We start from the raw sequence: 56969 nt of genomic DNA, 5'->3' as shown, positions 1-56969 counted from the left end.
GGAGGACCTGCAGCTCACGCCGACCGAGCTGCGGCTCCTGCTGGAGCTGAGCCGCCGGCCCGGACAGGCCCTGTCCCGGCAGCAGTTGCTCCGCCTGGTGTGGGAGCACGACTACCTCGGTGACTCGCGGCTGGTGGACGCCTGTGTGCAGCGGCTGCGGGCGAAGGTGGAGGACGTGCCGTCCTCGCCGACCCTGATCCGTACCGTGCGGGGCGTGGGCTACCGGCTGGACACGCCTCAGTGAGCGATACCGCGAAGCGTTCCATACGCGCGGGTCTTCGCTGGACCAGCCTGCGGCTTCGGCTCCTGATCGTGTTCGCGCTGGTGGCCCTGACGGCGGCGGTGTCCGCCTCCGGCATCGCGTACTGGCTCAACCGTGAGGCCGTCCTGACGCGTACGCAGGACACGGCGCTCGGCGACTTCCGCCGCCAGATGCAGAACCGCGCGGCCTCGCTGCCGCCGGAGCCCACGGCGGTCGATCTGAGGGACGCCGCCGAGCAGATGGCCACCAGCGGTCCGGGCTATCACGTGCTGCTGATCGGCACCCGTGACGGCAAGCCCGTCACAGGCTCGTCCGACCTCGACTCCTTCACCAAGGCCGACGTGCCCGCCTCGCTGCAGAAGCAGGTGAACAAGAAGCAGCCGCTGACGTCGGCCAACACCTTTGAGTACCACCTGTTCTGGCAGCGCACGACCCTCGGCAACACGCCTTACCTGGTGGCCGGGACGAAGATCATCGGCGGTGGTCCCGCCGGTTACATGCTGAAGTCGCTCGACCAGGAACGCGAGGACCTCAACTCCCTCGCCTGGTCCCTGGGGATCGCCACCGCACTGGCCCTCGTCGGCTCGGCGCTCCTCGCCCAGGCCGCGGCGACGACCGTGCTGCGGCCGGTGCAGCGGCTCGGTGACGCGGCCCGCAAGCTGGGCGAGGGCAAGCTCGACACCCGTCTGGCCGTCTCCGGCACCGACGAACTCGCCGATCTCTCCCATACGTTCAACAAGGCCGCGAGCTCCCTGGAGAGGAAGGTCGCGGACATGAGCGCCCGGGAGGAGTCGAGCCGCAGGTTCGTCGCCGACATGTCGCACGAGCTGCGCACACCGCTGACCGCCATCACGGCGGTCGCCGAGGTGCTGGAGGACGAGGCGGACAGCCTCGACCCGATGATCGCTCCGGCCGTGCACCTGGTGGTGAGCGAGACCCGGCGGCTGAACGACCTGGTCGAGAACCTCATGGAGGTCACCCGCTTCGACGCCGGTACGGCCCGCCTCGTGCTGGACACGGTCGACGTGGCCGACCAGGTGACCGCCTGCATCGACGCCCGTGCCTGGCTGGACGCGGTCGATCTGGACGCGGAGCGCGGCATCATGGTGCGGCTCGATCCGCGCCGGCTGGACGTGATCCTGGCGAATCTGATCGGCAACGCCCTCAAGCACGGCGGGTCACCGGTGCGGGTCTCCGTGCGGACCGACGAGGACGATCTGGTCATCGAGGTGCGCGACCACGGCCCCGGCATCCCCGAAGAGGTCCTGCCGCACGTGTTCGACCGCTTCTACAAGGCGAGCGCCTCCCGCCCGCGCTCCGAGGGCAGCGGTCTCGGCCTCTCCATCGCGGTGGAGAACGCGCACATCCACGGCGGCGACATCACGGCCTCGAATCTGCCGGACGGCGAGGGCGCGATGTTCGTGCTGCGGCTCCCGAGGGACGCGGAGCGGCTGACGGGGCCGGACGACCCGGACCCGAACGAGAAGGGCGACGCCAAGTGACGCGCAGCGAGCGGGCGTACGGCGCACCGCGCAGGGGCGGGCCCGGGCGCCGGGCCGGCGCCGCGCTGGCCGCCGTCGCGGCCTGTGCGGCGCTGGCCGCGGGCTGCGGCATCCGCAGCACCTCGGTGCCGGTCGACGCGGGGGCGGCGCCGTCCCGGATGCCGTGCCGTACGGCGTCTGCGGAGGCGACCGCGCCACCGCAGGGGAATGTCTCCGTACGGGTGTACCTGGTCTGCGCCTCGCAGCTGGTGACGGTCGAGCGCACGGTCGAGGTCGACGAGTCGCGTTCCGACCCCCTCCTGGTCGCGCAGGCGCTCCTGAGCGAGCTCCAGCGGGACCCGGACGCCAATGAGCGGCGCGCCGGCTTCTCCACCGATGTCCCGGCGGGGCTGCGGGTCACCGAGGCCCACAAGGGGGACCCGGAGGGCACGCTGCGCCTCAACCAGCAGCCGGACGACCTTCCGGCGGAGGCGCTCGCGCAGGTGGTGTGTTCGTACGCGGAGAGCGAGTCGCTCGGTTCCGGGGGCTCGGTGCTGCTGGGCGGGCCGGGCAACTACGCCCCGCGCGGATACCTGTGCACCTCGGAGACGAAGAGCCTCCCCGGCGAGGTCCCCACCCTGGGCGCGCTGGAACTGTCCTGACCTCCGCGCGGCGGGGGTCGGCCGGTCGTCGGGGAACTGAAGACCGCACGGCGCCCGACGTGCCCCGTACGGGTGTCCCCCATTTCCCGATGACCCGACGGCCCGAAGGGCGTGCCGCTCGTCACAGGGGTTGAAGGGGAGGGGGCGGAACCGATCCTGCCGGTCGTGGCGTCTTGGTGCACGTGCGTCACAGTTCGGACGGCCAGGCCGTCATCCGCTTCCGCGCGGCGGGGGTAACCCTCCTCCTCGCGCATCTTCTGTTCGTCGGCTGGCTGACGCTGCGCCCGCTGGACGTGCCCTGGATGACGGCCGCCAACTTCCAGCCGTTCGCCGGCATCAGGGCGGACCTGGCCCTCGGCACGGCAGAGGCCGTGCGCCGCATCGGTGAGGGCCTGCTGCTGCTGGCACCGCTGGGCATACTCCTGCCGATGGCCGGCGGCAGGCTGCTCGTCTCCCCGTGGGCCTCGCTGGCCCGTACGGTCGCGACAGGCGCCCTGATCTCGATGGCCATCGAGCTGGCCCAGACGGGGGTGCCCGGCCAGGTCGTCGACGTCGACTCGCTGCTGCTCAACACCACGGGCGTCGCACTGGCCCATCTGCTGGTCGTCCCGCTGTCGCGGTCACGGCTGCGCCGGGGCAACCGGGCGGGGGCGGGTGACCTGTCCCGGATCGGGAACGGGACCCGGTCGTCCCGGGGCGAGGCCCCTCAGGGGCCCACCCCGACGATTACCAGGGTCGGCATCGCACCGTAGAGCGATGCTTTGTCCCCTCCGCGGAGCCACTATGGAGGTACCGGGAGCACGACGGAGCTGCTCCCCGAAACGGTTCGCGAAGGAGCTCACCATGGCCGCACTTGTCCGCCCTCGTGAGGGACGCATGATCGGTGGGGTGTGCGCGGCGCTGGCCCGGCGCTTCGGCACCTCCGCAGGAACGATGCGCGTCATCTTCCTGGTGTCGTGTCTGCTCCCCGGCCCCCAGTTCCTGCTCTACCTGGCGCTCTGGGCGCTGCTGCCGTCGGAGAAGAGCCCGGCCGCGACGGCCTGGTGACCGCGGGGACCACGGGGAGAAAGCTGTGGGGCGCACACCCGGACCGGGTGTGCGCCCCACCTGCGTGTGCGGTGATTCAGCCGCCGATCGGCAGGACGCCGGTCAGGCCGCCGGCGGGCAGACCGCCGAGCAGGTTGGTGCCGGGGGCCGAGAGGTTGCCGCTGCCACGCTGCTGCTGGTCGAGCAGACCGCCGGCCGCCTTCTGCACGGCGGGCAGCGCGTCGGTGACGGAGTCGAGCGCGACATCGGCGGGCAGGGCGCCGGCCAGGGAGTCGACGGGCACGGCGACAGCCGAGGCGCTGCCCGCGCCGGCGGCGGCGAAAGCGGCACCGAGGGCTGCGACACCGAGGGTCCTGACAGCAGACTGCTTCATGTGAAATTCATCCTTGGGGAAGGGGATGTGAGCGGCTCTGCAACGTAGTCAGCTCCGCACCCGTCCCGCAAACATGCCGGGACACGGAAAACGGCCGGGATCTCGCGATCCCGGCCGTTCCGTTTTTGCTTTACTCAGCCCGCGACGGATGAAGAAGCACTGGTCACAGCCGTCTGACGGAAGAGCCACTCGGATTTGAGTTCCGCATATCCGGGCTTGACGACGTCATTGATCATCGCCAGACGTTCATCGAAAGGAATGAACGCTGATTTCATCGCATTGACTGTGAACCACTGCATGTCGTCGAGCGTGTATCCGAAAGTCTCGGTCAGCCGCTCGAATTCCCGGCTCATGCTCGTCCCGCTCATCAGCCGGTTGTCCGTGTTCACGGTGGCGCGGAAATGCAGCTTTCGCAGCAGCCCGATGGGGTGGTCGGCGTACGAGGCCGCGGCACCGGTCTGGAGGTTGGAGGTCGGGCAGAGCTCCAGCGGAATGCGCTTGTCGCGTACGTAGGAGGCGAGGCGGCCGAGCGTCACGCTGCCGTCGTCGGCGATGTCGATGTCGTCGATGATGCGGACACCGTGGCCGAGCCGGTCGGCGCCGCACCACTGCAGTGCCTGCCAGATCGAGGGCAGCCCGAAGGCCTCGCCCGCGTGGATGGTGAAGTGGTTGTTCTCGCGCTTGAGGTACTCGAAGGCGTCCAGGTGGCGGGTGGGCGGGTAGCCCGCCTCGGCGCCCGCGATGTCGAAGCCGACGACGCCCAGGTCGCGGTAGCGGTTGGCGAGTTCGGCGATCTCCAGCGCGCGTGCGGCGTGCCGCATGGCGGTGAGGAGGGCGCCGACGCGGATGCGGTGGCCGGCTGCACGGGCCCGGCGCTCACCCTCGCGGAAACCCTCGTTGACCGCCTCGACGACCTCTTCGAGGGACAGACCCTCGGTGAGATGCTGCTCGGGCGCGTACCGCACCTCGGCGTAGACGACTCCGTCCTCGGCGAGGTCCTCGGCGCACTCCATGGCCACCCGGAACAGCGCGTCACGGGTCTGCATGACGGCGCAGGTGTGGGCGAACGTCTCCAGGTAGCGCTCCAGCGAACCGGAGTCGGCGGCCTCGCGGAACCAGAGGCCGAGCTTGTCGGGCTCGGTCTCGGGGAGGGCGTCGTAGCCCTGCTCCCGCGCCAGCTCTGCGACGGTGCCGGGGCGCAGGCCGCCGTCGAGATGATCGTGGAGGAGCACCTTGGGCGCGCGGCGGATCTGGTCGGGACCGGGGACGTTCAGGGTCTGGCTCGTCATTGGGGCACTGTAGCGCCTACGCGCGTAGAGCGCTGGCCGTCGATGCGTAACAGTGACCGCGAAGCCAGGTGGAATACACCTGCCCTTCTGACACTGTTCTGTCATGGCACAGCGCGCACTTCCCCTGCCTGCCGCCAGGCTGGGACGGGCCGTCCTCACGGCCGGAGCAGCACCCGAGGTCAGCGGCGTGGTCCTGCTGCTCCCGGACGGCGAGACCGATTCACGGCGCCGTCCGTCCACCTTCTCGTACGCGGCACAGCTGCCGTTCGCCCGGACGCTGGCCCGCGCCGGCCAGGACGACGGACTCGCGGTGCACGTCGTGCGCTACCGCACCCGGGGGTGGAACACCGACGCGGATCCGGCGGCCGACGCCCACTGGGCGGCCGACGAGGTCGTACGCCGCTACGGCGACATCCCCGTGTGCCTCGTGGGGCACGGCATGGGGGGCCGGGCCGCGCTGCGCGGCGCCGGGCACACGGCCGTCAACTCCGCGCTGGCGATGGCACCCTGGCTTACGGAGGGCACCGAACCGGTGAAACACCTGGCGGGTCGCCGGGTGCTGATCGTCCACGGCACGAACGACGCGCGGACGGATCCGGAGCTGTCCTACCGGCTGGCCGAGCGGGCCAAGAAGGCCAACCGGGACACCTGCCGCTTCGAGGTCCACTCGGACGGGCACGCCCTGCGCCAGCACCGGTCCGAAGTGATGGCGCTGGCTTCGGACTTCATACGGGGCTCGCTCTTCGCCCGGTCGTACGCGCGCCCGGTCGCCGACGCCTTCGCCGCTCCGCCGCCGCTGGGGCTGCGGATGCCGCTCGCTGCGGGGTTCGGGCGGTCGCTGCGGCACTGAGCGCCTGCTGACGGGCTCAGTCCGGCAGCAGGCTTCCCCGGCGCGAGAGCAGGAAGCGCTTGAAGGCTGCCACCGGCGGCGTGTCGGGGTGGCCGTCCAGCCAGGCGACCCCGATCTCGCGGGCCGCGCGCGGGGCGGTGACCGTCAGCTCGACCACGCCGGGCCGGGCGACGGCGGGCGGCGGCAGCAGCGCCACCCCGAGCCCGGCCGCGACCAGGCCGCGCAGGGTCTCCGCCTCCTCGCCCTCGAACGCGACGCGCGGGGTGAAGCCCGCCTCGGCGCAGAGGTCGTCCGTGATCCGCCGCAGCCCGTAACCGGGTTCCAGGGTGACGAACGCTTCGTCGGCGGCCTCGGCGAGGCGGATGCGCCGGCGCCCTGCAAGCCGGTGGTCGTCGGGGACGACCAGGCGGAGCCGCTGCTCGTCCAGGCGCATGGCGACGAGGTCCGGGGCGTCGGGGACGGGCGAGGTGAGGCAGAGGTCGAGGCCGCCCGCCCGCAGACGGTCGATCATGGCCTCGCCGTAGTTCTGGACGAGCTGGAAGCGGACCCGGGGGTGGTCGGCGCGGAAGGCGCGGATCAGGGCCGGCACCGTCTCGGAGCCCATGGTGTGGAGGAAGCCGAAGGCGACCTTGCCCGCCGTGGGGTCGGCGTCGGCGCGCACCGAGTCGGCGGCCTTCTCCACCTCCGCCAGCGCGCGTTCGGCGGAGCCGAGGAAGGTGCGGCCCGCGGGGGTGAGCGAGACGGTGCGGCCCCTGCGGGCGAACAGGGCGACGCCCAGGTCCTGCTCCAGCCTCACCATGGCCCGCGACAGCGTCGACTGCGGGACACCGAGCTCGTGCGCGGCACGGGTGACGTGCTCGTGGCGGGCCACCGCCTCGAAGTACGCGAGGCGTGGCGCGAGCACGGCCCGGATGTCTTCTTCGTAACTGCTCGGTGACAGCCGCGGCTGTGAGCTGTATTGATGCACCATGGGAACGATTATGAGGGTTTCATGCATTGGACGCATGAAACCGTGCGGTCTACGTTCGGGGCATGCCTCCTGCCAGTACCGGGGCGTCCACCATCGTGCTGGACGCCGCCGTTCCGTCATCCACCGCCACCGTCTCCCCGACCGTCCCGGACCGCCTCACTCCCGGCGGTCCCGGCTACCGCCGGATGAGCTTCGCGCTCTTCGCGGCGGGGATCGCGACCTTCGCCCTCCTCTACTCCACCCAGGCCCTGCTGCCCGCCGTCTCCGCGTCCTTCGGCGCGACGGCGGGCCAGGCGAGCTGGACGGTCTCCGCGGCGACGGGTGCCCTGGCCCTCTGTGTCCTGCCGCTGAGCGCGCTCTCCGAGCGCTTCGGGCGGCGCCAGATGATGACGGCCTCGCTGTCGGTCGCCGTGGTGGTCGGGCTGCTCGTGCCCTTCGCCCCGTCGCTCGGCTGGCTGATCGCGCTGCGCGCGATCCAGGGCGCCGCCCTGGCAGGGCTGCCCGCCTCCGCGATGGCCTACCTGGCCGAGGAGGTGCGGCCCAAGGCGTTGGTGGCCGCGATCGGACTGTTCGTGGCTGGCAACAGCATCGGCGGCATGAGCGGCCGCATCCTCTCCGGCTGGGTCGCCCAGCTGTGGGGCTGGCGGGTGGCGCTCGGCGCGATCGGGCTGCTCGCGGTGGCCTGCGCGGTGGTCTTCCACTTCATGATCCCCAAGGCCCGGCACTTCAGCCCCGCCTCGCTCAACCCGAAGGCCCTGGCGAAGACCGTCACCGGCCACCTCTCCGACCCGCTGCTGCGCAGGCTGTACGCGATCGGCGCCCTGTTCATGACGGTGTTCGGCGCGGTCTACACCGTGATCGGCTACCGGCTCGTCGAGGAGCCCTTCAGCCTCCCGCAGGGCATCGTCGGCTCGATCTTCCTCGTCTACCTCGTCGGTACGGTCTCCTCCGCCGCCGCGGGCCGGCTGGTCGCCCGGCTGGGCCGCCGGGGCGCGCTCTACCTCGCCGTCTCCACGACGGCCATGGGTCTGCTGGTCTCCCTGGCCGATCAGCTGGCCGCCGTCCTGGCCGGCCTCGTCCTGATCACGGCAGGCTTCTTCGCCGGGCACGCGGTCGCCTCGTCCTCGGTGAGCCGTACGGCGACCTCGGGCCGCGCCCAGGCTTCGGCGCTCTACCAGTCCGCGTACTACCTGGGCTCCAGCGCGGGCGGCACGCTCGGTGCCGTCGCGTTCCACGCCGGAGGCTGGGCCGGCACGGTCGTGCTGGGCGTCCTGGCGGTCCTCGGCGTCCTGTCGATCACCCTCTTCGGGAGCCGCGCGGCCCGGACCGAGCGGCTCCGCGCCGGGTCTCCGGCGCCTGTACGCAACTGAGACCTGCCGCCGCACAACCGCTGCTCCCCGACGCACGTCCAACAAGCGGAGTCACACACCGCGGGCGAACGCGAAGGGGAGCAGGCGTACATGACGATCATGGGGAACATACGCGGCGTACGGGTGCGGCGCGGGGCCGTCCTGTCCGTCGCCGGGCTGGTGGCCGCGCCGGCCCTGGTCCTGGGCACGGGTACGGCCGCCCAGGCGGCGTCCTGCACGGCCTCCACCGGGCCGTACCAGAAACAGGTCGAGAAGTGGCTGGGGCGGACGGCCGACGGCCGGCAGTCGGCGGCCGACTGCAAGGCGATCCGCTCGTTCCAGACCGACAAGGGCATCACCCCGAACATCGGGTACGCGGGGCCGGTCACCTGGCGCACGATGAAGACGATCACCGCTCAGAAGGCTGCGGGCAAGACCCCGAACAAGGCGAAGAAGTGCCCCACGAACAAGGGGCGCATCGCCTGCGTGGACCTGACCAGGCAGCTGAGCTGGATCCAGGACGGGTCCAAGCTGAAGTTCGGCCCGGTACCGGTGCGCACGGGCCGTAACGGCGACGAGACCCGGACCGGTGCCAAGAAGATCTACTGGCGCAACATCGACCACTGGTCGACGCTCTACGACGTCCGCATGCCGTACGCCCAGTTCTTCGACGGCGGGCAGGCGTTCCACTCGGTCACCAAGTCCATGTACAACAACCCCGGGTCGGCGGGCTGCGTCAACATGCGCCCCGCGGACGCGAAGTCATACTGGAACCTGCTGAAGAACGGCGACGACGTCTTCGTCTACGGACGCAAGCCCGGCACCTGAGCAGCGGTTTCCACGCTTCCCGCCCCGGTTGTCAGTGCCCTGCGGTAGCTTCCACAGTGCCGGGTGAGCGGTGTCACAGCGCAACAGGGGTGAAGCGGTGAGTGATCAGACAACGACAGCGGACACGGACATCGACAGCCGTCTGGAGGGACACCGGGTCGAGCTGACCGGTTACTGCTACCGGATGCTCGGCTCGGCCTTCGAGGCGGAGGACGCGGTCCAGGACACGTTGGTGCGCGCCTGGCGCAACTTCGACAAGTTCGAGGGCCGTTCCTCCCTTCGCTCCTGGCTGTACCGCATCGCGACGAACGTCTGCCTCGACATGCTGAACGCGGGCAACAAGCGGGCCAGGCCGGTGGACCTGACCGGCCGGACACCGCTGGCCCAGGCCGCGCTGAATCCTCTCCCGGAGAACACCTGGCTGGAGCCGATGCCGGACGGGCGCATCCTGCCCTCGGTGGCCGACCCGGCGGAGGCGGCCGTGGCCCGTGAGTCGGTGCGCCTCGCGTTCGTCGCCGCGCTCCAGCATCTGCCGCCCAAGCAGCGTGCGGTGCTGATCCTGCGCGAGGTCCTGGCGTGGAAGGCGAGCGAGGTCGCCGAGCTGCTCGACACCTCCGTCGCCTCGGTCAACAGCGCCCTGCAGCGCGCCCGGGCGACGCTGTCCGACACGGAGACCACGGCACCGGACACCGCGAATCCGCTGGACGACGAGCAGCGCAAGCTGCTGGACCGCTATGTGGCGGCCTTCGAGGGTTACGACATGGCGGCGCTGACGGCGCTGCTCCATGAGGACGCCGTGATGACCATGCCGCCGTTCGACCTCTGGCTCCAGGGGCACGACGACATCACGGGCTTCATGCTCAGCATCGGCGCGAGCTGCGCGGGTTCCCGGCTGGTGGCGACCGAGGCCAACGGGTCCCCGGCCTTCGCACACTACAAGCCGAATCCGGACGGACCGGGGTTCGTCCCGTGGGCCGTGCAGGTCATCGACATCTCGGACGGTGCCATCACCGGGATGCACTGCTTCCTGGACACCCCGCGCTGGTTCCCGCTGTTCGGGCTGCCGGACCACCTGGACGACGCCGCGTGAGTGTGAGACGTCCTGTGGTGATCGGCTGGGCCCTGCTGGTGGCGGGTGGCTGGGCGGCGACGCTGTGGCTGGGCGAGCCGTCCGCCACGGCGGGGCCGCGCCCCGTGCGCTGAGTGCCGATCACTCCGGGACCGCCCGGACGTTGCCCACCACGTCACCGAGCCCCACCAGGTCCAGCAGCGCCCCGAGTTCGGCCGGGACGTTGCGCAGCCGCAGCTCGACGCCCCCGGCCCGGCGTGCGACGAGCCCCAGCCGGGCGACGGCCTCGACCAGGGCCAGGTCCGGGCGCACCACACCGCCCACGTCGCAGTCCACCACTACGGCCTCCGGGGCGCCGCTCAGCAGCGTCTCCAGCCGGGCGCAGAGGCCCGGCACATCGGCCCGGGTGACGCGGCCGGTGATGACGAGGGCGTTCGGGGTCATGGCATCCACACCAGGGAGACCGGCGGGACGCCCGAAACTCATCGGCGCCCGCGCACGTGTGACTCAGCTGACAGGGAATGCCCCGGTGTCCAGGTCCAGCTTGAACGGCTCGACACCGGCCCGCATACCCGCGCGCCTTGCCGATGCGGTCGTGGTTGGCGTTGGCCGGTGAGGTGATCTCCACGACGAGCCGGACATCCTCCGCCGGTACGCGATTGCCGGGCCCGGACGCGACCGCGAGGTCGTCCCAGTCCTGGCCGCGGCCCGGCCCGGGATCGACAGCGCTCATGACGTCTCCTCCTGTCGGTGCGTCACCGATCCCAGCATGCCGAACGGGACCGATGGTGGTCCACCGGTCCCGTTCACCCGAAAGGGAAAGCCGCAGGTCAGGCGATACGTTCCCGCACCACCGGCGTGGCGGTGAAGGGCGTGCCCGAGGGGGCGATGTCGTACGAGCCGGGAAGTGCCTTCAGCGCGTACTCGAACTTCTCGGGGGTGTCCGTGTGCAGGGTCAGCAGCGGCTGGCCCTCGGTCACCGTGTCCCCCGGCTTGGCGTGCAACTCGATGCCCGCGCCGGCCTGCACCGGGTCCTCCTTGCGCGCACGGCCCGCGCCGAGGCGCCAGGCGGCGACGCCGACGTCGTACGCGTCGAGGCGGGTCAGCACGCCCGAGGACGGGGCGCTGATCACGTGCTGCTCGCGGGCGACGGGGAGACCGGCGTCCGGGTCGCCGCCCTGGGCGGAGATCATGCGGCGCCAGACGTCCATGGCGGAGCCGTCGGCCAGGGCCTTCTCCGGGTCGGCGTCCTTGAGTCCGGCGGCGTCGAGCATCTCGCGCGCGAGGGCCAGGGTCAGGTCGATCACGTCCTTCGGGCCGCCCCCGGCCAGGACCTCGACGGACTCGCGCACCTCCAGGGCGTTCCCGGCGGTGAGGCCGAGCGGGGTCGCCATGTCGGTGAGCAGCGCCACGGTCCGTACGCCACTGTCGGTGCCCAGCGCGACCATGGTGGAGGCCAGTTCGCGGGCGTCCTCGATCGTCTTCATGAAGGCGCCGGAGCCAACCTTGACGTCCAGGACGAGCGCCCCGGTGCCCTCGGCGATCTTCTTGGACATGATCGAGCTGGCGATCAGCGGGATCGCCTCGACGGTGCCGGTGACGTCGCGCAGCGCGTACAGCTTCTTGTCGGCGGGGGCGAGCCCGTCGCCGGCCGCGCAGATCACGGCGCCGGTGGTGTCCAGGACGTCCAGCATCTCGGCGTTGGAGAGATGGGCGCGCCAGCCGGGGATGGACTCCAGCTTGTCGAGGGTTCCGCCGGTGTGGCCGAGGCCCCGGCCACTGAGCTGCGGCACGGCCGCCCCGCAGGCGGCGACCAGCGGGGCGAGCGGCAGGGTGATCTTGTCGCCGACGCCGCCGGTGGAGTGCTTGTCGGTGGTGGGGCGGGAGAGCGCGCCGAAGTCCATGCGCTCGCCTGAGGCGATCATCGCGGCGGTCCAGCGGGCGATCTCGGTGCGGTTCATGCCGTTGAGCAGGATCGCCATGGCCAGCGCGGACATCTGCTCGTCGGCGACCTCGCCGCGGGTGTACGCGTCGATGACCCAGTCGATCTGCTCGGGACTGAGCTCGCCTCGGTCCCGCTTGGTGCGGATGACGGAGATGGCGTCCATGGGATGGGAGTCCTTCCGGCCGGATGGGTGGGCGAGAGTCCTGCTGACTCTACGCGCATAGAGAGGGAACGTTCCGCCGCCGCGTTCCCCCGGCGGGCCGGTCGGGCCCGCCGGGGAGGAAAGGAGCGGCGGCGGGGCACTACCCCAGGTGCTGCGGCCCGAAGGCCTGCGGCAGCATCTCGTCGAGCGTACGGAGGCCGTCCGGCGTCTCCAGGACGAGGCCGGGCCCCCCGAACTCGTACAGCAACTGCCTGCACCGCCCGCACGGCACGAGCGCGGCGCCCGTGCCGTCCACGCAGGTGAAGTGGGTCAGTCGGCCGCCGCCCGTGGCGGCCAGCTGCGAGACCAGCCCGCACTCGGCGCACAGGCTGATGCCGTACGAGGCGTTCTCGACGTTGCACCCGGTGATCATGCGGCCGTCGTCGACGAGGGCGGCCACACCGACCGGGTAGCCCGAATACGGGGCGTACGCCCGGGACATCGCGTCCCGGGCGGCCTCGCGGAGCGCGTCCCAGTCGACGGGCGGGGGGGTCGTCACTTGCCCTCGCCCTTGCGGTACGGCACGCCGTCCGCCTTGGGCATGCGCAACCGCTGCGCGGACAGGGCGAGCACCAGCAGCGTCGTGACGTACGGCGCGGCGTCCACGAACTGGCTCGGGACCTGGTCCGTCAGGAAGTACCAGGTGAACAGCACGGCCGAGATGACCGCCGAGATGAGCGCGGTCAGGTACTTCTTCCGGTACAGCTGCCAGAACACGACGATCACCAGCAGGATCGCCAGGAGCAGCAGCATGGCGTGGACGTTCTCGGCGCCGCCGCGGAGCTTGAGGCTGTCGGTGAAGCCGAAGAGTCCCGCGCCCAGCGCCATGCCGCCCGGCATCCAGTTGCCGAAGATCATCGCGGCGAGACCGATGTAGCCGCGGCCGCCCGTCTGGCCCTCCTGGTAGATGCTGGTGGCGACGATGGCCAGGAACGCACCACCGAGCCCGGCCAGACCGCCGGAGATCGTCACAGCGATGTACTTGTACTTGTAGACGTTGACGCCGAGGGTCTCGGCCGCCACCGGGCTCTCGCCGCAGGAGCGGAGACGCAGACCGAAGGCCGTGCGCCACAGCACGAACCAGGTGACGGGGATGAGCAGCAGGGCGACGACGGTGAGCAGCGACAGCCCGGTGACCAGGCCGCCGATGATGCCGGCGAGGTCGGAGACGAAGAACCAGTGGTGTTGTTGCAGGTCCTGCATCCAGTCCGACAGCCCTGGGATGGTGATCTTGTCGATCTCCTCCAGGCGCGGGGACTGCTTGGAGGATCCGCCGGGCTCGTCGGCGAAGGTGAAGTTGGAGAGGTAGCGGGTGACGCCGACGGCGAGGATGTTGATGGCCACACCGGAGACGATGTGGTTCACGCCGAAGGTGACGGTGATGACCGCGTGGAGCAGTCCGCCGAGCGCGCCACCGATGATGCCGAAGAGGACGCCCGCCCACGGGCCCCACTGGAAACCGGCCCAGGCGCCGAACCACGTGCCGAGGATCATCATGCCCTCGAGGCCGATGTTGACGACACCGGCCCGCTCGGCCCAGAGTCCGCCGAGACCGGCCAGGCCGATCGGGACCGCGAGTTCGAGGGCGCCGCTCACCTGGCCCACGGAGGTCACGTCGTTCGCGCCGCTGATGAGGCGCACCAGCGAGACGAGGGCGAGCGCACCGGCGATGATCAGGAGGACGACGGGCAGGGACAGCTTGCGCCGTCCGCCGCCCTTGGGGGCGGCGACGCGTGCGGCGGAGACTTTGCTGGTGCTCACAGGGCCGCCTCCTTCTCGGTGGTGAGGGCGTGGCCGGCGGCGAGTTCCTCGCCGACCTTCTGCTGCTGGCGACGGGTCCCGTAACGCCGGACGAGTTCGTAGCTGACGACGACCGAGATCACGATCAGGCCCTGCATGATCGTGGCGATCTCCTTCTCGAAGCCGAACTGGTCGAGAGGGGACGACGCCTTGTCCAGGAACGCGATGAGCAGCGCGCTGAGCGCGATGCCCACCGGGTGGTTGCGGCCGAGCAGAGCGATCGTGATGCCGGTGAAGCCGAGGCCCACAGGGAAGTCGAGGCTGTAGGTGTGGGTGTCGCCCAGCAGCGTCGGCATCCCGACGAGGCCGGCGATCGCACCGGAGATCAGCATCGAGGTCAGGATCATCTTCTTGGCGTCCACACCGGAGGCCTGGGCGGCGCTCTCGCTGGCGCCGGTGGCGCGGAGGTCGAAGCCGAAGCGGGTGCGGTTCAGGACGAGCCAGTAGACGAGGCCGCAGCCGACGGCGACGAAGGTGAAACCGTAGATCTCGCCGGCGTCGGGGCTCAGGGTAAGGCCCGGGAACCAGCCGGAATCCGGGATGTCACCCGTCGTCAGGTTGTTGGATCCCGCAGCCTGCTCACCGAAGTTCTTCGGCAGGATCAGCCAGGCGATCAGCGAGGTCGAGATGGAGTTGAGCATGATCGTCGAGACGACTTCGCTCACGCCTCGCGTGGTCCTCAGGATGCCGGCGATGCCGGCCCAGAAAGCGCCCACGAGCATCGCCACGACGACGATCAGCGCGATCTGGAGCGGCCCGGGGAGGCTGACGCTGGCGCCGACGAGGGCTGCCATCATCGCCGCGAGGCGGTACTGCCCGTCGACCCCGATGTTGAAGAGGTTCATGCGGAAGCCGACCGCGACCGCGAGAGCGGCGAGGTAGTACGTTCCGGCCTGGTTGATGATCAGGACCTGTACGTCGCTGTACGACACCTGCTCGAACAGCAGTCGGTACAGCTCGAAGGGGTCGCGGTCGGAGACGAGCAGCACCAGGGTGCTGAGCACGAAGGCCACGACCAGGGCGAGCACCGGGCCGGCGAAGCCCAGGATCAGCCGGTCCTTGTCGAATTTCCTCATCAGGCCTCGTCCTCCGGTGCTGCTTCGAGGTGACCGGCGGCGGCACCGGTCATGGCCGAGCCCAGTTCCTCGGGTGTGATGGTGGCGGGGTCGGCGTCAGCGACCAGCTGCCCGCGGAACATGACGCGCAGAGTGTCGGAGAGCCCGATGAGCTCATCCAGGTCCGCCGAGATCAGCAGGACCGCCAGCCCTTCGCGACGCGCCTCGCGGATCTGGTCCCAGATCTGCGCCTGTGCGCCGACGTCCACCCCGCGGGTGGGGTGGGCGGCGATCAGGAGCTTCGGGTCGTGGCTCATCTCGCGGCCGACGATCAGCTTCTGCTGGTTGCCGCCGGAGAGGGAGGCGGCGGTGACCTCGATGCCCGGGGTGCGGACGTCGTACTCACGCACGATCCGCTCCGTGTCGGCGCGTGCCGCCTTCGGGTCCAGCAGCCAGCCCTTGCTGTTGGGCTTCTCGGTGACGTGGCCGAGGATGCGGTTCTCCCAGAGCGGGGAGTCCAGCAGCACCCCGTGGCGGTGGCGGTCCTCGGGGATGTAGCCGATGCCGCCCTCGCGCCTCTTGCGCGTGGGGAGGCGGGAGATGTCGTCGGTGTCCAGCGTGATGACTCCGCTGTCCGGGGTCCGCATGCCGACGAGCGTCTCGATCAGTTCGGTCTGCCCGTTCCCCTCGACGCCCGCGATGCCCAGGACCTCACCCTTGTGGATCGTGAATCCCACATCGGACAGGACGTCACGCACGACGCCGTCCGGGTCCGTCACGCTGAGGGAGAGGCCCTCGACGCGCAGCATCGGCACGTCCGTCACCGTGGACTCGCGGGTCTCCGGCGAGGGGAGCTCGCTGCCGACCATCAGCTCGGCGAGCTGCTTGGAGGTGGTGTTCGCGGGGTCGGCGGTGCCCACCGTCGTACCACGCCGGATCACGGTGATCTCGTCGGCGACGGAGAGGACCTCGCCGAGCTTGTGCGAGATGAAGATGACGGTGAGTCCCTCGGCCTTGAGCTCGCGGAGGTTCGCGAAGAGCGCGTCGACCTCCTGCGGGACCAGCACGGCGGTCGGCTCGTCCAGGATGAGGATGCGGGCGCCGCGGTAGAGGACCTTGAGGATCTCCACACGCTGGCGGTCGGCGACTCCGAGGTCCTCGACGAGCGCGTCGGGCCTGACCCCCAGACCGTACGCGTCGGAGATCTCCTTGATCTTCTTGCGTGCGGCGGAGCCGATACCGTGCAGCTTCTCGCCGCCCAGGACGACGTTCTCCAGGACGGTGAAGTTGTCGGCGAGCATGAAGTGCTGGTGGACCATGCCGATTCCACGCGCGATGGCGTCACCGGGGTTGCCGAACGAGACCTGCTCGCCGTCCACGGCGATGGTGCCCTCGTCCGGCTTCTGCATGCCGTAGAGGATCTTCATCAGAGTGGACTTACCGGCGCCGTTCTCACCGACGAGGGCGTGGACCGTTCCCTTGCGTACGGTGATGCCGATGTCGTGGTTGGCCACGACGCCGGGGAAGCGCTTGGTGATGCCGTGCAGTTCTACGGCAGGGGGACTGCTGGACGCGTTGATGACGCACTCTCCTTGGCCGGACAGGAGCGGGAGCACAGAGGCAGGGGGCGGGGTGAAGTTATCGCGCCAGAGGACCGTCTACACGCGTAGCGCTGCCGAATCGTAAAGCGTAGGCGCACGGCACGGTCCGAACACCGGGTTCCGGACCTGTGCGAGCAGGGCACTGCGAAGGGCACAACTTCCTGGACGAGCACCCCACGGGCCCGGAGCGGCGACGGTACGCGCTCCGGGCCCACGGGAAACCAGCGTGACGACCGGGATCGTTACGGGGCGGTCTTGACGGTGATCTTGCCGTCGATGATGTCCTTCTTCGCCTTGTCCACGGCGGCGACGACATCGGTCATCTTGGTGAAGGCCGGATTGGACATGGCCAGGCCGACGCCGTCCTTGTCGAGGCCGTAGCGGACCTCACCGGACTGCGGCTTGCCGTCCTGGACGGACTTGATCAGGTTGAAGACGGAGTCCTCGACGTCCTTGGTGACCGAGGTCAGGATCGACTCCTTGTAGTCGGCCAGACCCGCCTGCTTGTACTGGTCGGAGTCGACGCCGATGTTCCACTTGCCGGCCTTGGAGACGGCCTCGATCGCACCGGAACCGGCCAGACCGGCTGCCGAGTAGACCACGTCGGCGCCCTTGTCGAGCTGCCCCTGGGCGGCGGCCTTGCCGAGGTCGGGCTTGGAGAAGCCGTCGAAGTTCGGCGGCTGCGTCAGGTACTGCGGGACGACCTTGACCGAGGGGTCGGTCTCCTTGACACCCTGCTCGAAGCCCGCCTGGAACTTCTTGATCAGCGGGGTCTCGACACCACCGATGAAGCCGACCGTCTTGGTCTTGGTGACCTTGGCGGCAGCGACACCCGCGAGGTAGGAGCCCTGCTCCTCGTTGAAGACGATGTTGGCGATGTTCTCGCCGGTCACCGACGCGTCGTCGATGATGCCGAAGGTGATCTTCGGGAACTTCGGCGCGACCTTCTTGATGGCGGGGGCGTAGGCGAAGCCGACGCCGATCACCGGGTTGTTGCCGGCGCGGGCCAGTGCCGTGAGGCGCTGCACCTTGTCGGCGTCCGCTTCGCCGTCCGACGGCTCGGCCTCGGTGCCCTTGACGCCGAGGTCCTTCTCGGCCCGGGCCAGACCGGCGTAGGCGGCGTCGTTGAACGACTGGTCGCCGCGGCCACCGATGTCATAGGCGATGGCCGTCTTGTCGGCCTTGGAGTCGGAACTGCTGCTCGAGGAGGAAGACTCGCCACACGCCGTGACGCTGAGCGCGAGTGCCGCGGACATGACGCCCACGGTGGCAATCCTGGTGATCCGGCGCAAGGGAAGGCTCCTTCAAACCTGACCGAAGCGCCTCTTCCGGCGCTGGTTTCGCGGCGATCGTAACGCGCGTAGATGTCAGATAAGGACCTGTACGGAAGCCGTTATCGGATCGTCGCGAACAGGAGGTGTCCTGTCCGGTTACGAGCGACCACCCGAAGGTGACACGTGGCCGCACGACGGACAGCCGCTCGCGGGCCGGGCCACGGGTCAGGCGTCCAGCAACGCCGCGGCGGTGAACAGCTCCACGCCGACCGTGATGGCCTCCTCGTCCACGTCGAAGTTGCCGCGGTGCAGGTCCAGGCCACGGGTGTCACCCGGCGTCCGGACACCGAGCCTCGCCATGGCGCCGGGGATCTTCTCCAGGTACCAGGAGAAGTCCTCGCCGCCCAGGCTCTGCTCGGTGTCCTCGATCGCATACGATCCGCGGCGGATGGTCATCGCGGCGTCGAGAAGGCCGATCGTCTCCGCCTCGTTCACCACGGGCGGCACACCCCGGACGTAGTCGATCACCGTCTTGGCCCGGTGCATTCCGGCCACCTCGTCGATCGCCGCGTGCACAAGGTCGGGTGCCTGGCGCCAGCTCTCCAGATCGAGGCAGCGGACCGTCCCGGACAGCTCGGCGTGCTGCGGGATGACGTTGGGCGCGTGGCCGGTCTGCAGCCGGCCCCAGGTGAGCGCGAGCCCGGCGCGTGCGTCGACGCGCCTGGCGAGCAGCGCGGGCACGTCGGTGGCCACCCGGGCCGCGGCGGTGACCAGGTCCGTGGTGAGGTGCGGCCGGGCGGTGTGTCCGCCGGGTCCGTCGAGGGAGATCTCCACGCGGTCGCAGGCGGAGGTGATCGGCCCGATCCGGAGCCCGATCCTGCCCACGTCCACCTTCGGGTCGCAGTGCACCCCGATGATCCGCCCCACGCCTTCCAGCACCCCGGCCGCCACCGCGTCGGCCGCGCCGCCGGGAAGCACCTCCTCGGCGGGCTGGAACAGCAGCCGCACCGGGCGGGGCAGCAGCCCCTGCCGGTCCAGGTCGCTCAGCACGAGTCCCGCGCCCAGGACACAGCTCGTGTGGACGTCGTGCCCGCAGGCGTGCGCACGGTCGGGCACGGTGGACCGGTAGGAGACCTCCGCCTTGGTGTCCGGGATGGGCAGCGCGTCGATGTCGCCCCGGAGCGCCAGCATCGGCGTCACGCCGTCCCACTCCCCGACGTCACAGACGAGTCCCGTGCCACCGGGCAGCACCTGCGGCTCCAGGCCGGCCTTCTCGAGCCTCGCCTTGATGGCCGCGGTGGTACGGAACTCCTGGTTGCCGAGCTCCGGATGCATGTGCAGATCACGGCGGAAGGCGATGAGCTCGGCACGCAGGTCGTCGGGCAGGGCGCCGGGCAGGACGGCCTCGGCGTGGGGCGCGCGGGACTTCAACTGGTTCACCCAGTCAAGGGTAGGCCCCTGGTACCCACAACTGGCCGCTGATCGACAAAAGTTCAGCCGCTCAGGGGAACAAAAAGCGGTGTTGCGGCGTGTGACGAGCGGTTGAGGTGGGTATGCTCTCCCATTCGCCACTCCGGCCGCGAGGCTGCGCGAGGTCCCCGCACTCATGGCAGCTTGAGCAGGTCACGGAGGGTTCCCACATACGCCGCGACATCGCGCTCGGCGGGCGGCGCGGGAGTGGCCATGGTGTCGGTTCGGGACGGGCCAGGGGTGCGGCAGGAGCGGCAGAGGCCGTCGGGGAGCGCTTCCGGGCGGCCCGGTGCGCCGCACTCCGTGCACTCGACCATCGGGCGGTGTTCGGGCATGCCCGTCGCGGAGGCCGGGGCGGCGGTGGGCGGCAGCGGCGGGAGCTTGTCCCGGAGTCGGCGCCTGACGAGCCCCACCGGCGATTCGACGGCCGCCGGAAGCCCTGCCGTGAGCGCCCGGACCAGGTACTCGGCGTCCACGCCTCGCGCGAGCCAGGCGGCGGCTGCCTCCTCCAGCGCGGCGCAGTCGGCGGCGGAGAGGGCGAGACGGGCGTCGGCACGGCCGAGCCGGGCGAGGGCGAGATAGGCGGGCGAGCGGGCGTCGCCCGGGGTGTCCTGCGGGGCCTCCTCCGGCGCGGGTGCCGGTTCGGGCTCCTGGGTCCGCTGCTGCGGTACGGCGGGGGCGGCCGGGTGCTGCGGTACGGCGGGGGCGGCCGGGGCGCCGCCGAGGAACGTAACCCACCACTCGTTGTCGCGGGCGGTACGGGACCAGTAGGTGCGGGTGATCCAGCGGATCCGGCCGCCACCGGCGTCTGCGGGGCACCGCACATGGCGCAGGTGCCCGGCGACCGCCAAGGCCCTCAGCGCGCTGCCGACGGCCATCTGCCCGTACAGCGGAAGGGACTTGGCCAGGGACTTGATGTCCATCGCCGCGCCGTCGGGCAGGTGGTCGACATATCCGGCGACGTACCGCTCGCGCTCCGGCAGCAGGGCGAAATCGTCGGGCCGGGGCGGGCGTTGGTCCGGCGTGGAGCGCTTGCCGTAGCCAGGGTTGGCCTTCGCGTACGGACGGGAGGAGGGTGCGGGGGCGCGCAGGGCGGAGTTAATGTGCTGGGTAGCCACGAGATCGGGTCCTTGTCGATCTTGGGTGAGACCCCGGCACGGTGCGACCAACACCACGTCGGGGTCGTTCAGTTGTGGGCACCGTAAGCACTCGTGACGTTGTGCCGCAAGCTGGTCACGATTAGTCATACTTGCTGGCCGTGACGGGTCCGGGAGGGTGGGAGGTGTTTCCCCCAACCCTTCTTTCCCTACCGGTTGACTACACGTCTCGGGCCCCGGCCCTCGAAGCCCGGCCCCCGGATCCCGAAGCTCGAGCTTCGGGCCCGCACCCGCCTGCGTACACCCGAACGAGTGAACCGCCCGATCCCGGCGCTCGAAGCCCGAGCCCCGGGGGTCGAGCTTCGGGGGCCGAGCTTCGGGCCCGGGACTCGGCCAGTCGGGCCTGACGCAAACGCACGGTGGACCGCTTCACAGCGCACCGGCAGCATGCGGCTGTCGCCTGGTGCCGCATCAGGCAAGGTTCGCCCCATCCGGCAGCCTGCCTGGCGGCCCTCAAGGGCGAGGTGCCGCCAGGACTATCCCGGCGTCCCGCCGGGTGTCGGGATGACGCCGAGCTGCTGGAGGAAACCGAGAAGGTCCTTGTCCGACCACTTCTCGGCGAGCCTGCCGTTCTCGATGCGGTGCATCACCGTCGCCGTCATCGTGAGCTGGTTACCGGTGGCGGAAATACCGGGAAGATCCCTTTCATGCACTCCACGGGCCGTCATCCGGGTCACCACTTTGTCGCCCTCCGCGATCTGGTCTTCGATCTCATGGGTTCCGGGAGTGGCCTCCCAGAAGAGGCGGAACGCCTGTTTGAGCCCCTCGCGACCGGACCCGAGTCCTGGAAACGGTGGCGGGGAGTGGTCCACGTAGTCCTCGGCCACGAGATCGTCCATGGCCTCCACGTTGCCCTTGTCGATCTCCGCGTAGAAGCGGCGAACCAACCTCTTGTTCTCTTCGCTCGACACCGGGCTCCTCTGCGCGTGGAGTTGCACCGCCGGAGGACCGGCGTGGACGACCGGAAGCATGACCCGCCCGGCCACGGGGCGACACTGCCGCCGCGCCGGGCTTCTGTGTGCGATCACCCGAAAGCAGCCATGCGCCAGCCGATCAGCTCCAGGCCTTCCCCTCCCGAACCGGACAACCGGACGCGCCCGCCGGGCGAGAGGCAGTGGGTGCCCCCGCCGTCACCCCGGTCTGATGCAGGATTTCGACGGAGAGCAAGTCCTCCTTGCCCTTGAAGGCGTCCGCGACCAGCGGATCGGTGGGGAAGACCATCTCTGCTGAGACATTGTCCTGAACGATCCGGGCCAGGTTGTCCAGAGCGACGAAGATCGGGTCCCGAGGAACTTCGACGGTCGGCAGGTCGATCAGGTGAGTGGCGACCTTCGCCGGATTCATGCATCGTCTGATGATGATCGAAGCCTGATTGAGTTCGGACGTCGTCCAGATCGAGAGCACGACCGTGTACAGGTCCTTCCATGCCTCCTCGCCGATCTTGAGCCGCCACTCGCGCATGAGACCTTCCACACCGGAGATCTGCGCCGCAGCCGCGAACTTCATGTTCATGCGGATACTGGGGTACGTCCTGCCCGAGAACTCCTCGAACGACGCCATGTCGAACGTCTTGTTCATCACGGAATCACCGATGAACGTGAGTGCTTCGTCGAGGATCTTCCCGCAGGAGATCTCCAACTCCTTCGGCAGATCGGCTTTCCCGAGCTGTCGGCGGGCAGAACCGAGTGTGGCGGCGTAGTCCCGGAGTGGGCTGATCCAGCCCTCCGCCCGGGGCCCTTCGAACGCGACCATGTCCAGGTCGTGGGGGTCGATGCGGTCGGCGTTGGGGACAGGGGACACCTTGTCGCTCAAGTAGGCGGCGATGATCGAGAAGATCCCCTGAGGTACATGGCTGATCGACTTCGCCAGCTCGAACAGCTCGGGCACCGGGCTGACGGATTCCCGTTCGCTGCCCTGTTGGATCAGGGTGAACCTGCCGCCCGTGGCATCGTTCTGGACGACGATCACAGGACTCAGCCGGCTGATCAGTGCGGATTTGAGTGCGGCATAACTCGACCGCATACCGACGTTGGTGGCTCGCATCGCGTCGCGGGCCTTCAGCTCGGTGTCCGCCGCCGTCGCGTCCGCGAGCGAAGTGGCGGCGGCCGGCGGGGTGATACCGAGGAGTGTCGCGGCACCAGCGGCCGACATTCCGTCGATGAATCCTCTGCGTGTGACCATGCCCTGTCCCTCTGTCAGGCGGGGCCGGTGCCGACCGGCCACACGGACCTCGCCGCGCAAGCTCGGCGACGACCATGGACAGTGTCCCGAAGGAACGGGCCCTGAGCGGTGTCCGCCACGCAGGTGCGTGGCATGAGCCTCGGGCCGGCGGCGTGCGTGCCGGCATCGGCGGAGCCGGACATCCGCAAGCAGACTCGTCGACGCGTCCAGGCGACGGGATTACCCGCCCGCGCTGTTCAGGACACGAGGGTCTGCTCCTCCAACTCCGTCAGCTTCACGGTGCACAGGCCGCCGCGCTCGGCCTTCACACCCGTCACCTTCAGCTGCGTGCCGGGTGACAGGATGAACTCCTCCTCCCCCGTGAAGGCGGAGAAGCGGCGGATGCCCACGGCCCTGGCAGGGGTCACCTCGAAGAGCGTCCGCTTGCCACGGCTGCCGAGGAACGACCGGGCGACGCCGACCTCGGACGTGCACGAGGAGACGCCCCACCAGGTCACCGTCCGGCCGAGGGGGTACTGCGCACGGAGGTCCAGCGAGACTCCGCGCCACAACGGCTTCGTGTGGGCGGGGAGGCGGGAGACCGCCGAGAACAGCAGCCGCAGGTAGGGGAGGTACGGGACGACCTTCGCCCGGTCCGGGGAGCGCAGGACCGCGTTGATCTCCCGGTAGAACGCGGACTCGCAGGTGTAGAGGTGGAGGGCGGCGATCGCGTCGGCGGACAGCTCACCGGCCGCCTCGTCCGCGCGCCTCTTACCGAATTCGTGCGACTGCTCGACGTGCCGGCCGATGCCGGCGAGCAAGGACGCGACCGGGCTGACGGCCTCCTGGAAGTCGAGGAGCGGGGTGTCGAAGACACCGTTGATCGCCGGCAGGACGAGCCCTTCGTCCTTGACGCTCGCGAGCCGCTCCAGATACAGCTGATGCAGCTCCATGGTGGACGCTATGAACGCGCCCATGCGGTCCGCGACCCCGTCGTCCTCTCCCCCGGGCCCCTCCGCGGCCGTGTTCCACCCCTTGCTGGGCAGCCAGTCGATCTCGTCGGCGCCGAGGGAGGTGAGCGCGGCGTTGACCGTCCCGAAGTGCTCGCCCTCGCAGAAGATGTCGCCCTGCGCGGCGGGGTTGGGGTGGTCGATGTGCCGGACCTCGACGTCCGGATATCTCTTCTGCAGCCGGAGGACGACGTTCTTCAGGCTGCGGGCGTGAGCGCCCCACCAGGCGAAGACGACGTAGCGGTCCTCCTCCTCGGCGTTCTGCTTGGCCTTGAGGATCTCCTCGACGATCCGCTCGACCGCAGGGCGCCAGAACCTGGTGTGCTGATCGGTGGCCATCGCGCCGTCGCTGCTGGCGGTGAGAGCCGCGTTGAGCAGCAGAACGCCCTGTGTGAGCATCGCCTGGAACCACTCGGGCGGCTGGACGGTGTCCTGCTTCTTCAGCAGCGCGCGCACGTCGGCGATCGGGGTCTTCTTCGGTATGCCGTACTTCCACATCGCCGCCGCCTTGATGATGCAGCGGATGCTGACGACCCGGCCGAACTGGCTGTCCTTCCAGTCGTGGAAGGTGTTGTCGAACATCGCGATACCGGTGGCGCTCTCGGGCCTGGGATAAGGGTTCTGGCCGAAGACGACGACCTTCCACTTGTGCGGCGGATTCGGCTTGAGCGCCTGGAAGGTCAGCTCGCGCACCGGGACGACCCCCGGCCCGCGGGCAGGGCCGATGAACTCCGCGGCGTCCGCGTGCGACTCGATGACCGGCTTCAGCAGCGGAAGCCATGGTTCGCCGCCGCCCTTGAACAGATCGGCGAGAGCCAGCGGGTCGCTCGGGTCGGGCTGGGCCGGGGTGTTGGCATCGCTCATGGTGAAGGCGCTCCGCGGTGTCGGTCCGTGCTGAGGGCAGGGCAGGGCAAGTCGTCGGCGGGTCCGGTACCGGACGGGCCGGGGCCCCGCACAGGACAATTCATATCCCTCGCCACTGACAGCGGCGGTGGACCCAACTTCCGCTCGCGGAGGCGTTGTCAGTGGGGCGCTGTAGCGTCCTGATCAGTGGAGAGACCGCCTTTTGATCGGAGCGAACGATGACCGCGAGCCGCTTGCAGTCGCCCCCTGTCCGGGTGGTTCTGACCGACCTCAGCACCGATGTCGTCGAGGCGTGGCGGGCCGCGTTCGCCGACACCCCGGAGATCGAGATCCGCAAGGGATCGATCCTCGACGAGCGGGTCGACGCCTGGGTCAGTCCGACCAACTCCCGGGGCCGTATGGACGGTGGCACCGACGCCGCCGTCAAGCGGCATCTCGGCGCGGGCATCCAGTTGCGCGTGCAGCGTGCGATCCGTGACGGGTTCGGCGGAAGCCTCCCCGTGGGGAGCGCGGTGTGCGTGCCGTCCGGAGCGGTCAACCCGAAGTTCCTCATACCGACGCCGACGATGGAGGGGTCCTCGCAGAACGTCAGCGAGACTCTGAACGTGGCCCTGGCCTGCGCCGCCGCCTTCCAGGCGATCCACCGGCAGAACCAGAAGGCGCCGGGCAGCATCGAGTCGGTGGCACTGGTCGGCATGGGCGCCCGTACCGGCCGGGTGCCGGCGCGGGTGTGCGCCAACCTGATGTGGACGGGCTACACCTTGTTCAACGACCACCGCTTCGAGGACTACGACGACCTGCGCAGCACGATCGTCGCGCAACTCGACGACATCGAGGCCGCGCCCGCCACGGAGCGCGTCCGCATCGACCCCGCCAGGCGCGGCGCGGCGCGCCGCTGACGGAAGGCGCCACTCACACTCGTTCTCCTTGGTACCCAAGAATTTGATTAGTCATATTCTTGAGTATGATGCGCGAGGGAGAGGGAAGGGGGGTGCCTCCATGGCCCTGCGACATGCGGTGCTGGCGGCGCTGCTGGACGGCGAGTACAGCGGATACCAGCTGGCGAAGGCGTTCGACATCGGCGTCGCGAACTTCTGGCACGCCCTGCCGCAGCAGCTGTACGCCGAGCTGACCAAGCTGGAGAAGGAAGGGCTGATCGCGGGCCGGCAGGTGGTCCAGGAGACCCGGCCCAACAAACGCCTGTTCCAGGTCACCGACGCCGGTCGCGCCGAGCTGGAGGACTTCGCCGCAGCCGCGTCGAGGCCCTCGTCCATCCGCGACGATCTGCTCGTCAAGGTCCAGGTCGCCGACCGCGTCGGCACGGAGTCGGTGATCGGCCAGCTCGAGGAGCGGGCCTCCGCGGCCGAGGGCAAGATCGAGCTTCTCGACAAGCTCCTGCGGCAGCTCCGCGGTGACGTGGAGGAGGCGGAGTTCCTCCGCCACGGCGAGCGGATCGGACCGTACCTGACGTGCCTGCGCGGCCTGTCCTTCGAGCAGGAGCACCGGAACTGGTGCCTGCGGATCGCATCCGTCCTCAAGGAAAGGCAGTCCACCCGTGCCGAGCGGTGAATACGTGCGCTATGTCGCCCTGGGTGACAGTCAGACCGAAGGTGTCGGCGACGGGGACGACACCGTCGGGCTGCGCGGCTGGGCCGACCCGCTCGCCGAGCAGCTCGCAGCCGTCAACCCCGGTCTCCAGTACGCGAACCTGGCCGTGCGCGGCCGTGTCGCGGGCCAGGTCCGCGCCGAGCAGCTGGGGCCCGCCCTGGCCCTGCGGCCCGACCTGGCCACCGTCGTCGCCGGGGTCAACGACGTGCTCCGGCCACGGTTCGACGCCGCAGAGGTCTCCGGGCACCTGGAGGAGATGTTCGCCGAGCTCACGGCCGCCGGGGCCCGGGTGGTGACGATGACCTTCCCCGACGTGGGGAAGATCGCGCCCCTTGCCCGGCCGGTCCGAGGCCGCGTGTTCGACCTCAACGCCCACATCCGCGCCGCGGCCGCCCGTCATGGGGTCGCGGTCGCCGAGATCGACCTGCACGCCGCCGCCGCCGATCCGCGTCTGTGGAGTACGGACCGACTCCACACCAGCCCCCTCGGTCACGAGCGGATCGCCGCCGCTGTCGCCCAGGCCATCCAACTGCCCGGAAGCGACGACGCCTGGACCCGCCCCCTGCCGGAACAGCGGCTTCCTTCGCGTTGGCAAGCCGCGGGTGCCGAAGTGCGTTGGGCCGCCGCCTTCCTCGGCCCCTGGCTCGGGCGCCGTCTGCGCGGCCGGTCCTCCGGCGACGGCCGTACCGCGAAACGCCCCCTGCTGCAGCCCCTGCCGGCCACGCCCGGTTCCCCCGCGGACTCCGGTCGACAGCAGCCGGCGTAGGGGCGGCAGCCCCTCCTCCGTGTCCGGTCACGGGGAGATCCCGTGACCGGATGGTCAACACCCCGCATAGGCTGCTGCCGTTGGCCAACGCATCACTGTGGGGGGTACAGGGCCGATGAGCCATGCGATGGAAGTATTCGAGCCACTTCAGGCCGACGACCCGCCCGTGGTGGCGGGCTATCGGCTCGCCGCGCGGCTGGGGGCCGGTGGCATGGGCCGGGTGTATCTGTCGCACACCCAGGGCGGCCGTCCGGTGGCGATCAAGGTCGTGCGGCCGGAGCTCGCCGACGATCCGGACTTCCGGCGTCGGTTCGGCCGGGAGATCAAAGCAGCCCGACGGGTCCGGGGGGCTTACACCGCCGAGCTGATCGACGCCGACGCCGACGGCGTACCGCCGTGGCTGGCCACGCTGTACGTGCCGGGGCCGTCGCTGACGGAGGCGGTGACCCGGAGCGGCCCCCTGCCGGTGCCCGCGGCGCTGTGGCTGATGGCGGGGGTGGCCGAGGCACTGCAGGCCATCCACGCTCAGGGCATCGTGCACCGCGACCTGAAGCCGTCGAACGTGCTGCTGGCCGGCGACGGCCCACGGGTGATCGACTTCGGTATCGCGCTGGCCGCCGACGGGACCTCGTACACGGCGACCGGGGGCACGATCGGCACGCCCTCCTTCATGGCTCCGGAACAGGCCTCCGGGGGTGAGATCACGGCGGCGACCGACGTCTTCGCGCTCGCCCAGACGGCGGCGTTCGCGCTGCTCGGAAAGCCGCTCTACGGCGACGGTCCGGCCGTCAACGTGCTGTACCGGATCGTGCACTCCGAACCCGACCTGTCCTTGCTGCCCCAGTCGCTGCGTCCGCTGTTCATCCGGTGTCTGGCCGCCGACCCGGCCGCGCGGGCCACGCCGGAGGAGGTCGTGGAATGGTGCCGGGACCGGCTGGGGGCGAAGGCCGACGCGGGCGGCGGACCTGCCGTGTGGCGGGAGATCACCGGGCCGGAACCTGTGGTCCCGGCGCCGGTACCCGAGCCCACCCCGGCCTACCCGCAGGAGCCGGTGCCCGCGCCGACCGAGCAGCGGCCGCCGGTACCGGTGTCAACGTCCGGCCCGGCCTACCCGCAGCCGCAGTTCGCGTGGCCGACGCCGACGCCGGAACAACGCACGGCGCGCAGGCGCCGCACAGCGCTGATCGCGACCGCCTGTGTCGTAGCTGGGGCGCTGGCTGTGGTGGCACTGGCCTGGTCGGTCATGGACGCGATGGACCGGATCGGCGACGGGAACACGGCCGGCCCCACGGTGTCCGCGAGGGGACCGGCCGCACGCTCCTCGGCATCCGCACCGGGCTCGTCATCGGGCTCCTCCTCGGATCCGTCCAATGCCTCGGATCCGTCGGATGCCTCGGATTCGTCTGCGGTCGGGGCCGGTGACGACGCGTCCGACGACGCCGTGTTCCCGTCGGGCTCATCCCAGGATCCGCGGCCGGAGGGGTTCCCCGGGGTGTGGCTGGACGCGAAGAACTCGCTGAGTCTCAAGAGCTCCGAACCGGAGCTGAAGGGCCGCAAGGGCGACGTCCGCTTCGGTTGCGAGCAGACCGGCTGTGAACTGACGAGCGACAGCACCGTGTTCATGCAGATCTTCGGAGGTCATGGCACGACGCTCGACGAGTGCCGTCTCATGCTCGGGAGCGCCGCGAAGCACAGCTGGACGCTGGCCGCAGCGGCGGCCGGTACCGAAATCTGTATGAAGGACGACGAGGGCAACATCGGGCTGTACGTGATCCAGACGAAGTCGACCGCCCTGCCGGACATCGCCTTCCTCAGAGGAGACCTGACCGTCTGGCGGAACGCCGACCGTTAGGGCTTCTTCATCCCCACAAGAGACAGGTCACCATATGAGGGCGCCATCGCCCGTTACCCCGAAGCGAGTTGACGGGCCGCCCGTCCGGATCGGTGCTCTCGTTCCGCTGACCCGGCCCGGCTGGACCGAGGCAGGCCGGCACCTGCTCGCCGGACTCGAACTGGCCGTGAGCGAAGCCAACGCCGCCGGCGGTGTCCTCGGGCAGCCACTGGAACTCGTGGTCCGCGACACCGCGGCCGATCCGCAGCGGGCCGCGGCGGCCGTGGACGAACTGGCGGACCTGGGCGTGGCCGCCTTGGCGGGGGAGTATCACAGCGTCGTCGCCCGCACCGCCGCCATCAGGGCCGACGCCCTCGGACTGCCGTTCCTCTGCTCGTCAGCGGTCCTCGACACGCTCACCGACCGGCCGACGCAATGGGTCGCGCGCCTCTCCCCGCCGCAGTCCCGTGGCTGGGGGATCTGCGCGGACTTCCTCCTCGGCGCGGGTCACAGCCGCATCGCCGTAGCGGCCGAGCCGAGTGTCTACTGGGCGGCCGGGACCCGCATCCTGCGGGACCACCTCGCGGCACACGGCGGCACCGTCGTCGAGCTCGACCCGCGCGAGCTTCCCCCCGCGGCCTTGTGCGACGAACTCGTCGAGAGCCGGGCGACCGCCCTTCTCCTTCTGGCCGGTCACCCGGAGCCGGCAGTGCCGATCGTCAGGGCCGTCCGCCGCGACGAGCGTCTCGCCGGGACACTGATCGGCGCTCCGGCCGGGCAACCGGAGCTCGCCGGATGGGCGGAGTTGCTGGGCGAGGACGGCGCCGCGGTCCCGTTCCTGCGCTACCTGCCCGAGCACCTCGGCCCACTCGGCACACGCGTGGAAGCTGCGCTCGGCGAACGGCTCGGCGGAGCCCCCTCCTTCGTCGCCTTCGAGGGCTACGACACGGTCAACGTCCTCGCCGAGGTGCTGCGTTCGCATGGCGCGAAGGACCGCGCGCACACGGCCGGGTCCTGGTCGCGCGTCGCGGTCGAGGGCACCCGCGGGACGATCCGGTTCTCCCGCACACCGGGCATCGACGTGTGGCAATGGGTGTGGGCGCCGGTCCAGGTCGTCGATCGCGATCCGGCGGAGCCAGGCCGCTTCCGGGTCCTTCACTCAGGCTGAGAGGCTCCCTCAGCCGCGGTCCCGGATCATCGACAGCAGCCGTCCGTGGGTGTCGGCGTCCGCGGCCGCCAGGAGCCCACGGCTGCCCGCCTGTCCGATCGGGCCGCCGTCGACTCCGGTGAGGACGCAGCCGGCGGCCCGGCAGAGGGCGATGCCGGCGGCGAAGTGCACGCTCCCGGTCAGGTCGCCGCCATCGGTGACGTACGCTGCGCGCTTGCCGGCCGCGACCCAGGCCAGCGCCAGGGTCGTGGACACGACCCGCGGCCGGAACCGTTCGGCGAAACCGGGGTGTGCGAGCAGGGCCGTCGCCCGGAAGTCGGGGGCGCTCGGAAAGGGCGGGTCCAGGTTCACGTCCACCAGCTGGGTGGCGGCCGTCGGCACGGTCTCCGTGTCGGTTCCGTCCTGCCGGACCCGGGTGGTCGTGCCGTCGGTGTGGAAGACCTCGCCGCTGAACGGATCCGCCACTGCGGCCGGGCCGTCGCGCAGAGCCACGTTGACGGCGACCAGCATGTTGCCCACGGCGTAGTTGAGCGTGCCGCACAGAGGGTCCACCAGCCACTGGCGCGCCGCACCGGCCGCGCCCTGCCGCCCACCCTCCTCGCCGAGCATCGCGTCCTCGGGGCGCCCGGCCCGGATGACCGCGAGGATCGCCTTCTCTGCTGCCACATCGGCGTCGGTGGCGAAGTCCCCGGCGCCCTTGTCGATGCGGGAGAGCCGCTGTCCGTACCTGGCGCGTACGGCCTCGGCGCCGGCCAGCGCCGCGGCGATCGCCACATCGACATCGTCAGAACCCGCGGTCGGATCGGTCATGGGGTGGAGGGTACGGCGCGGCTCTCACCGTCGTACGCGGAACCGGCAGCCCGGCCCCCTCAGCCCTTCGCCACCGCGGTGGCCCGCCAAGGGGCGAGCCGCTGCACGTCCTTGGCCGTCTCCGTGACTCCGCTCAGGAAGCCCTGGGCGCGCGGGGACGCCGTGTCGCGGAGCCACTCCGGCGCTATGTCGCACACCGCGACCTTCACGCCCGTGCCGGTGAGGGCCAGCGGGAGGGTGTGGACCACGGTCGAGGGGAAGCTCAGCACCGTGTGGCCGATCGGGCCTCTGCGGGCGATGAGTTCCAGCGGCAGATCGGGGCGGACTATCTCCAGGCCGGTGGCGGCCTCCAGGGCGTGGAGCTTGTCCGCGGATTCGCGGCGGTGGGCGAAGTAGCGGGTCGCGCCGTGGGCACGGGCCAGCGAGGTGACCGCCTCCTCGTACGGGACGGGGTCGACCACGCCGGTCTCCACGAGGGAGGTGCCGACCAGGTCGGCGCCCTTGGTGATGAGGGGCGGGCCGAAGCGCTCCCGGGTCCAGGCGAAGGTGTTCGCCGTGACCTCGATGCCGTCGGGGGCGTCCACCGGCATCGCGGTGAACACCTCGACGGTGCGGGAGGCCGACGGGGTGAAGCTGCGGCGGGCCGCGGTGGTGACCGGGGCCAGGAGCAGCTCGCGCGGCCCTCCGCTCCCCCGGCGGTGCCAGCGCACCAGGCGTTCGCCGCGCGCAAGCTGGGCGACGAACTCCATGGTGGCCGTGCCGTCGTCGACGACCGTGATCCGGCGGGCCCGGACCAGGGTGAGGAGCAGTTGCACGTACCGGGAGAAGGGGTCCCCGATGACGATGCGGTCGGCCTTGCGGATCAGGCCGGTCAGCGCCCGCAGGGCCTTCAGAGGCGCGCCGGTCTCCCCGCGCGCCTCCTGCCAGCGGACGGTGATGCCCTCGTCGCGGGCCAGCTCCGCCATCCTGCGCAGCTGTCCGCGCGACATCGGGTCGACCGGGGGGAGGACGACGACCGTGGTGTCGGTTCCTCCCCGGGTGTGGGTCCACTCCAGGACGTTCAGGAGCTGGACCGGGCTCTCGACGAAGGCGAGGTTCACCGGTCGGCCCGTCAGACCGCGACCGGCTCGGCGGCCGGCGCGTTCTCGCCCTCGGCGACGACGCCCGCGACCCGGCGGAGCTTCTTCATCGGGCCGAGCTCGGACTCGTACACCTTCTTGACTCCGTCGCCGAGCGACGCCTCGATGGTGCGGATGTCGCGGACGAGACGCGTGAGGCCCTGGGGCTCGACGGAGGCGGCCTGGTCGGAGCCCCACATGGCGCGGTCCAGGGTGATGTGGCGCTCGACGAAGGTGGCGCCCAGCGCGACGGCGGCGAGGGTGGTCTGCAGGCCGGTCTCGTGGCCGCTGTAGCCGATCGGGACGTTCGGGTACTCCTGCTGAAGGGTGTTGATGACCCGCAGGTTGAGCTCCTCGGCCTTCGCCGGGTACGTCGAGGTGGCGTGGCAGAGCAGGATGTTGTCGCTGCCGAGGACCTCGACCGCGTGACGGATCTGCTTCGGCGTCGACATGCCGGTGGAGAGGATGACGGTGCGGCCGGTGGCGCGCAGGGCGCGGAGCAGCTCGTCGTCGGTGAGCGAGGCGGAGGCGACCTTGTGCGCGGGGACGTCGAACTTCTCCAGGAAGGCGACGGCCTCGGTGTCCCACGGGGAGGCGAACCAGTCGATGCCGCGCTCGGCGCAGTGCTCGGCGATGGCGGTGTACTCGGCCTCGCCGAACTCGACGCGGTGGCGGTAGTCGATGTACGTCATCCGGCCCCAGGGGGTGTCGCGCTCGATGTCCCACTGGTCGCGCGGGGTGCAGATCTCCGGGGTGCGCTTCTGGAACTTGACCGCGTCGCAGCCGGCTTCGGCGGCCACGTCGATCAGCGCGATGGCGTTGTCGAGGTCACCGTTGTGGTTGATGCCGATCTCGCCGGTGATGTAGACGGGGCGGCCGGGTCCGGCGGTGCGGGAGCCGAACGTGCGCAGACGGGAGGTGTTGCTCATTGGTGGTGCTTCCTTACGTGGTGGGGACGTTACCTGGTGGGGGTGGGGGTGGTTTCCGTGGAGAGGGTGGGGCCCAGGAGCCAGGCCGCGATCTCGCGGATGGCGCCGGAGCCGCCGGGGTTGGTGGTCACGGCGCGCGCGGCGGCGCGTACCGAGTCGTGGGCGCTCGCGACGGCGACGGGCCAGCCCGCCAGGCCGAAGCAGGCCAGGTCGTTGACGTCGTTGCCGACGTAGAGCACGCGGTCGGGAGCGATGGACTGCTCCTCGCACCACTGCTTGAGTGCCAGGTCCTTGCGGTCGATGCCGTGCAGGACGGGGACCTGGAGTTTGCGGGCGCGGGCGGCGACGACCGGGTTCTGTTCCGTGGACAGGATCAGGAGCGGTACGCCGGCCCGGCGCAGGGCGGCGACGCCGAGACCGTCGCCGCGGTGCACCGAGACGATCTCGCGGCCGTCGGAGTCGATGAGGACGCGGTCGTCGGTCTGCGTGCCGTCGAAGTCGAGGACGACGGCGTCGATGTCCGCCCGGGTGGGGAAGGGCGAGGGGTCCAGGAGCGGTGCGAGGGCGCGGGCGCGGGCCAGATCGTGCGGGTCGTCGATCTCCAGGACCCGGGCCGGGTCGGTCGGCACGAGCGCCGTGCGGCCGAAGAAGCGGTGGCGGTGGGCGCGGAAGCCCTCGACGTCCATGGCGTACGCGGCGCCGGTCTCCAGGTAGTCCTGGGGCCGGTCCTGACGACGGGGGCGTACGGCCTTGTCGTGGTTGACGCCGTAGGTGTCCTCCTCGACCGCGCTGCCGTCGCGCCACACGAAGCCGTGGAAGGGCGCCACGGTGACTGCGGTGTCTGCGCCGTCGCGGGCCACCGCGGTGGCGACACCGTCGATGTCCTCGCGGGTGATGAAGGGGCTCGTGCACTGGACCAGGAGCACCACGTCGGCCTTCCGGCCGTGCGTCGTCGTCTCGTAGCTGTGCAGGGCGTGCAGGACCGCGTCCTCGCTGGTGGCGGTGTCACCCGCGATCGCGGCGGGTCGCTGCACACAGCGCAGCCGGGAGCCCTCCCCCAGGGCCTCCGCGGCGGCGACGGCCGCCGCTGCGATGGCCGGGTCGTCGGTGGTGACGACGACGTCCGTGACCTCGGGCGAGGCGAGGCAGGCGCGGACTGCGCGGGCGACGAGCGGTACGCCGCCGACACGGGCGAGGTTCTTCGCGGGCACGCCCTTGGATCCGCCGCGGGCGGGGATCACGGCGAGCACGGTGGGGGGCGGGGTCATGGATGCTCCTGAATCGGTGGTCACAGCTCGCCCATCCGCCGGATCACGGGGGCGACCCGCTGGACGCCGTGGCGGTAGGCTCCGCGCGCCGCGTTGCGTACGGTTTCGCGTACCGCGCCCCGGACCCGGCCCGTCTCCTTGGGCGTGACGGCGCCCGGAAGCGGGTGGCCGTCGGGGCCCAGGTGGTAGCGGGCGAGGATGCCGGGGAGGTATCCGGGCGCGGTGGCGGGCGTGTAGTAGGGGGCGAGGCGGGGAAGCGGCCCGGCGGCGAGCAGCGCCGCCACCCGGGCGCGGGCGGTGTCGTAGGCCGTCCCGTAGGTGCCGTCGGCGGCGACGCCCTGGCCGGAGAGCCACTCCTCGTCGGGCTCGGGGCGGAGGCCGCCGTCGAGGTGGTCCCAGGACGTGATCAGTCCCGATCCGATGAAGTGGTGGTTGCCCAGGGCCTCGCGTACGCCGAGGTCGGAGAGGATCGCGGTCGGGATCCGCCGGTGCAGGGACTCCAGTGCGGCGGTCGAGGACACGGTGACCAGCAGGTCGGTGCGGTCCAGGACCTCGCCCATGTGCCCGTACACGAGGCGGAAGTTCGGCGGGAGGCCGCCGGGGATCCGCTCGGCGAGCCGCTGGTAGGGCAGCTCCTCGATGTGCGTGGTGTGCTCGCCGGGCTTGGAGCGCAGCTTCAGCAGCACCTCGCGGGCGGGGTGCAGCCGGGCGTGCTCGACGAGCCGGCGCAGCAGGTAGGTGCGGTCGGCGCGGGAGGCCGGCACGGACGGCTGGGCGGCGAACACGACGGTGTCGCGGCCCTCCTGCGCCCGGTGCGGCTCCCCGCCGAGGAACGGCAGGGCGGCCTCCGTGACGGACGACGCGTCGGCGCCGACCCCTTCGTACACCGCGCGGAACCGCTCCCCGTCGTGGCGGGAGTTGGCGAGGACGACGTCCGCGCCGTGGCGCAGCAGCAGTCCGTCGGCGAGCTTCTCGTAGACGACCCCGACGTAGCCGGTGACGACGACGGGCCTGCGGGGCAGGTCCAATGCCGCCAGGCCGTGCAGCATCGCCTGGACCGCGCCGCCCACGAGGGCGAGGACGACGACGTCGTACGCCTCGTCCCGCACCGTGTGCAGGAACTCGACCGCTGTCACCTCGCGCACCCGGTCGGCGTCGACGCCGACCTCGCCCACCTCGGCGAGCTGGCGGGGCGTCGGGGTGGCACGCCCACGCAGCAGCAGTCCGCTGATCTCCACGGGTCGCTCCGCCGCTCCGGGCCCCGGGGCGTTGGAGAGGCGGCGCGCGGTGAGCGCGCCCCACTTCCACCGGGTGTCGGAGTCGGCGAGCACGGCGATGCGGAGGGCCGTACGGCCGGCTGCTGGTGTGGCGGCCGGAGCGGCCGCGTCATCGGTACGGGGGGGCACGTCGTAAAAGTTAGGAAGCCATTTCGATCCGCGGCCCAACGTGATGGCAACAAATGGTTAACAGCCGGTCGACGATTGGGGATTCGGTCCTTCGAGGGGCCGAATCGGCCCCGCAGGCAGGCCGGTTCACTTTCCCGATGCGTTCCGTTCACTTTCCGTACGGGCGGGAGTCAAGGCGAATGCCGGGGCCACCCCTAGCGTGATGCGGGTGGTCAAGCTCTCCGTCATCGTGCCGTTCTACAACGTCCAGGCATACGCACCCGACACGCTCAGAAGTCTGCGGGCCAATACCCGTGAGGATTTCGAGTTCATCCTCGTCGACGACTGCTCGACCGACGGGACGCCGGATCTGTTGCGCCGGGCCCAGGACGAGATCGAGGGGGTGGTCGTGCACAGGCATGAGCGCAACGCCGGTCTGGCCACCGCCCGCAACACCGGTCTGGACGCCGCCCGCGGCGAGTACATCGCCTTCCTGGACGGCGACGACTGGCTCGCGCCCGGCCACTACGACCGTCTGCTCGCCCGGACCGAGGCCCTGGGCTGCGCGTTCGTGCGCACGGACCACGTCCAGGTCACCGGCACGTCCCGCACGGTGCGCCGTGTCCCCCACGGCCTGCGGGGAGTGGTGAGCGACCCCCGGGACGCGATCCTGCCGGCCGACCGGACGACCTCGGTCGATTACGCCTTCGCCTGGGCGGGGCTCTACCACCGCGGCCTGCTGGACCGGGGGCTGCTGCATTTCACCGACGGGCTGCGCACCGCCGAGGACCGGCCGTGGATCTGGCGGCTGCACCGGGAGGCGGAATCCTTCGCGGTCCTGGGAACGCTGGGCCATTTCTACCGGCGGGGAGTCGCTTCATCCCTCACCCAGATCGGGGATGAACGCCAGCTCGATTTCATTCGGGCATACGACCAGGTGGTGGCCGATACCGCGAAGGACCGCGACGCCGACATCCTGATGCCGAAAGCCGTGCGGACCTACTGCGCCGTTATTTCGCATCACGTCGGATCCATGGAGAAATTCGAACCGTCCGTGGCCCGCACGCTCAGATCACTCGCCTCGGCGGCACTCGGAAACATGCCCCGGCGCGTGCTCGACGACGTCCTGGACTCGATGGACACCGAAAGGGCGACCGTGCTGCGCAAGCTGCGCCGCCGGTCCGCCATCACCGAGGGAGCGACCGCCGCGTGACCGTCCAGATCTTCGTCGCCTCCAGCTTCCACTGCACGGCCGTGCTCGCCGCGGCACTCGACTCGGGCTGCTTCGAGAGCTCCGGACGCCGCATCCTCCTGCTGAGCGACGACACGGCGATCCCCGAGGCGACACCCCCGGTCGACGCGACACCCGGGTTCGGACGGCTGCGTACCCGCTTCGACGAGGTGCTCTCCTGGAACGACGCCGTCTTCCCGCTGCACCCGGGCGCCTGGGCCCCCAGGCCCGACGACGTACCCCTGTGGGAGCGCCACCTGCGGCGCGCGTGGGACCTCGGGGACGAGGAGGTCGAGCTGGCCCTGGAGTCCCCGCACGCCTCCCCCTCCCAGGCCGTCGCCCAGATCTTCACCGGCGGGCCGGTGACCGTGTACGCGGACGGGCTGACCGGTTACGGCCCGACCGGGGGCAAGATCCCGCCGCTGATCGGCACCCGCGTCCGGCAGCTGCTCCACCCGGACCTGCTCCCGGGCCTGACACCGCTGCTGCTGGGCGAGTTCGACGCCGTACCCCGCCCGTTGCCCGTTCCGGCCCTGCTCAAGGTCTTCGCCGAACTCGCGGAGGCCGCACCGGAGTCCGGGGCCCCGCAGGGAGCCGCGGTGCTGCTTCTCTCCGGGGCCGGGGCGCTCCCCGCCGCCGAGGAGACGGAGCTCCACCTGCGGATGATCCGCGGCACGGCCGCCCTCGGCCACACCCACCTCGTCCTCCAGCCCCACCCCAGCGGCCCCGCGCCCTCCATGGCGTCCCTGCGGGCGGAGGCCGTACGCCTCGGTGTCGAGCTGACCGTCCCGGACTCCGCCCTCCCGGCCGAGGTCCTCTACGAGAGGCTGCGCCCCGCGCTCGTCGTCGGCACGTTCTCGACGGCGCTGTTCACTGCGGCCGCGTACTACGGCCTGCCGGTGGCGAGGACCGGGACCGGCACCCTCCTGGAGCGCCTCACCCCGTACGAGAACCCGGCGAGGATCCCGGTCACGATCGTCGACGCCCTGCTGCCCGACCTGGCCGACCCCGCCGCCGTGGCGGACCGGTCGCCGCTGACGGAGGCCACGGTGGCCGAGGCACTCGACGGCCTGCTGCCGGCCGTCGCCTTCGCCATGCAGCCACGCGTCCGTCCGGACCTCCGCCCGGCCGCCGAGCGCTATCTCTCCACCCGTCTGAACACCCGGACCTGGCGCTACTTCAAGCGCCGCCGTCTGGGGTCGCTGGCTCTCCCCGGCGTCGTCCCCGCCCGCCTCGCCTTCGTCCGCCGGAACGCCACACTGCGCCGGCTCGCGCGGCGCGCACGGGCCCTGAAGCGGCGCGCGCGCCGCTGATCAGCCCAGCAGCCGCGTCAGCCCGAGCCGGGTCCACAGCAGGGCCGCGCCGAAGGAGAGGGCCGTCGTGGCGGCGGTCACCGTGACGACCAGGGCCGCCGCCACCGGCAGCGACAGGTCGGCGTCGACGAGTACGTCGGTGAGGACACCCAGCACCAGCACGTGGATCATGTACGCGCCGAACGAGGCACCCGCCAGCCGGGTCAGCGCCGGGCGCAGGCGCTCCGGGACGCGCAGCCGGTGCAGCGCGACCAGCACACCCGCGCTGAACAGGGCCACCAGGATGCTCGCGTACGGGATCGCGTAGTGCACCTCGTGCTGGTACGCGATGACCGCGGCCAGGAACGCCCCCGCCGGCAGCAGCCACCACAGGCTCCGCCTGCCGAACGTCTCGGCGGGCAGTGCGAGGACCAGGGCGCCGAGGACCGCGTAGATCAACTGGTACGGGCCGAAGCTCCAGCCGAAGCGCGGCAGTTCCAGATCCATGACCTTCCCCAGGTCGCCGAAGAGGGTCGGGGCGGCGCCCAGCACGAGAAGGGCGGCGCCGAGGCCCCAGGGACGCTTGCCGGACTTCACCAGGGCGGCGAAGGCCAGGAGCAGGATCACGGGGATGTAGGCGTACAGGTACCAGAGGTGGTACGCCGGACGCACCGAGGCGAACAGCGCGTCGAACGCCAGCTCGCCGGCCGGGGCGTCGTTGGTGCCGCGCAGCCGGCCCCATGCCACGTAGAGCACCGTCCACACGGCGAGAGGCACCACGATCCGCACGATGCGCTGCCACAGCTGCCGGCCGTCCCGGACGGGGGCGCCGACGAGGACGACCCATCCGGCGATCGCGAAGAACAGCGGGACGGCGAAGCGGCCCGCCGAGTCCGCCGCCAGACCCGCCCAGTAGGTGCCGGGGCCGTTGGCGGCGTCCCGGCCCGGCGTGCTCACGAAGGCGGAGCCCGTGTGGCAGAGGATCACGCCGACGGAGCAGAGCAGTCGGATCAGATCGATGTCGTACCGGTGTTCGCGGCGCGGGCGGGGTGCGGGGGCGGGCTCCGGGGACTGCGCGGGGGCAGGCGGGCCGGCCGGGGAGACAGAGGAAGACATGGTCAACGAAGGCTATGAACGGGCGGGTCCCGGGTGAACTCCGGTCAGGTGAACAGTCACTTCGTCCGGGTGTCCGGCAGGTGAAGGCTCCGTGCCGGCTCGGCGGCCCTGGGGCCGGGGAGGTGCGGGACGGGGCGCCCGGAGAAGGGGTCCGGCAGGCCGAAGACGTCCCGGAGCTCGGCGAGGTTGGCGCGGGTGACCGCCCACAGGTGCTCCTGCCGGCCGTGTACGTCGGCCACGGCTGCCCCGTGGTCGTCGAGCACGGCCGCCGCACGCTCGGCGAGGCGGGCGCCCAGCGAGCGGTCGTGGACGGACACACCCCAGTCGGGGCGGTCGATGTCGGCGAGGAAGTAGGCGAGCTTGGGGTGCGAGACCAGGCTGATGATCGGCGTGCCGCAGCCGAAGGGGATCATTCCCGCGTGCCCGCGCATGCCGATGACCAGCCGCGTACGCCGGTAGAGCTCGCGGATGCGGTCGTTGGAGAACAGGTACAGCGGCTCCACCGGGAGGGCGATGCCGTGTTCCCGGCGCAGGTCGTGGACGAACTTCTCGTCGGCCGGCATATGGGCCGCGTAACGGACCTCGGCGCGCTCGCCGATGGCGCGTACGGCGGCGGCCGACTCGGCCAGGAAGTGGCCGTAGTCGTGGCCGAAACGCAGGCCGGCGCGGTCGTAGGCGCAGTTGACCAGCACGGTGTCGTCCCGGCTCACGCCGTCGTCCAGGCCGGGGTCGAGGTGGCGGGCGACGGTCGTGGGACACGGCTGGTAGCGGACCCGGTCCCGTAGCTCCTCGGGCAGGAGTTCCCTGACCCGGTCCACCGATCCGTGGTTCCGCAGTCCGAAGAAGGCCGACTTCCCGACCAGGGCGCGCAGGCTCTCCGCGAAGCGCTCCCTGCGGTAGCGCTGGCCGTCGAAGACGTTGTAGCCGACCGCGAAGACGGCGAGCGGCGCGGTGATCCGGGCCAGGACGTCATCGGGGATGTTCCACTGCCAGCCGCTGTTGCCGTTGGGCGCGGTGTCCGGGAGGAAGAGCCCGCCACCGCCGACGACGACGCCGCGCCGGGCGTTCAGCTCCTCCAGTGCGGGCTCGTCGACCAGCCGGTGCACGGACCGCTCGTGCCAGCGGGCGGGCCCGGTGTCGGGCCCGAAGCACATGCGCACCGCTTCGGGGAGCACCTTGTCGCCCGCGTTCTCCTGACCGTCGGCGAACAGGGCGACATGGGCGAGCTGTTCGTCCGCGGGACCCTGCGCGGGAGCCCCGGCGGAGCGCGTACGGACGTACCAGGCGTGGCAGTTGCCGTCGGTGGGGTCCGCGTCGAGGCCCTCCCGTGCGTACGCCGCCGCGTCCTCGGTCCGGCCCAGCAGCCAGGCGAGCCGGGCCAGCTGGCCGTAGGCGCGGGCGGCGAAGTCCGGTGACACGGTGGCCAGGAGGAGATGGGCCTCGGCCTCCTCGTAGCGGGACAGGGCCATCAGGCTGATGCCCAGCGTCTCCTGGCAGCGCGGCAGGTCGGGCCGGTCCGCCACGGCGGCGGTCAGCAGGGCGACGGCCTCGTCGTAGCGGCCCTGCTGTCGGTGCACCTCCGCGACCCGGCGGACCAGGTCCACCGGCGCACGCCCCTCCTCGGGGAACGGCAGGGCGCAGTGCAGAAGCAGTTCGGGGTGGGTGGGGCCCGGGAGGGCGCAGCAGGCGGCGCGGAATGCCGCGTCGTCCAGCTCGAAGCGTTCGCGCGCCTCGTACGCCGGGGTGCCGGGAGCGGGGTCCTCGCCGAGGTGCAGGACGACGGTGCTCCCGGGTACGGGGATGCCGTCGTACAGCCGGTCGGCCGGGAAGTCGTAGGGGGAGCCGAGCGGTTCGAGGATCCCCGCCTCCGTCAGCGCGCGGCCGACCGCGTCCTCGCCGCCTTCGGCGAGGACGTCGAGCACGTCGTCCGTCACGTCCTGGCGCTGGATGACCAGCAGCCCGTCGTCCCGCACCGTCCGGCGGCCGCCGGGTGCGGGCTGCGGCACGGCTGCCACTCCTGTGCGGAGGGCCAGCAGCGGCCGGAGGGAGCCGAGGACGACCATGTCGGGGCCGAGCGCGATGACGGTGTCGTAGCCGGTCGCCCGGAAGACGTCGAGGCGGCTCTCCGCGATACGCGGGACGAGGCGCGGGTGCAGCCGGCGCGCGGCGTCGAGCGCGGAGTCGGGCAGCCCGGGGTGCAGGAGGAGGAAGTCCTCGCAGACCGCCGGGTCCGCCAGCGCGAGGCTGCGCAGCAGCACGAGGAGGCCGGGCATCCGGTCCTCGTCGGCGTAGGCGGCGAAGGCGATCCTCCGCTTCCCGGTGACGGCGCTCCGGTCGTCGGCGTCGGCGGGCTGCGTCCGTCCCTGGGCGTCGGCGTCGGGCTGCGTCCGTCCCTCGGGGGCTGCGGGCCCGGGCCGTCTGTCGTCGGTGGGCTCGGCGGGGCTGTTCATCGCAGCTGGGTCCTCATCTCGGTCTCGTCCTGGTGTGCCGCCCGGGCGGCGACCCACTCCCGCTCGCGCGGCAGCAGCTGCCCCGGCAGCCCGAAGCCGATGAGGTCCAGGCGGTCGGCCGCGTCCAGGAAGTCCAGGAGCCTGAGCACGGTGAACGCGGTGGTGGTCCGGGTCCCCCAGTCGTCCTCGCCGAGCAGCGCCGGATCGTCCAGGGGACGCCGCAGCGAGGCGTCGCCGACCTGCTCCTGCGCGCCGGCGACCAGGCGGGCGCGCAGCGAGCGGCGCCACTGCGACAGCGGGTCGCCGAAGACCAGCCGGGTGCCCGCCGGGCGGTCCCAGGCGGGGCCCGTCCACGGGGTGTCGCCCCGCAGCGTGACCGCGTGCAGGTCGGTGCGCGGGGCGGCGGCCGGAAGGGTGTCGCAGCGCACCACCAGGTCGTATCCGCCGATCAGCTCGGCGAGCGGGCTGCCGGGGTCGCGTTCCTCGTCGGCGACCCGGGCCGCGCCGGCGACCAGGCAGACGGAACGGCCTGCGACCGTGCGGCGCAGGGCGCCGGCTCCGGCCGGCTCCACGCCGCCGAGCAGGGGGTCGGCCATCCGGTCCCGGTCCAGGAGCCGGCGGTAGGCGGCGTACCGCGCGGTGAGGCGGCGGACGACCGGGTCGGCCGTGCCGCCGCGCTCGGCGGTGTGACGGCGCACGATCCCGGCGAAGACCGTACGCGCCTGTCCGGCGGGGGCGTTGTGCAGCGCCCGCAGGGCGGCGCCGTCCTCGCCGGGGAGCAGCCCGGCGGCCTCGTCCAGACAGGCGCGGAGATCCTGGAGCGTGGCGATACGGCGCGCGATGTCCTCGGCCGCCGCCGGGTTCTGCTGAAGCGCCAGGTGTTCTCCGTACGCCTGCTCCGCCTCGTCCCGGCGGCCCAGCGCGTCCAGCGCGCTTCCACGCAGCCGCCACGCGCCCTTGGACCTGGCGCGCAGCGCGGTGGCCTCGACGGCGATGTCCAGGGCGAGATGTGTCTCCGTCTCCCCGCCGGCCTCCAGGGCGCGCTGCCCGGTGCGGAGCAGGGCGTCGAAGAGGTCGTCCCCGTCGGTTCCGCAGGCCGTGGTGAGGCCGCCGATGGCGGCGAGGAGCCGGGTCTGCGGGGCGTCGCCCGTGGGACCGCCCGCGGTGAGGCCCGCGAGGTAGTCGCCGCACAGGCGCAGTGCGGCCGTGGGGGCCGGCCGCGCCGTGGAGCCCTGCCCGGTTCTCGCCCGCACTGCCTTGAGCAGCCCCGTGAAGGTCTGGCCCATGCTCGTTCCGCCGTTCTGTCATCAGTGGCCGGCCGGGGCGCGCGCCCCGGTTCCGGGGTCAGAGGCCCAGGCTGGTGCGGGTGCGCCGCACGGTGCGGCGCAGCCGGACCGCCGCTCCTCGCGGTCCGCCGCCGGGCAGGGTGAGCTTCTGCAGGCGGCGCCGTTTGAAGTAGTGCTGCGTGCCCGTGCCGAGGTGGTCCCGCAGCCAGGCCTCGGCCTCGGCGCGCAGCGTGGGGTGGAGACCGGACTGCATGCAGTAGCCGACCGTCCTGACCAGGGGTGCGAGGGTTTCCGGTGCCGTGGAGGGGAGCTCGGGCACCGGCTCGCCGGCCTGCTCGTCCAGGTCGGGCACGAGGTGGTCGACGATCGTCAGCGGGATGCGGTTGCTGTTCTCGTACGGGGTGATGCGGTCCAGGACGAGACGCGTGCCGACCCGGGCGACGGGGATGCCGTAGTACGCGGCGGCGGTGAACATCGCGGTCGAGAAGCAGCCGACGACGAGCGTGGGCGCGCACCGCTCGTAGAGGGTCTCGGCGAGCAGAGGGCTGTCCAGGGTGGTCAGCCGTATCCCCAGTGCGGCGGCCGCGTCGTCCAGGGCCCTGGAGTAGCGGGCCGGTGCGGTGGGGTGGGGCTTGAAGAGGACGGAGGTGTGGCCGGCCCGCGCCGCGCCGCGCAGCATGCGCAGGTGCAGGTCCTCCTCCTCCTCGGCCGTGAGGATGTTCAGCGCCGCGAGGTACTGGCCGAGGAGCACGGCCGTGGGCGCCTCGGCCTCGGCCTCCGCGAGCCGGCGGTCACCGTCCGCCGCCCCGGCGATCTCGCCGAGGACCTTGCGGAAGGCGTCGTTAGGGACGAGCTCGGGCTCGACGCCGGACTCGGCGAGGAGGAGCGGACGCAGTCCCGGGACGAGATCCAGGTGGAGCACCCGCTGGATCCGGCAGGCGATGGACCGCGGGACCTTGTTGCGGGTGGGGCCGTAGCTCATCAGCCCGTCCGCGTAGACGTGCACGGCGCTCTCGGAGAAGATCGCGGCCAGCGCACGGGCCGGGTTGACCTGGATGGACTCGACGGCGAGGTCGACGGGGGCCTCGGGGGCGATGCCCCAGGCGAGGCGGAAGGCGCGCTGCCAGAGCTCGGTCTCCTCGGCGCGCGGGCCCCAGCCGCTCGGGTGGTGCGGGCTGATGGCTTCGTTCCAGTCGACGACGGAGTCGAAGCGGGCGGCGATGTCCCCGTAGCCCCGCATCTCCTCCAGCCGGAGGGCGGTCTCGGGGATCGCCGCGTTGTTGGTCACGAGCAGGACGCGGTGGCTGTCCTGCCCGGGCCCGAACTGGCCGGCGTCGAGGGCCGCCGCGAGTGTGGCCGCCCCGTACAGGGTCGACACCTGGAAGATCTGGGTGCGCGTGGGCATGGGTCAGGCGGCCTTCTGCTTGTCACGCAGGCGGTTGAGCAGGGTGCTGCGCCTGGTGTCCATCATCGTCAGGGTGTGGTCGAGCACCTGCTGCGGCATGCGGTGCAGCGCGGCTGCCGACTCGTGGCGCAGACGCCGGAACGTCGCGGGTTCGTAGGCGTCCGCCTTCTCGTTGTGGAAGGCGATCATCGCGCAGTAGGTGCGGACCGCCTTGGGAAGGAGGATCTCCGCGTCCGGGTCCTCGAGGATCTCGTCGATCAGCGTGTCGTAGGCGGGGAAGAAGTCCAGCTGGCGGGAGTCCTTGATCTGCGTCAGGGACGTGGTCACGCCGCGCCGGTAGAAGATGCCGTACAGGTTGAGCGCGGCGTAGGTGCGGGCCCGCAGGTGCAGCTGCCAGATCCACAGCCGGTCCTCCGCGGTGCGCAGCCGGGTGGTGAAGCGGTGGCCGCCGTCCTCGAAGAGCCGCCGGTGGTAGACGCCCGCCCATACGAAGGGGTAGTCGACCATGGTCTCCCACTCGGGAGCCGCGATGCCCTCGCGTGGGTCCAGCACCGTGTCACGGAGCCGGGCGGGCGCGCGCTTCACGACGCGGCTGGTCCCGGTGGCCTGGACGTGGTCGGTGCGGGCGAAGTCGCAGTCCAGCTCGGCGGCGGCGTGCAGCAGCCGGCCCAGGTGGCCGGGGGCGTACCAGTCGTCGCCGTCGAGGAAGGTGACGAAGTCGCCCCGGGCCGCGTCGATGCCGCTGTTGCGGGCCGCCGCGATGCCCACGTTCGTCTCGTGCCGGATGACCTCGGCGTGCGGGAGTCTGTCGGCCCAGCGGTCGACGACGGCCGGCGTCTCGTCCGTGGAGCAGTCGTCGACCAGCAGGAACTCGATGTCCGGGCCCGCGTTACGGGCAAGACTGCCCAGCGTCGTGTCGGCGTAGGCGCCGACATTGTGGAACGGAACGACAACGGACAGCTTCGGCACGCGGGCCCTCACCTTCGATCATGGTCCGCACACGCTAGTGACGCGGATGAAGGGGCGGGTGTCGCACGGCCCGACGAACGGTGAACTCTGGGCGTCGTCGAAGTGACCCCCACCGGGGCCGGCAGCGCGAGGGCCTTTCGGGCCCGCCGGGGAGGGCAGGCGGCTCTTCGACGTCTTCCAGGGCCCGCACTTCACCCTGCTCGCGGTCTCCACAGACGCCGCACCGCCCGCCCACGACGGCGAGCTGCTGCGGACCGTCCGCACGGAGGCATGCGACGCCTACGGCAAGGGCCTGTTCCTGATCCGGCCCGACGGCTACATCGGCTGGGCGGGCGAGGACACCACGGGGCTCGCGGAGTACGCCGGACCGCTGGGCCTTGACCTCAACTTTGCTTGAGGTCCTACGGTCCAGGACATGGACTACTCACATGACGACGCAGGACTGGCACGGCAGCCCATCGGCTACTGGAGCTGGGCGGCCCACGACGCGACCGTGACCCACATCCGGGCCGCACTGGCCGAACACGGCCTGACCCAACCCCCCTGGTGGGTCCTCAACCAGCTCACCGAAGCGGACGAACGCGGCCGCCCGCGCGCCGAGGTAGTCGCGATGCTCCGCGGCTATCTGAACGTCGGCGACTCCCTGGAGCCCGAGATCGACGCCCTCATCGCCCAGGGTCTCGTCACCGAGGACCCCACCACCCGCCTGCGGCTGACCGCCGAAGGACACGTGCTGCGCGACAAGGCGGCAGAACGGGTCGGCAGGGCGCTCGCGGAGATTCACGCCGGCATCCCCGACGAGGAGTTCGTCGCCGCGCTCAAGGTCCTCCAGCGCATGATCCACAACGTGGGCGGGAAGGCCTGGCACCACTGACCCACGCCGAGCTCACACGCTGCTGAACGACAGCTTCGCCGCGAACCCGAGGAACAGCACACCCGCCGCCGAAGTGGCCCCCGCCGACAGCCGCTTCCGGCGGCGGAAGGCGGCGGCCAGGCGGGTGCCGCCGAATATGAGAGCCGTGAGGTAGAGGAAGCTGCCGATCTGCAGCAGCGTCCCCAGCAGCAGGAAGGAAAGCCCCGGATAGGCGTAACCCGGATCGACGAACTGCACGAAGAAGGAGATGAGGAAGAGGATCAGCTTGGGATTCAACAGGCTGACCACGAGCGCCCGCCGGTAGGGATGCTCAGCGTCCTTCGCGGGTGCCTCGTCCTCCACCGCCAGCTCGGTCATGTGCTGGTGCCGCTCGCGCCACATCGACATGGCCGTCCGCATCATCCCGATCGCCATCCAGGTCAGATAACCCGCGCCGGCGAACTTGACGACCGCGAAGAGCAGGGGTGTCGTCTGCAGCAGCGAGGCGGCGCCCAGCGCGGACAGCGTCATCAGGATCGTGTCCCCGGTCCACACCCCGGCGGCGGCCACATAACCGGTGCGCACCCCGCGCCTGGCGGCGACGGAGAGCACGTACAGCGAATTCGGCCCCGGCAGCAGAATGATCAGCACAAGGCCGGCGAGATAGGTCGGAAGATCGGTGACACCCAGCATGAAACGGAGTGTCGCACGCGGGTACGACACCCTGTCCGGGCCGTCCGGAATGCGGCCGGTCAGTCCTCGTCGCCGTCCAGCAGACGGTCCACGGAGAGCTCCATCTCCACCCCGACCACGTCCGGCACGGTGAACGACATGCCCCGCTTGTGGGGCGTCCGGTTCCTGTACTCGCCGCCGCGCGGGTCGGTGCAGACCAGCACCTGGTCGTGCTTGCGGTCGGCCACCACATAGACCGGGATGCCGGCCTGGGCGTAGCCCTCGACCTTGGGGCCGAGATCGTCCGCCCAGTTGGTCGAGGTGACCTCCAGGACCATGCGGAAGACGTGCGGGGCGTAGCAGTTCCTCATGACATGCGCGTCGCGGAAGTCGGACTCGACGACCGCGAGGTCAGGAATCGCGTAATCGTCCGGCCCGGTGGGCAGCCAGAGCCCAACCGCCTGGACCAGCCTCAACCCGACCCCGCGCGCTCTCGCACCGAATTCCTCGCTGAGCCAGGCCTTTCGGAGACCACTGTTCACGAGCCTGTCCACGGGCGGGGTCATTCGGCGGGAGATCACCCGCGAGGGTGGCTCAGCCCCTCAGAACGCGTCCGTCGGGACGTACGCCCCCCAGACCTCCCGCAGCGCGTCGCAGACCTCGCCCACCGTGGCCCGTGCCCTGAGCGCGTCCTTCATCGGGTAGAGCACGTTGTCCGTCCCCTCGGCCGCCTTCTTCAGCTCCGCCAGCGCCGCGTCCACCGCCCCCTGGTCGCGCTCGGCGCGGAGCTTCGCCAGGCGGGCCGCCTGCTGGGCCTCGATCGCCGGGTCGACGCGGAGCGGCTCGTACGGCTCCTCCTCGTCGAGGCGGAAGCGGTTGACGCCGACGACGACGCGTTCACCGCTGTCCGTCTCCTGGGCGATGCGGTAGGCGCTGCGCTCGATCTCACCCTTCTGGAAGCCGCGTTCGATGGCGTCGACCGCGCCGCCCATGTCCTCGACCTTGAGCATCAGTTCCAGCGCCGCCGCCTCGACGTCGTCGGTCATCTTCTCGACGACGTACGACCCGGCGAAGGGGTCCACCGTCGCCGTCACGTCCGTCTCGTACGCCAGGACCTGCTGGGTGCGCAGCGCGAGGCGGGCCGACTTGTCCGTCGGCAGGGCGATGGCCTCGTCGAACGAGTTGGTGTGCAGCGACTGCGTGCCGCCCAGGACCGCGCCCAGACCCTGCACGGCGACCCGGACCAGGTTGACCTCGGGCTGCTGGGCGGTGAGCTGGACCCCTGCGGTCTGGGTGTGGAAGCGCAGCATCAGGGACTTGGGGTTCTCCGCGCCGAACTCCTCCCGCATCACCTTCGCCCAGATCCGGCGCGCGGCACGGAATTTGGCGACCTCCTCGAGGATCGTCGTACGGGCGACGAAGAAGAAGGAGAGCCGCGGCGCGAAGTCGTCCACGTCCATGCCGGCCGAGACGGCGGTGCGGACGTACTCGATGCCGTCCGCGAGGGTGAAGGCGATCTCCTGCGCGGGCGAGGCGCCGGCCTCCGCCATGTGGTAGCCGGAGATGGAGATCGTGTTCCACCTCGGGATCTCGGCCCGGCAGTACTTGAAGATGTCGGCGATCAGCCGCAGCGAGGGCTTCGGCGGGAAGATGTACGTGCCCCGGGCGATGTACTCCTTGAGCACGTCGTTCTGGATGGTGCCCGTCAGCCGGTCCGCCGGGACGCCCTGCTCCTCCGCGACCAGTTGGTAGAGCAGGAGGAGGAGCGCGGCCGGGGCGTTGATGGTCATCGAGGTGGAGACCTCGTCCAGCGGGATCCCGCCGAACAGGACGCGCATGTCGTCGAGCGAGTCGATCGCCACGCCGACCTTGCCGACCTCACCTGAGGCGATGGGGGCGTCCGAGTCGTGCCCCATCTGGGTGGGCAGGTCGAACGCGACGGAGAGTCCGGTCGTGCCGTTGGCGATGAGCTGCTTGTAGCGGGCGTTGGACTCGGTGGCGGTGCCGAATCCCGCGTACTGCCGCATCGTCCACGGCCGTCCCGTGTACATCGACGGATACACCCCACGCGTGAAGGGGAAGGCGCCCGGCTCGCCGAGCTTCTCCTCGGCCCGCCAGCCGTCGAGCGCCTCCGGCCCGTAGACCGGCTCGATGGGCAGTCCCGACTCGGACTCACGCGTCATTGCTGTGCCTCCCGCTCAAGCTACTTATCGGTAACAACCTCGCGACGGACTTTAGCCCCCGGCGCGGCGGCCCTCGGGAGCCCTCCGCTGGGACCTTGCTCACAGCCATACCGGGAAAGCCTGGACGCATGTCTCCCATCATGGACAGGATTCGGCAACCGGGCAGGACGGGAATCCGTCTCATGAGATATCCGTGCCGCGCGAAGGGTCACGCGCGACCGGGCGGTGACGGGCGAAAACCAGGGGGCCGACGATGAGACGCACACGGACGGACAGATTCACGCGCGGGGTGCGCGCCGCGGGCGCGGCCGCCGTGGGCGTACTCGCACTGGTCACGCTGACGGCGGGCTGCAAGGTCGAGACGGTGGGAGCGGCGGAGCCCACCGCTCTCCCGGCGGAGACGTCCTCACCCCCCTCGTCCTCGCCCTCACCGGACGACGCCAAGCCGGGCGGCGACCAGGCGAGCCCCTCGGCCACTCCCTCCCGGACACCGAGCGCGCGCCCCTCTCCACAGCCCAGCACCCTGATGTCCGTCGGCGACCGGAGCAAGCGCGTACGGGAGCTCCAGGCCCGGCTGCGTCAGATCGGCCACTTCGACCGCAGCCCCACCGGGTACTACGGCACCGCGACCGTCGCGTCCGTGCAGTCCTTCCAGGGCAAGCGGGGCCTGGCCCGCACGGGGCGGACCGACACGGTGACCTGGGAGCGGCTGCTGGCGATGACGCGCCGGCCGACGGCGAAGGAGCTCGACCCGCCGGCCACGCCGGCGGCCGCGAAGCCCGACGCCCGCTGCATGAAGGGCCGAGTCCTGTGCATCAGCAAGAACAGCCGCACGCTGTCCTGGATCATCGACGGCAGGATCGTCTCGACGATGGACGTGCGGTTCGGCTCGCAGTACACACCCACCCGTGAAGGCACCTTCTCGGTGTACTGGAAGTCCCGCCACCACGTGTCGACGCTCTACGACTCCCCCATGCCGTACGCGATGTTCTTCAGCGGCGGCCAGGCGGTGCACTACTCGTCCGACTTCGCGGCGCGCGGTTACGACGGCGCCTCGCACGGCTGCGTGAACGTACGGGACGAAGGGAAGATCGCGTCGCTCTTCGCCCAGGTGCGGAACGGCGACAAGGTCGTCGTCCACCGGTAGTCCGTCCGACCCGAATCAGTGGTAGACGGTTCAACCGAATTGGGGGCGCGGGCGGGACCGGGGGAACGTGTCCCGCCCGCGCCGGATGCGCTGAGCCGAAGGTACGGGGGGAACCCCGGCTCGTTGCGCGGCCGATGACCAGTCGGCACTTACTACTGCGCCGGACCGCCGAAGAATGTTACTGCCGAGTTGTTCTCGCAGGTCAGCGCGTTGCCGACAGGGACGCGGACGTACTCGCGGTGGGCCCCGCCGCCGGCCGCTCACTGTCGTCCTGCGGCGCGTCGTCCTGCGTGGTCTCCTCGGACGGCGTACGGAAGGTGATCGCGGGCAGGGAGCTCTCGCCGTCCTTGCCGTCGTCCTGGCCGTTGTTCCTGTCGTCGTCCCGGCCGTCCTCACCGCTCCCGCCGTCACGGTCGTCCGTGCCGAGGAGGCGGTCGCAGAAGCGGCCCAGGCTGCGTTCACCGTCGGCCAGTTCGAGGAGCCGGGACCTCTCCTCCTGGCTCAGGGTGTTCTCGCGGTAGGCGCGGCAGGCCTTGACCGACTTCTTGAACACCTCGGCCTGGGAGCCTCCGGGCGCCTCGGGTGTGGCAGTGCCGTCCTGGGTTCCGCCGGTTCCGCTGTCCCGGCCGTGCTCCTCGCGGTCGGTCGCACCGCCGCCGTCCTGCCCGGTGCCCGGATCGCCTCCGGGCACCCCGCCGCCCGGCACGTCCGAGGGCGCCGGGGAGCTGGGCGCGCCGTGCGTTCCCGAGGGCAGCGGCGAAGGCGGTTCACCGGCGTCGGGCACCTCGACGCCCAGCTCCTCGGAAGACGCGGACGCCGAGACGGACGCGGCCGGAACGGGCGAGTCCTTGCCGCCGAACGGCGCGGGAAGCATGCCCGTGCCCCCGGCGACCGCCACCCCGCCGAGCGCGCACCCGGCGAGCGAGACGGCGAGGCCGTAGCGCAGCGGACGGGTCCATCGCGGGCGGCGGACCGGGGCCGTGCGCGCCGCCCCGATCCGTACGGTGTGCAGGGCGTCCGGCTGTCTCGCGATCCCGGTGGGGCTCACCGCTCCGGCCCGCTTCCCGCCCCGGGACGCCTCACGGAAGGCGGCCAGCACGGCGGCCTCACCGGGCAGTTCGTCGTCGGCCGGGCCGGGGGCACGCAGCGCACGCAGCGCCGCCTCCACCCGGCGGGCCTCGGTTCTCGCGTGATCGTCGACGGGCTCGACGGACACGCCACGGAGCAACATCTCCGCCGCGTCCGCATCAAGCCACTCGTGCTGCTCGTCGGCCATCACATGCCCTTCTGCGTCCACGGACGCGAATGCGTCACACCGGCGGGTGCCACCGCCCCCTGGCGGCCGGGGCGTTGTGCGGGTACGGCGCCGAGCTCCGCACCCGCCGCCGGAATTTCTTCCTCCGGGCCGTTGTCGGCGCCGACCAGCTCCGCCAGCCGTTTCAGCCCTCGGTGGGCGGCGGTGCGCACCGCGCCGGGACGCTTACCCAGCGTCCGCGCCGCGCTCTTCGCGTCGAGACCGATCACCACGCGGAGCACGACCGCCTCGGCCTGGTCCTGGGGCAGCTGAGCGATGAGGGACATGGTGCGCCCGGTGGCCAGCGACTCCAGTGCCTCGCCCGCGGTGTCGGACTCGGCGGGCTCACCGGCCAGTTCGCTCTCGTCGCCGCCGATCGCGGGGCGCCTGCCCCGCATCCGTATGTGGTCGAGCGAGCGGTTGCGCGCTATCCGGGCCGCCCAGCCGCGGAACCGGTCGGCGTCCCCGCTGAAGCGGTCGAGGTCACGCGCTATCTGCAGCCAGGACTCGGACGCCACGTCCTCGGCGTCCGGTTCACCGACCAGCGTCCGTATGTAGCCGAGCAGCCGTGGGTGCACGGCGCGGTACACAGTCCGGAAGGCGTCCTCGTCCCCGTCCTGTGCCGCGAGCACCGCGGCGGTCAGCTCCGCGTCGTCCCCCAGCACTCTCTCAACCCGCCCTGCTGATCCGAATCGTAGCTGGTCACCACTACTGCGCCACGCTGCGCGACTCAGCACGCTACGTGGTCGGACGGTGCCCCGTCCATGACTTGTACAACCCGCAACTGTCTCCTGACTCAGTGCGGTGTGACAGAAAACGCACCCGTGACGCTGAGATGAGTACGGGGTCGCTCTGCGGCCCCGTGGAAGACGGCCGGGGCCTCTCCTGTGGGGGGTGGCGGCCCCGGTCGTCGTCCCCTCCCCTCATGGCGTCACGTCGCTGGGCCGGCCACGGCCGCGAGCGCGGCGGGACATCACCGCGCGCAGCACCCGCCGGCCCTCGGTCGACAGATCCAGGGCCCGGCGCAGCCCCGCCGTACCGCCCGGCGTACCGGCGGTCTCGGCGAGGCCCTCCAGGATCGCGGACTGCCGGCGGAGTTCTCCCGTGACGAGAGGGCCACCGCCCACGGCGCCGTCGGCCCGACATGCCTCGGCCGTCCGCGCGCTGTCACCGGCCGGGAAGTCCGACTCCCGGTGGATGTCCAGCGCGAGGAGCGAGCAGGCGTCGGCCCATGCGCGCAGCGGCCCGGCGGCGAAGTCCCGGGGGGCGGTGGCCAGCAGCGCCCGGACGCGGGCCGTCGTGGCGTCCCGGCCCGCTCCGCCCTCCAGCGCCGCGTGGGCGGCGTCGAGCCGGGCAGCCCATTCCGCGCCGCTCTCGCAGCCCGCCCAGAGCGGGCGCAGCGGCTCGGGGCCGTCGTCTCCGTCCTCCGGCGGCGGAAGACAGCGGTCCAGACAGGCGACCGCGCTCGCCGCCAGACCTCGTTCGTCGGCACGAGCGATCAGCTCCAGCAGAGTCATCGACGCCTCCCCCATCGGTTCACCGTCCACTCGGTCGTCGGGGAGCACACCGCTTCCCGTTACCGCGTACAGCGTCAGTTGGCCGAAAAGCGTCACTCTTCCGACACGGGAGATCACAGCGGGACTCATTCGGACCGGCTCTCGATGCCCAGACGGTCCAGGAAAGCGAAGAAAAGTTCCTCCGCGGACCACTCGGGCCGCTCGATGCGCAGCAGTTCGAGCAGGGGGCCTTCGAGGACGCCCTGGCCGGATTCGGCCGCCCATGCGACGGCCCGCGCCGCGGCGTCCTCGGGTGGCAGGAAGAGGTCCTCCGGCGTCAGGCCGTCCCGGTCGATGTGCGCGGCCATGGGTGCCCTGCCGAGGCAGGCGTACCAGGACCCGCTGTGCGGCGCCGCCGCCTCGACGGCCACGCAGACACCGTCCATGACGAAGCCGAGGAGGACCGGCGCCCGTGCCGCGTCGGCGAGTGCGGTCATGCTGCCGAGCGACGGCTCGGTGGGGTGGGACCAGACCTGCCAGCCGTCCGCCCGGTACTCCCGCAGCGTGAGCCGTTCGCGCGCGTCGCGCAGCGCGGGGTGGCCGATGAGCGGCTCCCCGCTGCGGCCCACCAGATACAAGCCCCAGAAACCCACGTCGTGCTCCCCCCGCGGTCCGGTCCATTCTTCCCGCCCGGGTCCACGGGGAAGCGCGAAAACGGGTCAACTCAGGCGGGCGCAGGACCGGCCGGTGAGGGGGCGGACAGCGGGGTCACGCCGAGGGCCGCGCGCTCACCCTGCATCCGGGTCAGCTTCCGTACGAAGAGGATCGCGAGGACGGCCGCGGCGATGTCGAGCACATCGCCCACCAGGACCAGGCCGACCGCGTCCACGATCTCCGGCGACAGCCGGGTCTGCTCGTACTGCCTGCCCGCGTACTGGCTGAAGACCATCGAGAAGACCCAGACACCCCACCAGAGGTTCAGCGGTGCCATGGAGACGGTGCGCCAGGCGCCGTCCGGATTCGTCTGCGCGCTCGCGGTCCAGATGCCGCCCGCGACCCTGCGCGGCAGCCAGAAGTTGGCGACCGGGATGAACCACGCGCCGACCGCCCAGCCCGGCCGCATGGACTGCAGACCCGCGTCGAACACCTCGGCGTTGAGCCGGACCCTGCGGAACCAGAGGATGAAGAGCACGGCGGTGGCCATCATCGCGTTGCTCTGCAGAACGCCCACCCCGGCGTACCACTGCGCGGCGCGGTACGACCCGTCGCCGTCGAACACGAAGCCGTCGGTGACGACGGCGTACTCCCCGCGGAGGTTCAGCCCGGCCGCCACGGCCAGGAGGTCGGTGGCGATGACGATCCCGAGCAGGACGACGGCCGCCCTGGCGAGTCCTACGGGTGATCGCAGCCGGTGTCCCGCTTCCGCGGGCGGGGCCGGAGTCGCGGCCATCAGTCCGTTCGGCGGTGAGGGATACATGGCCGCACAGCGGGTGCAGCGCCCCACGGCCGACGCGATCGGTCTCAGTCCGCACTTGGTGCACTTCATGAAGCGGAGCCCCCCAGGCTTCGTCGGTAACGCACGAGCCGCGCGCCCCTCCCCAGGGCGCGCGGCATGCGGAACCTAGCCTCCCGCGGCGTCGCTGTCCACGGAGCCCCGGTCAGTCCGACGCGTCGACCTCGTCGGCGAGCCGCTCGAACTGTGCCCAGGTCAGCTTCGGCTCCCGCGGGTCCCACAGCTTCTGGGAGACCGCGTTGAGCGGCATCCGGATCCCCTCCGCCACCTGCGCCTGCGTCTGCGCGTTCGGGAAGTCGCCCCAGACCGCGAACCGGCCGCCCAGGATCTGCTTGGAATAGCGCTCGGCCACCGGCTCGGTTCCGCGCAGGACGAACGGTGTCCACTGCTCGTAGATCCGCTCACCCGTCGGGTACGTGAAGTCGTTGGGCTCGCCGAGCACGTAGTAGAGGTACTCGTCGTTGAGGTTGACCACCTTGCGGCCCTCGGCGAGGTAGGCCTGGGGCGGCCGGGCACCGATCTCCTTGCCCGTCCAGTACTCGACCTCGATGCCCTTGTCGCCGGCGACCGTCCCGCCGCTGAAGAAGCCGTCGTTCCACGCCTTGGGGATCTTCTTCGCCTCGGTGACGACCGCGGCGCGGTCGTTCAGCCAGCCCTCCGCCAGGTCCTGGACGGTGGCGTCGTCGCCGTACTTCTCCCGTGCGGCGGCGGCCAGCTGCGGGTAGGAGGCGGCCGGATCGCTCACGGTGAGCGCCTGGTACTCGTCCGCGCCGACGTGGAACCAGTCGCCGGGGAAGAGCTCCGCGTACTCCTTGATCAGGTCGTCGACGATCTGTGCCGCCTCGGGCTTCGAGATGTCGATGGCTCCCTCCCGCACGACTCCCTGCGTGTTCCGCAGCTGCAGGTCGGGGTGGGCCGCCAGGACGGCGCCCAGGTGTCCGGGCGAGTCGATCTCGGCGACGACCGTGATGTGGAGGCTCTGCGCGAGCTTCACGATCCGGCGGACCTCCGCCTTGGTGAGGTGCTCCTCGGAGACGACCTCGGGGTGCGTGTCGGACTCGATCCGGAAGGCCTGGTCGTCGGAGAAGTGGAGACCGAGCTGGTTGAGCTTGAGGTCGGCCATCTCGCGCAGCCGGTCCTCGATCCAGTCCGCGTCGTAGTGCTTGCGCGCGATGTCGAGGTTGAGCCCGCGCTGCGGGCGGTCGGGCGTGTCACGCACCACGCCCTCGGGCACGGTGTCGTCGGCGCTCAGCGACTGCTTGAGGGTGCGGGTCCCGTAGAAGACGCCCGCCTGGCCCGGACCGCTGATCGTGACCCGGTTGTCCTCGGTCCTCAGGGTGTAGGACTCCTGGCCTCCCTTGCCCCCGAGCGCCAGCTCGACGTCCCCGGAGCGGGCGGACTTCTCGCCCCGGTAGCCGATCTTCAGCTCCTGGGCGAGCAGTTTCGCCTCGTCGGCGAGCTCGGGGTCGGCAGCGACGACCGTGCTGTCCTTGGCCGGCTTCCAGCCCGGACCGCGCGCGGCGGTGTGCTCCCGGACCGCGGGTATCGTCCGCGGCGTCGTGGAGAGCGGGTAGCTCCGCGTGGGTGACGGGGACGCCGACGTACGGGACGAGGCCGACGCGCCGTTCCCCGCTCCGGGGCCGGAGTCCTCGGGCCAGACGACGACGGTGAGGGTGACGGCGGCTGCCACCGCGACGGCGGCGCCGGCGACCAGGGGTGCGCGTGAGGGCGACATCGGTCAGAAACCTCCGGATCGGGGGAGAAACAGTTCAAAGAAGATGAGAAAGTCGGGTATTTCCCCCGCTGAATCGTCCATCAAGCGTTCCGAAGCTCTCCCGTCCGGGTGAATTTCGCGCATCATTCGGCTGCGCGTCGCCCGTCCTCGATAGCGTGACGGCACACAAATTCAGCCCTCACTCCCACCCTCCGCGCAACCTCGTCACTCTCCGGCCCCTCTCCAGGGTCACAGATGTCATTCATTCGAGGAGTCCCGCTGTCCAGGTCCAGCGAGTCCCACGCCGGCCTGCCGAAACCACCGCAGCAGGCCTGGCCGACGGCCGTCCCCGTCCAGAGCCGGGGCCCTGCCCCGGCCCTTCGCGAGGCCCCGGTGGAGGCCCCCGTTCCGGAACCAGTGTCCGTGAGCCGGCGCCCAGATGCCCACTCGAGTGGCCTCGGCCGCTTCCACGCCTGGCCCCGGGACCTGGCCGAGGCCGCCCTGCTGGAGTGCTGCGGGAGCCGCCGCTGGGCGCAGCGGCTGGCCGCCCACCGCCCCTATCCGGACCTGGAGACGCTGCTCGCCGCCTCGGACGAGGCGGGATACGACCTCGGGCCCGCCGATCTGGCCGAGGCGCTCGCCGCGGAGAGCGCCCCCTGCCTGCGCCACGACGCGCCCCGGGCCGCCCATCTGGCGCTGCGCGCCGCGCACGCGGCGTACGAGAGCCGGTTCGGCCACGCCTTCGTG

Annotated in this window: 53 protein-coding genes and 1 pseudogene (2 of these 54 running past the window's edge); 20 read left to right on the top strand and 34 right to left on the bottom strand. The window is 71.3% G+C overall.

The window, feature by feature from the left end:
• The 5 genes from afsQ1 to ACIBCU_RS08855 all read left to right on the top strand — a co-directional run.
• Positions 1-244: the 3' portion of a two-component system response regulator AfsQ1 gene (gene afsQ1, locus ACIBCU_RS08875; protein WP_176724363.1), read on the top strand. Its footprint begins 434 nt before the window's first position; only the last 244 of its 678 coding nucleotides appear in the window; its start codon lies beyond the left edge, outside the window; it ends in the stop codon at positions 242-244.
• A complete protein-coding gene (locus tag ACIBCU_RS08870; protein WP_399230240.1) occupies positions 241-1764 on the top strand; it encodes an ATP-binding protein in 1524 nt (507 codons plus the stop codon). Before afsQ1 ends, ACIBCU_RS08870 begins: the two co-directional genes overlap by 4 nt.
• Entirely contained in the window at positions 1761-2405 is a 645-nt protein-coding gene (locus tag ACIBCU_RS08865; protein WP_399230238.1) for a hypothetical protein, read from the top strand. Before ACIBCU_RS08870 ends, ACIBCU_RS08865 begins: the two co-directional genes overlap by 4 nt.
• Positions 2406-2581: 176 nt before the next feature.
• Positions 2582-3157: a VanZ family protein gene (locus tag ACIBCU_RS08860; protein WP_362935600.1), complete on the top strand. Its 576-nt coding sequence runs from the start codon at positions 2582-2584 to the stop codon at positions 3155-3157.
• Positions 3158-3248: 91 nt separating this feature from the next.
• Positions 3249-3452: a PspC domain-containing protein gene (locus tag ACIBCU_RS08855; RefSeq protein ID WP_104788518.1), complete on the top strand. Its 204-nt coding sequence runs from the start codon at positions 3249-3251 to the stop codon at positions 3450-3452.
• A 76-nt stretch (positions 3453-3528) separates the two neighbouring features.
• On the opposite strand, the gene ACIBCU_RS08850 is transcribed toward ACIBCU_RS08855, so the two are convergent.
• Positions 3529-3825 (bottom strand): hypothetical protein, encoded by a 297-nt coding sequence (locus tag ACIBCU_RS08850; protein WP_362935589.1) that lies wholly within the window; start codon positions 3823-3825, stop codon positions 3529-3531.
• Between the two features lie 134 nt (positions 3826-3959).
• Entirely contained in the window at positions 3960-5114 is a 1155-nt protein-coding gene (locus ACIBCU_RS08845; RefSeq protein ID WP_362935586.1) for an adenosine deaminase, read from the bottom strand.
• Between the two features lie 103 nt (positions 5115-5217).
• On the opposite strand from ACIBCU_RS08845, the gene ACIBCU_RS08840 reads away from it, so the two are divergent.
• Complete coding sequence (locus ACIBCU_RS08840; RefSeq protein ID WP_399230234.1) at positions 5218-5964, top strand: alpha/beta hydrolase; 747 nt, start codon at positions 5218-5220, stop codon at positions 5962-5964.
• Positions 5965-5980: 16 nt separating this feature from the next.
• On the opposite strand, the gene ACIBCU_RS08835 is transcribed toward ACIBCU_RS08840, so the two are convergent.
• Positions 5981-6934: a LysR family transcriptional regulator gene (locus tag ACIBCU_RS08835; RefSeq protein ID WP_362935580.1), complete on the bottom strand. Its 954-nt coding sequence runs from the start codon at positions 6932-6934 to the stop codon at positions 5981-5983.
• A 62-nt stretch (positions 6935-6996) separates the two neighbouring features.
• Between ACIBCU_RS08835 and ACIBCU_RS08830 the strand changes: the two genes are divergently transcribed.
• From ACIBCU_RS08830 to ACIBCU_RS08820, 3 genes are all read left to right on the top strand, one after another.
• Positions 6997-8304, top strand: a complete 1308-nt coding sequence (locus ACIBCU_RS08830; protein WP_399230232.1) for an MFS transporter — start codon at positions 6997-6999, stop codon at positions 8302-8304.
• Positions 8305-8394: 90 nt separating this feature from the next.
• Positions 8395-9111 (top strand): L,D-transpeptidase family protein, encoded by a 717-nt coding sequence (locus ACIBCU_RS08825; RefSeq protein WP_399230230.1) that lies wholly within the window; start codon positions 8395-8397, stop codon positions 9109-9111.
• A gap of 97 nt (positions 9112-9208) precedes the next feature.
• A complete protein-coding gene (locus tag ACIBCU_RS08820) occupies positions 9209-10201 on the top strand; it encodes a sigma-70 family RNA polymerase sigma factor (RefSeq protein ID WP_399230228.1) in 993 nt (330 codons plus the stop codon).
• A 120-nt stretch (positions 10202-10321) separates the two neighbouring features.
• On the opposite strand, the gene ACIBCU_RS08815 is transcribed toward ACIBCU_RS08820, so the two are convergent.
• From ACIBCU_RS08815 to ACIBCU_RS08760, 12 genes are all read right to left on the bottom strand, one after another.
• Entirely contained in the window at positions 10322-10666 is a 345-nt protein-coding gene (locus tag ACIBCU_RS08815; RefSeq protein WP_399230226.1) for an STAS domain-containing protein, read from the bottom strand.
• Between the two features lie 344 nt (positions 10667-11010).
• The gene (locus ACIBCU_RS08810) at positions 11011-12288 is read right to left on the bottom strand and encodes a thymidine phosphorylase (protein WP_362935562.1); all 1278 of its coding nucleotides are present in this window, start codon (positions 12286-12288) and stop codon (positions 11011-11013) included.
• 139 nt (positions 12289-12427) lie between these two features.
• A complete protein-coding gene (locus tag ACIBCU_RS08805; RefSeq protein WP_362935559.1) occupies positions 12428-12826 on the bottom strand; it encodes a cytidine deaminase in 399 nt (132 codons plus the stop codon).
• Positions 12823-14088, bottom strand: coding sequence for an ABC transporter permease (locus ACIBCU_RS08800; RefSeq protein WP_362935556.1), 1266 nt, complete (start codon positions 14086-14088; stop codon positions 12823-12825). Before ACIBCU_RS08800 ends, ACIBCU_RS08805 begins: the two co-directional genes overlap by 4 nt.
• Entirely contained in the window at positions 14085-15203 is a 1119-nt protein-coding gene (locus tag ACIBCU_RS08795; protein WP_399230223.1) for an ABC transporter permease, read from the bottom strand. Before ACIBCU_RS08795 ends, ACIBCU_RS08800 begins: the two co-directional genes overlap by 4 nt.
• Positions 15203-16786, bottom strand: a complete 1584-nt coding sequence (locus tag ACIBCU_RS08790) for an ABC transporter ATP-binding protein (protein WP_362935597.1) — start codon at positions 16784-16786, stop codon at positions 15203-15205. The genes ACIBCU_RS08795 and ACIBCU_RS08790 overlap by 1 nt, the downstream gene beginning before the upstream one ends.
• A gap of 239 nt (positions 16787-17025) precedes the next feature.
• Positions 17026-18075, bottom strand: coding sequence for a BMP family ABC transporter substrate-binding protein (locus ACIBCU_RS08785; RefSeq protein WP_362935550.1), 1050 nt, complete (start codon positions 18073-18075; stop codon positions 17026-17028).
• A 207-nt stretch (positions 18076-18282) separates the two neighbouring features.
• Complete coding sequence (locus ACIBCU_RS08780; RefSeq protein WP_399230220.1) at positions 18283-19497, bottom strand: amidohydrolase; 1215 nt, start codon at positions 19495-19497, stop codon at positions 18283-18285.
• 164 nt (positions 19498-19661) lie between these two features.
• Positions 19662-20645 (bottom strand): MarR family transcriptional regulator, encoded by a 984-nt coding sequence (locus tag ACIBCU_RS08775; RefSeq protein ID WP_399230218.1) that lies wholly within the window; start codon positions 20643-20645, stop codon positions 19662-19664.
• Positions 20646-21160: 515 nt separating this feature from the next.
• The gene (locus ACIBCU_RS08770) at positions 21161-21595 is read right to left on the bottom strand and encodes an ester cyclase (protein ID WP_399230216.1); all 435 of its coding nucleotides are present in this window, start codon (positions 21593-21595) and stop codon (positions 21161-21163) included.
• Positions 21596-21737: 142 nt separating this feature from the next.
• Entirely contained in the window at positions 21738-22865 is a 1128-nt protein-coding gene (locus ACIBCU_RS08765) for a hypothetical protein (protein ID WP_399230214.1), read from the bottom strand.
• 236 nt (positions 22866-23101) lie between these two features.
• Positions 23102-24718, bottom strand: a complete 1617-nt coding sequence (locus ACIBCU_RS08760) for an ADP-ribosyltransferase domain-containing protein (RefSeq protein WP_399230212.1) — start codon at positions 24716-24718, stop codon at positions 23102-23104.
• Between the two features lie 218 nt (positions 24719-24936).
• Between ACIBCU_RS08760 and ACIBCU_RS08755 the strand changes: the two genes are divergently transcribed.
• The 5 genes from ACIBCU_RS08755 (at position 24937) to ACIBCU_RS08735 (ending at position 30091) form a co-directional block, all read left to right on the top strand.
• Positions 24937-25617, top strand: coding sequence for a macro domain-containing protein (locus ACIBCU_RS08755; protein ID WP_399230210.1), 681 nt, complete (start codon positions 24937-24939; stop codon positions 25615-25617).
• 100 nt (positions 25618-25717) lie between these two features.
• Positions 25718-26287, top strand: a complete 570-nt coding sequence (locus ACIBCU_RS08750) for a PadR family transcriptional regulator (protein WP_362935529.1) — start codon at positions 25718-25720, stop codon at positions 26285-26287.
• The gene (locus tag ACIBCU_RS08745) at positions 26274-27092 is read left to right on the top strand and encodes an SGNH/GDSL hydrolase family protein (RefSeq protein ID WP_399230207.1); all 819 of its coding nucleotides are present in this window, start codon (positions 26274-26276) and stop codon (positions 27090-27092) included. Before ACIBCU_RS08750 ends, ACIBCU_RS08745 begins: the two co-directional genes overlap by 14 nt.
• A 127-nt stretch (positions 27093-27219) precedes the next feature.
• A complete protein-coding gene (locus tag ACIBCU_RS08740; RefSeq protein WP_399230205.1) occupies positions 27220-28944 on the top strand; it encodes a serine/threonine-protein kinase in 1725 nt (574 codons plus the stop codon).
• 34 nt (positions 28945-28978) lie between these two features.
• Complete coding sequence (locus ACIBCU_RS08735; RefSeq protein ID WP_399230203.1) at positions 28979-30091, top strand: ABC transporter substrate-binding protein; 1113 nt, start codon at positions 28979-28981, stop codon at positions 30089-30091.
• Between the two features lie 9 nt (positions 30092-30100).
• On the opposite strand, the gene ACIBCU_RS08730 is transcribed toward ACIBCU_RS08735, so the two are convergent.
• The 5 genes from ACIBCU_RS08730 to ACIBCU_RS08710 are packed head-to-tail and all read right to left on the bottom strand — an operon-like array spanning position 30101 to position 35622.
• Positions 30101-30901 carry an inositol monophosphatase family protein gene (locus tag ACIBCU_RS08730; RefSeq protein WP_362935517.1) on the bottom strand — a complete coding sequence of 267 codons (801 nt, stop codon included), beginning with the start codon at positions 30899-30901 and terminating at the stop codon, positions 30101-30103.
• A gap of 59 nt (positions 30902-30960) precedes the next feature.
• The gene (locus ACIBCU_RS08725; protein WP_399230201.1) at positions 30961-32001 is read right to left on the bottom strand and encodes a hypothetical protein; all 1041 of its coding nucleotides are present in this window, start codon (positions 31999-32001) and stop codon (positions 30961-30963) included.
• 11 nt (positions 32002-32012) lie between these two features.
• Entirely contained in the window at positions 32013-32948 is a 936-nt protein-coding gene (locus ACIBCU_RS08720) for an N-acetylneuraminate synthase family protein (RefSeq protein WP_362935511.1), read from the bottom strand.
• 29 nt (positions 32949-32977) lie between these two features.
• A complete protein-coding gene (locus ACIBCU_RS08715; protein ID WP_362935508.1) occupies positions 32978-34216 on the bottom strand; it encodes an acylneuraminate cytidylyltransferase in 1239 nt (412 codons plus the stop codon).
• Between the two features lie 20 nt (positions 34217-34236).
• Positions 34237-35622, bottom strand: coding sequence for a DUF6716 putative glycosyltransferase (locus ACIBCU_RS08710; protein WP_399230198.1), 1386 nt, complete (start codon positions 35620-35622; stop codon positions 34237-34239).
• 208 nt (positions 35623-35830) lie between these two features.
• On the opposite strand from ACIBCU_RS08710, the gene ACIBCU_RS08705 reads away from it, so the two are divergent.
• Both ACIBCU_RS08705 and ACIBCU_RS08700 read left to right on the top strand, forming a co-directional pair.
• On the top strand, positions 35831-36814 hold the full coding sequence (locus ACIBCU_RS08705; RefSeq protein ID WP_362935502.1) for a glycosyltransferase family 2 protein: 984 nt from the start codon (positions 35831-35833) through the stop codon (positions 36812-36814).
• Positions 36811-38145, top strand: a complete 1335-nt coding sequence (locus tag ACIBCU_RS08700; protein ID WP_399230196.1) for a polysialyltransferase family glycosyltransferase — start codon at positions 36811-36813, stop codon at positions 38143-38145. Before ACIBCU_RS08705 ends, ACIBCU_RS08700 begins: the two co-directional genes overlap by 4 nt.
• Here ACIBCU_RS08700 and ACIBCU_RS08695 read toward each other — a convergent pair whose 3' ends face one another.
• Genes ACIBCU_RS08695 through ACIBCU_RS08675 form a run of 5 tightly spaced genes read right to left on the bottom strand, consistent with a single transcriptional unit; the run spans position 38146 to position 45350 of the window.
• Entirely contained in the window at positions 38146-39240 is a 1095-nt protein-coding gene (locus ACIBCU_RS08695; RefSeq protein ID WP_399230194.1) for an acyltransferase, read from the bottom strand.
• Positions 39241-39296: 56 nt separating this feature from the next.
• Positions 39297-41690 (bottom strand): polysaccharide pyruvyl transferase family protein, encoded by a 2394-nt coding sequence (locus tag ACIBCU_RS08690; RefSeq protein WP_399230192.1) that lies wholly within the window; start codon positions 41688-41690, stop codon positions 39297-39299.
• Positions 41687-42976: a hypothetical protein gene (locus tag ACIBCU_RS08685; protein WP_399230190.1), complete on the bottom strand. Its 1290-nt coding sequence runs from the start codon at positions 42974-42976 to the stop codon at positions 41687-41689. The genes ACIBCU_RS08690 and ACIBCU_RS08685 overlap by 4 nt, the downstream gene beginning before the upstream one ends.
• Positions 42977-43034: 58 nt before the next feature.
• Positions 43035-44381, bottom strand: a complete 1347-nt coding sequence (locus tag ACIBCU_RS08680) for a polysialyltransferase family glycosyltransferase (protein WP_399230188.1) — start codon at positions 44379-44381, stop codon at positions 43035-43037.
• 3 nt (positions 44382-44384) lie between these two features.
• Positions 44385-45350 carry a glycosyltransferase family 2 protein gene (locus ACIBCU_RS08675; RefSeq protein WP_399230186.1) on the bottom strand — a complete coding sequence of 322 codons (966 nt, stop codon included), beginning with the start codon at positions 45348-45350 and terminating at the stop codon, positions 44385-44387.
• Between the two features lie 157 nt (positions 45351-45507).
• Between ACIBCU_RS08675 and ACIBCU_RS08670 the strand changes: the two are divergent.
• Together ACIBCU_RS08670 and ACIBCU_RS08665 are read left to right on the top strand one after the other, a co-directional pair.
• Positions 45508-45747, top strand: a pseudogene (locus tag ACIBCU_RS08670) (pentachlorophenol monooxygenase); the annotation flags it as partial.
• Positions 45748-45765: 18 nt separating this feature from the next.
• The gene (locus tag ACIBCU_RS08665; RefSeq protein ID WP_362935481.1) at positions 45766-46224 is read left to right on the top strand and encodes a MarR family winged helix-turn-helix transcriptional regulator; all 459 of its coding nucleotides are present in this window, start codon (positions 45766-45768) and stop codon (positions 46222-46224) included.
• Between the two features lie 12 nt (positions 46225-46236).
• Here the strand turns inward: ACIBCU_RS08665 and leuE are convergent, their stop codons facing one another.
• The 3 genes from leuE to ACIBCU_RS08650 are packed head-to-tail and all read right to left on the bottom strand — an operon-like array spanning position 46237 to position 49058.
• Positions 46237-46896 carry a leucine efflux protein LeuE gene (gene leuE, locus ACIBCU_RS08660; protein WP_362935478.1) on the bottom strand — a complete coding sequence of 220 codons (660 nt, stop codon included), beginning with the start codon at positions 46894-46896 and terminating at the stop codon, positions 46237-46239.
• A 59-nt stretch (positions 46897-46955) separates the two neighbouring features.
• On the bottom strand, positions 46956-47417 hold the full coding sequence (locus ACIBCU_RS08655) for a Uma2 family endonuclease (RefSeq protein ID WP_399230183.1): 462 nt from the start codon (positions 47415-47417) through the stop codon (positions 46956-46958).
• Between the two features lie 60 nt (positions 47418-47477).
• Complete coding sequence (locus tag ACIBCU_RS08650) at positions 47478-49058, bottom strand: methylmalonyl-CoA mutase (protein WP_399230181.1); 1581 nt, start codon at positions 49056-49058, stop codon at positions 47478-47480.
• 253 nt (positions 49059-49311) lie between these two features.
• On the opposite strand from ACIBCU_RS08650, the gene ACIBCU_RS08645 reads away from it, so the two are divergent.
• On the top strand, positions 49312-50205 hold the full coding sequence (locus tag ACIBCU_RS08645) for a L,D-transpeptidase family protein (protein ID WP_399230179.1): 894 nt from the start codon (positions 49312-49314) through the stop codon (positions 50203-50205).
• Between the two features lie 202 nt (positions 50206-50407).
• On the opposite strand, the gene ACIBCU_RS08640 is transcribed toward ACIBCU_RS08645, so the two are convergent.
• The 6 genes from ACIBCU_RS08640 to ACIBCU_RS08615 all read right to left on the bottom strand — a co-directional run bounded on the left by ACIBCU_RS08640 (position 50408) and on the right by ACIBCU_RS08615 (position 56243).
• Positions 50408-51481, bottom strand: a complete 1074-nt coding sequence (locus ACIBCU_RS08640) for a hypothetical protein (protein ID WP_399230177.1) — start codon at positions 51479-51481, stop codon at positions 50408-50410.
• Entirely contained in the window at positions 51481-52164 is a 684-nt protein-coding gene (locus ACIBCU_RS08635; RefSeq protein WP_362935463.1) for an RNA polymerase sigma factor, read from the bottom strand. The genes ACIBCU_RS08640 and ACIBCU_RS08635 overlap by 1 nt, the downstream gene beginning before the upstream one ends.
• A gap of 258 nt (positions 52165-52422) precedes the next feature.
• Positions 52423-53016 (bottom strand): hypothetical protein, encoded by a 594-nt coding sequence (locus tag ACIBCU_RS08630; protein ID WP_399230174.1) that lies wholly within the window; start codon positions 53014-53016, stop codon positions 52423-52425.
• Between the two features lie 125 nt (positions 53017-53141).
• A complete protein-coding gene (locus tag ACIBCU_RS08625; protein WP_362935460.1) occupies positions 53142-53648 on the bottom strand; it encodes a hypothetical protein in 507 nt (168 codons plus the stop codon).
• 71 nt (positions 53649-53719) lie between these two features.
• The gene (locus ACIBCU_RS08620; protein WP_362935458.1) at positions 53720-54445 is read right to left on the bottom strand and encodes a DUF4328 domain-containing protein; all 726 of its coding nucleotides are present in this window, start codon (positions 54443-54445) and stop codon (positions 53720-53722) included.
• A gap of 208 nt (positions 54446-54653) precedes the next feature.
• Positions 54654-56243 carry a glycoside hydrolase family 20 protein gene (locus ACIBCU_RS08615; protein WP_399230172.1) on the bottom strand — a complete coding sequence of 530 codons (1590 nt, stop codon included), beginning with the start codon at positions 56241-56243 and terminating at the stop codon, positions 54654-54656.
• Between the two features lie 372 nt (positions 56244-56615).
• Here ACIBCU_RS08615 and ACIBCU_RS08610 point away from each other — a divergent pair, with 372 nt between their 5' ends.
• A protein-coding gene (locus ACIBCU_RS08610) for a 2-oxo-4-hydroxy-4-carboxy-5-ureidoimidazoline decarboxylase (RefSeq protein WP_399230880.1) crosses the window boundary here: on the top strand, positions 56616-56969 show its 5' portion. 207 nt of this gene lie beyond the right edge of the window; the window shows 354 of its 561 coding nt (coding positions 1-354); its start codon is at positions 56616-56618; its stop codon lies beyond the right edge, outside the window.

Origin of the sequence: Streptomyces sp. NPDC051064, assembly GCF_044455985.1 — a bacterium.
In the GTDB taxonomy this organism is placed as follows: domain Bacteria; phylum Actinomycetota; class Actinomycetes; order Streptomycetales; family Streptomycetaceae; genus Streptomyces.
The sequence above is the reverse complement of the archived record's forward strand: the minus strand, read 5'-3'. Positions and strand labels throughout refer to the sequence as shown.

Bases quoted from the DNA above. Each gene is read 5' to 3' on its own strand.
- ACIBCU_RS08740 (WP_399230205.1), top strand. From the start codon at position 27,220: ATGGAAGTATTCGAGCCACTTCAGGCCGACGACCCGCCCGTGGTGGCG.
- ACIBCU_RS08650 (WP_399230181.1), bottom strand. From the start codon at position 49,058: ATGACGCGTGAGTCCGAGTCGGGACTGCCCATCGAGCCGGTCTACGGG.
- ACIBCU_RS08735 (WP_399230203.1), top strand. From the start codon at position 28,979: ATGAGGGCGCCATCGCCCGTTACCCCGAAGCGAGTTGACGGGCCGCCC.
- ACIBCU_RS08855 (WP_104788518.1), top strand. From the start codon at position 3,249: ATGGCCGCACTTGTCCGCCCTCGTGAGGGACGCATGATCGGTGGGGTG.
- ACIBCU_RS08850 (WP_362935589.1), bottom strand. From the start codon at position 3,825: ATGAAGCAGTCTGCTGTCAGGACCCTCGGTGTCGCAGCCCTCGGTGCC.
- ACIBCU_RS08765 (WP_399230214.1), bottom strand. From the start codon at position 22,865: ATGGTCACACGCAGAGGATTCATCGACGGAATGTCGGCCGCTGGTGCC.
- ACIBCU_RS08615 (WP_399230172.1), bottom strand. From the start codon at position 56,243: ATGTCGCCCTCACGCGCACCCCTGGTCGCCGGCGCCGCCGTCGCGGTG.
- ACIBCU_RS08680 (WP_399230188.1), bottom strand. From the start codon at position 44,381: ATGCCCACGCGCACCCAGATCTTCCAGGTGTCGACCCTGTACGGGGCG.
- leuE (WP_362935478.1), bottom strand. From the start codon at position 46,896: ATGCTGGGTGTCACCGATCTTCCGACCTATCTCGCCGGCCTTGTGCTG.
- ACIBCU_RS08845 (WP_362935586.1), bottom strand. From the start codon at position 5,114: ATGACGAGCCAGACCCTGAACGTCCCCGGTCCCGACCAGATCCGCCGC.
- ACIBCU_RS08730 (WP_362935517.1), bottom strand. From the start codon at position 30,901: ATGACCGATCCGACCGCGGGTTCTGACGATGTCGATGTGGCGATCGCC.
- ACIBCU_RS08695 (WP_399230194.1), bottom strand. From the start codon at position 39,240: ATGTCTTCCTCTGTCTCCCCGGCCGGCCCGCCTGCCCCCGCGCAGTCC.
- ACIBCU_RS08840 (WP_399230234.1), top strand. From the start codon at position 5,218: ATGGCACAGCGCGCACTTCCCCTGCCTGCCGCCAGGCTGGGACGGGCC.
- ACIBCU_RS08665 (WP_362935481.1), top strand. From the start codon at position 45,766: ATGGACTACTCACATGACGACGCAGGACTGGCACGGCAGCCCATCGGC.
- ACIBCU_RS08640 (WP_399230177.1), bottom strand. From the start codon at position 51,481: ATGGCCGACGAGCAGCACGAGTGGCTTGATGCGGACGCGGCGGAGATG.
- ACIBCU_RS08835 (WP_362935580.1), bottom strand. From the start codon at position 6,934: ATGGTGCATCAATACAGCTCACAGCCGCGGCTGTCACCGAGCAGTTAC.
- ACIBCU_RS08715 (WP_362935508.1), bottom strand. From the start codon at position 34,216: ATGACCCCGCCCCCCACCGTGCTCGCCGTGATCCCCGCCCGCGGCGGA.
- ACIBCU_RS08795 (WP_399230223.1), bottom strand. From the start codon at position 15,203: ATGAGGAAATTCGACAAGGACCGGCTGATCCTGGGCTTCGCCGGCCCG.
- ACIBCU_RS08760 (WP_399230212.1), bottom strand. From the start codon at position 24,718: ATGAGCGATGCCAACACCCCGGCCCAGCCCGACCCGAGCGACCCGCTG.
- ACIBCU_RS08720 (WP_362935511.1), bottom strand. From the start codon at position 32,948: ATGAGCAACACCTCCCGTCTGCGCACGTTCGGCTCCCGCACCGCCGGA.
- ACIBCU_RS08815 (WP_399230226.1), bottom strand. From the start codon at position 10,666: ATGAGTTTCGGGCGTCCCGCCGGTCTCCCTGGTGTGGATGCCATGACC.
- ACIBCU_RS08810 (WP_362935562.1), bottom strand. From the start codon at position 12,288: ATGGACGCCATCTCCGTCATCCGCACCAAGCGGGACCGAGGCGAGCTC.
- ACIBCU_RS08690 (WP_399230192.1), bottom strand. From the start codon at position 41,690: ATGAACAGCCCCGCCGAGCCCACCGACGACAGACGGCCCGGGCCCGCA.
- ACIBCU_RS08825 (WP_399230230.1), top strand. From the start codon at position 8,395: ATGACGATCATGGGGAACATACGCGGCGTACGGGTGCGGCGCGGGGCC.
- ACIBCU_RS08755 (WP_399230210.1), top strand. From the start codon at position 24,937: ATGACCGCGAGCCGCTTGCAGTCGCCCCCTGTCCGGGTGGTTCTGACC.
- ACIBCU_RS08685 (WP_399230190.1), bottom strand. From the start codon at position 42,976: ATGGGCCAGACCTTCACGGGGCTGCTCAAGGCAGTGCGGGCGAGAACC.
- ACIBCU_RS08750 (WP_362935529.1), top strand. From the start codon at position 25,718: ATGGCCCTGCGACATGCGGTGCTGGCGGCGCTGCTGGACGGCGAGTAC.
- ACIBCU_RS08630 (WP_399230174.1), bottom strand. From the start codon at position 53,016: ATGACTCTGCTGGAGCTGATCGCTCGTGCCGACGAACGAGGTCTGGCG.
- ACIBCU_RS08830 (WP_399230232.1), top strand. From the start codon at position 6,997: ATGCCTCCTGCCAGTACCGGGGCGTCCACCATCGTGCTGGACGCCGCC.
- ACIBCU_RS08645 (WP_399230179.1), top strand. From the start codon at position 49,312: ATGAGACGCACACGGACGGACAGATTCACGCGCGGGGTGCGCGCCGCG.
- ACIBCU_RS08620 (WP_362935458.1), bottom strand. From the start codon at position 54,445: ATGGCCGCGACTCCGGCCCCGCCCGCGGAAGCGGGACACCGGCTGCGA.